Genomic DNA, 57,671 nt, shown 5'->3' with positions numbered 1-57,671 from the left:
AAGGACCTATCGTTAAAATAATTCCTGATAATACATTTTATGTGCAGGTAAAACCTGCGGATGCAGGGGAAATCATTTCAGAGCACTTAGTGAAGGGGCGTAAGGTGGAACGTTTATTATATATGGATCCGGAAACAAAAGAGCATGTCTCTGATTCAAAGCATATGGGTTTCTATAAAAAACAGATTCGTATTGCTTTGCGTAACTGTGGTTTTATTAACCCGGAGAATATTGATGAATATATTGCTCGTGATGGCTATGCTGCATTGGGTAAGGTGTTGACGGATATGACACCAGAGGAAGCTATTGAAATAGTAAAAGACTCAGGGTTGAGAGGTCGTGGAGGGGGAGGTTTTCCCACAGGCTTAAAATGGGAGATTACCAGCAAGGTACACGGCGATGAGAAATATGTGGTGTGTAATGCCGATGAAGGCGATCCCGGTGCATTTATGGATCGTTCTATCCTGGAAGGTGATCCTCACTCTGTGTTGGAAGCCATGGCCATATGTGCATACTGTATAGGAGGAGATAAGGGACTTATCTATATTCGTGCCGAATATCCCCTAGCTATCGAACGGTTGAAAATAGCTATAGGACAGGCCCGTGACCTCGGAGTATTGGGAGAAAATATCTTTGGTACTGGTTTTAATTTTGACGTGGAGCTACGGTATGGAGCAGGTGCATTTGTGTGTGGAGAGGAAACATCTTTGATTCATTCCATGGAAGGTTTGCGCGGTGAACCAACGGTTAAACCACCGTTTCCTTCGGTTAGTGGTTATAAAGGGAAGCCAACAAATGTAAATAATGTGGAAACCTTTGCGAATATACCGGCTATTATTAATAATGGAGCCCAGTGGTTCTCATCTATAGGCACCGAAAAGAGTAAAGGAACCAAGGTTTTTGCACTGGCTGGAAAAATTAATAATGTTGGTTTAATAGAAGTGCCTATGGGTATTACTTTGCGGGAAGTTATTTTTGATATAGGAGGAGGCATCAAGGATGGTAAAAAGTTTAAATCGGTTCAGACCGGAGGACCATCTGGAGGTTGCTTGACGGAGAAACATTTGGATGTGCCCATTGATTACGATAATTTGATCGTCTCGGGTTCTATGATGGGGTCAGGAGGTATGATTGTTATGGACGAAGATGATTGTATGGTGTCAGTGGCGAAATTCTATCTTGACTTTACGGTGGAGGAATCTTGTGGTAAATGTGCTCCGTGCAGAATAGGTAACAAGCGTTTGTATGAAATATTGGATAAAATTACTAAGGGAAAGGGAACGGAAGAGGATTTGGATATCTTGCGAAACCTCAGTAATGTCATCAAAGATACCTCCCTTTGTGGTTTGGGACAGACTTCTCCTAACCCAGTGCTTTCTACCCTAGATAATTTTGGTCATGAATATTTGGCGCATATTAAGGATGGTAAATGTCCTGCGGGTCAGTGCAAATCGTTGATGTCGTATGTAATTGATCCACAATATTGTGTGGGGTGTACTTTGTGCGCTCGTGTTTGTCCGGTGGATGCTATTGTGGGAGATAAAAAGCAGCCTCATGTTATTGATACAACGGTTTGTATAAAGTGTGGGGCTTGTATGGCAAAATGTAAGTTTAACGCGATCAGTATCCAGTAATTTTTATTCATATAAAACTGGCATGGCTAGGGTAAATAATAGGACACACAGGTGAATGATTCATTCGGATGTGTTCCATTTGACCATTGAAAGATAAATTTATACAGATGAAAAAGGATATCGTAAAATTAAATATAGATAATAAACAAGTAGAGGTCCAAAGAGGAACTACTTTGGTGGAGGCCGCAAAATCGGTAGGGGTTGATGTACCTACTTTGTGTCATATGAAACTGGACGATTTAAATGTGGAGAATAAACCAGGAGGTTGCCGGATTTGTGTGGTTGAGGTGGAGGGGCGAAGAAATCTAGCGCCGGCTTGTAAAACGGAATGTACCGAAGGTATGAAAGTAAATACTCACTCATTAAGAGTGATCAATGCCCGTCGTACAATAATGGAATTGATATTGTCAGATCACCCGGCTGAGTGCTTGACTTGTGTTAAAAATGGCAAGTGTGATTTGCAAACAATGGCACAGAAGTTAGGTATACGTGAGATACCTTTTGAAGGAGAACAGTCGCACTATAAGGAAGATAAATCTCCGGCGATAATTCGTGATGTGGACAAGTGTATTATGTGTCGTAGGTGCGAAATGATGTGTAACGAGGTGCAAACGGTGGGTTGTTTATCGGCCATTAATCGGGGGTTTCAATCTGTGGTAGCGCCTGCCTTTGAAATGGATCTGGAGAAATCTACTTGTACATATTGTGGACAGTGTGTGGCTGTATGTCCCACAGGAGCTTTGTCGGAGGTGGATAATACCCGTAAGGTGATTGCAGCGCTGGTTGATCCGCTAAAAACCGTAATTGTACAAACGGCACCTGCTGTTCGTGCTGCTCTGGGAGAAGAGTTTGGTATGGAGCCGGGTACTTTAGTGACGGGTAAGATGGTTTCTGCCCTAAAAAAAATAGGCTTTGATAAGGTATTTGATACTGATTTTGCAGCTGACCTTACCATTATGGAAGAAGGAACGGAGTTGTTAAGCCGCTTGAAAAGACATCTGGCGGGTGATAAGGACGTGAAATTGCCTATTCTCACTTCTTGTTGTCCGGGTTGGGTGAATTTTTTCGAAAGTAATTTTCCTGACTTGTTGGATGTACCTTCTACTGCTAAATCGCCACAGCAAATGTTTGGAGCTATCGCTAAGAGTTATTTGGCAGAGCAGATGGGGATACGGCGCGATGAGATGGTGGTGGTTTCTGTAATGCCATGTTTGGCTAAGAAGTATGAGTCAGGACGCCCAGAATTTGCTGTCAATGGAAATCCGGATGTGGATTTGTCTATTTCAACCCGCGAACTGGCACAGATGATAAAAGGTGCCAACCTTAACTTTGAAGAGTTGGATGATGAGGTATTTGATAATCCTATGGGTGAGTCTACTGGTGCTGGTGTTATCTTTGCCAATACAGGTGGTGTTATTGAAGCTGCTGTGCGTACCGCCTATGAGATACATACCCAAAAAAAATTAGCAAAAGTGGACTTTGATGTATTGCGTGGCTTTGATGGCATCCGCTCTGCCGAAGTGGATTTTGACGGACTGGTTGTTAAAATAGGGATTGCACATGGCCTAGGTAATGCCCGTAAATTGTTGGAGGATGTACAGGCGGGTAGGTCAAGCTTTCATGCCATAGAAATAATGGCTTGTCCCGGAGGGTGTATTGGAGGAGGAGGACAACCTTATCATCATGGTGATACCAGTGTTCTTAAGAAAAGAGCGGCGGCTATTTATCGTGAAGATGCAGGCAAAGCCATTCGTAAGTCACACGAAAATCCATTTATTGTGAAGCTCTATCAAGAGTATTTGGGAGAGCCTGGTGGATCCCTGTCTCACCGATTGCTCCATACGCATTATTTTGATAAGAAAAAGAAAGTGGAAATTAATAACGACTAATGTTAGATGTTATGGCAGAAATAAAATTAGCAGAGAGTAAAGTGCAGGAATTAAAAGATGTGTGTAAAAAATTTGGATATGATAAAAGTGAATTGATTAATGTATTGCATGCCGCTCAGGGTATTTTTGGTTACTTGCCTGCTGAGGTCCAGGAGCTAGTGGCCAATGAGCTAAAAGTGAATGTGGCGCATGTTTATGGTGTGGTTACTTTTTATTCGTTTTTTACCATTACCCCCAAAGGTGAACATCCTGTTTCTGTGTGTATGGGTACTGCCTGTTATGTGCGTGGGGCCGAAAAAGTATTGGATGAATTTAAACGTCTTTTGGATATTAAAGTGGGTGAAACCACTCCTGATGGTAGATTCTCTATCAGTAATTTACGCTGCGTAGGGGCTTGTGGCTTAGCTCCTGTGGTGACGGTGGGTGATAAAGTATATGGTCGCGTGGCGCCTGAAGATGTAAAAGATATTCTGGCTGAGTATAGTTAGAAGAGCCTGATACAATGGAGTATTTAAAAATTAGAAAGCCGCTGTCAAATAATATTGACAACGGCTTTCAATCTTTAACCAAACCTAACCCTAAACTATGAGAAAATTTAAGTTCTTTAATATTTTGATGAGCAATGCTCTGTTTTCCTTTTGATTACACTGCAAATATAAATGGCATTTTTAGAATAGCAAAGATAAAATGTAAAAAAAATGTTAAAAGTTGCTAAGCGTTTTTATTTGTTTAAAATTTATAGCTAAAGTTGACTGCAAAGTTTTCTTTGAACTGAATTTTTTTGTCGGCCTCATTCGTAAAGTACCTTAGCTGGGTGTTTATCCTTGTGGATAGAAATCTATTGATTCTCATGTCAAAAGTCAATTCCCAGTCAACCTGTGTTAATGCATCTTTACCTGCATATCCGATAAAGCCTTCTAGCTGTGACTTTAGGTTTAGCTCCGTTGAGATATTCCAATTGAGGTTGTTCACAATAGATGCACCCGTGTTATATGCCGCATGTTTGTCCTCGTCGACGTTATACCTTGTTGGATCTACCTTTTCATTGTCTTTTACATAGGTTATTTTTGATGTGATGGGAGATAGTAAAAGAGTGAAATTTTTATTAGGCTTATAATCCATACCAATTGCAAATGTAAAATAGGCAGGCGACATAAAACCTGAAATAATGGTTTCTCTGTCTTTGTTATTGTAACCATTAAAAAACTGTGTTTTAAAATCGAAAACACCACTATAGTACCATTTTTGTGAAGCTTTGATACCATATTTGCTGTTGGCGGTGATCTGATCGGTATTGACCTGAGCTTCGTAGCTTTCGGAGCTAAGAATGCCTACCTTGTGACGACCGTAATTTTCCCATTCAATTTTATCTTTTTTGTAGTTGGCTTTTAGTAACAAATCACTCTGTAATGCAATTGTATTTTCACCCCCTTTGGCCCAGTTTACTAAATGAGCCTGAGAAAATTGAATATTTTCAATACCGCTCATTGTCCATGGCCCATTTTTCTTGATGCGTTTATCAAGCTTATTGGGAGAATCTACCTTCCCGGAAAGCAGCCTTTCAATTCCTTCGCGTGCCGATCGTCTTGCTAAGTGTTTTCTATCGGTGATTAGGCGATGAGGTTCGGGTATTGTTTTCCATACGTGTTTTACTAATTTGGGATGGTTAATGAAAAATTCCTCATTCTTTTTTTTGCTGTTGAATAGAGGTCCTAACATTTGGTCGAAATCGCTGCCTTTGTTCAGTATATCAAAATATCCTTTGGAAGTATAAAGGAGTTGCTCTTTTATGAGTGTCGGTTTGTATTTGATTTCCATATCCGGATTTGGATAAAATTTAAGACTCATGACATAATCCTTGTATTGCCAATAATCAGGGTTAAGGGTTCTGATTTGATTTTTAGCAAAACGGGTGGAATCAACGATGAAAAATCGATGATCCAGATGTAATGAACTCCAATATTCGCTGCGCTTTTTAATGGTGTCGCTTAGGTTACCCGTTTTTTTAATGTTTTTGATGGCAATGTCAAACGCTTGATCAAGGGTTTGTGCTTTGTTGTCTTGAATACCGTAGGCTAAGAGTATGATGATAAAGGATATGCTTAGGCTGGATTGGATATGATGGAAAAACTTCATTGTAAAAAAACAGTGTTATTTATTAGTAGATCGTTTATTAGCAAAGATATTTACGAATAATTGATTACGAAAAATCATGCCAATGAGTGCAAAAATAAACTGTTTTTTTACTTATATGAAAAACTTAGGTGTATTAATTATTACTTTTTATCATCGGTAGATGATTTTTTCTCGTCAGGAACGAAAATTAACGATATTGAGTTAACACAATGACGGGTGTTTTTGGAGGTAAAACCTTCGTTTAAAAAGACATGTCCCAAGTGTCCCTGACAATGATTACAAATAATCTCTGTTCTTCTGCCATCTGCATCGGGAACCTTTTTTACCGCTCCCTTTATTTCATCATCGAAACTAGGCCAACCACAGTTTGAATCAAACTTAGAATTGGAATAATACAAAGGAGACTCGCACTGCTTGCATACATAGGTTCCCTTTTCTTTGTTGTTGGTATACTTACCTGTATAGGGCATTTCTGTACCTTTATTTAAAATTACTTCTTTTTCTTCTGAAGAGAGTGCGTTATATTCTTTTTTTTGTGCTTCCATATGAAGTATTAGTGAACAAGTTAATATGATGAATAACAATTTTTTCATATGTTTATAGTTTATCTTTCAGTGGTCATTTGGAACTCGCCGAAATAAATCATTCCATTGTGTGCGAAATAATTCTCATGACTCGTTTTATGTGATTATAATTTCATTTTTAGTGCTTGCATCAAATGTACCTCTCAGTAAGCTTACTTTTTTATTGTTAATTTGTATAGCTCAATTGGATTGCCTGTTTTGGGAGGATTGTGGTTTGGATGAACCTACACTTGTGTATGTAACACTGATTGCTTAGATTTTGTTTAAATAATGAGGATTTGGTTGCCAGTCTCAATGGTTTTTCTAAATTTGTTAGCCATTCAAAAAAGAAATTTTCTCACCTAAAAAATCAGTATAAAAATGGGATTAAAGATTATTGTCCTTGCCAAGCAAGTCCCCGACACTCGAAATGTTGGGAAAGATGCAATGAAGGCAGATGGAACGGTAAACCGTGCTGCATTGCCAGCTATTTTCAATCCAGAGGATTTAAATGCCTTAGAACAGGCTTTGCGGTTAAAGGATCGTTATAAGGGATCAGAGCTTACTATTTTAACGATGGGGCCGGGACGCGCAGCTGATGTCATTCGCGAAGGATTATACAGAGGCGCTGATAAAGGATACTTGTTGACCGACAGGGCTTTTGCCGGTTCAGATACATTGGCCACTTCCTACGCCATCTCATGTGCTATCAAAAAGATAAAGTCGTATGATATTATTATAGCCGGACGACAGGCCATTGATGGCGATACCGCTCAGGTAGGTCCGCAGGTAGCAGAAAAATTAAATTTGCCACAAATTACTTATGCCGAGAAGATCAACGCAGCTGATAATGGTAAAATATCTGTGTTGAGAAGGCTCGAAAGAGGCGTGGAGACGGTAGAAGCTCCTTTGCCATGCCTTATCACAGTGAATGCTTCGGCGCCCGATTGTAGGCCGAGGAATGCCAAGAGGGTTATGAAGTATAAGCATGCCAAAACGATTACCGAAACACAAGATCAAAGCGTTGATTATATCGACTTGTCAGCAGATCGTCCATACCTGAAAATAGAGGAGTGGAGTGTCAATGATATAGAAACCGATATGCAATGGTTAGGTTTGACCGGTTCTCCCACAAAAGTGAAAAAGATTGAAAACGTGGTGTTTCAGGCCAAGGAATCAAAACTTATTTCCAATAGCGAGAATGAACTGGAAGAATTAATTGTGGAGTTAATCGAAAACCACACCATCGGATAGTATACAGAATCCGATGTTAATTTATTTTTAAAATAGATTGTGATAGAAATGGACTATAGGTCTGTTGTCTAGGATCTAAAAATCTAAAATAATGGGTAACGTATTTGTAATTTGCGAAATAGAAGAAGGCAAGATAGCTGATGTTAGCCTCGAGCTGCTAACCAAAGGGCGATCTCTGGCCAATGACTTAAGCTGTAAGCTGGAGGCAGTGGTACTGGGTAATAATTTAAAAGGTATTGAAAAACAGGTTTATCCATATGGTGTTGATGTGTTGCATGTGGGAGATGATAAACGATTAGAGGTTTATACCACGCTGCCATTTACAGCTATCATAGTAGAGCTCTTTAAAAAGGAGAAACCAGAAATATGCTTGTTGGGAGCCTCTACTTTAGGACGCGATTTAGGACCTCGTGTTTCATCAGCTCTTAAAAGCGGACTGACGGCAGACTGTACTGCGCTTGAAATAGGAGATCATGCCGATAAGAAAGCGGGCAAGGAGTATAAAAACTTGTTGTATCAGATCAGACCAGCCTTTGGTGGTAATATTGTAGCTACCATTATTAATCCGGATTGTCGCCCACAGATGGCTACGGTTCGTGAAGGAGTCATGAAGATGGAGGTGTATAACCAAGCCCATAAGGGTAAGGTGAATAATATTGACGTGGATAGTATCCTGAAACCTGCTGATTTGGTGGTGAAGGTGATGGAACGTCATATGGAAAAATCAAAAGTGAATATCAAAAACTCTTCCATCGTGGTGGCCGGAGGCTACGGAATGGGTTCTAAAGAGGGCTTTGATCAGTTATATCAGTTGGCGGAAGTGTTGGGTGCAGAAGTAGGTGCATCCAGAGCTGCTGTGGATGCAGGATTTGCTGACCATGAACGACAAATCGGGCAAACAGGGGTTACCGTGCGCCCTAAATTGTATATCGCTTGTGGTATCTCAGGACAAATACAGCATACAGCAGGTATGGAAGAGTCGTCAATGGTCATTGCGATCAATAATGATTCGGCCGCTCCTATTAATAAAATAGCGGACTATGTGATTAATGGCGATGTGAACGACATCGTTCCTAAACTGATTAAGTTATACAAAAAGAACACCAAATAGATGATTAGAAAAGTGATGATAGATAAAGATTATTGTGCAGTGGAGGTGAAACGAACCATAAGAACACCGTTCTTATACAGTTAGGTGGTTAAGACTGGCGAGTTCCATGTGACTATTGATGATTAATCTATAAACACATGAAAGAGTGTCTATTATCAGGTATCTAGTGATCTGTTATATAAAAGAAAGACAATGGCTAATTTTTTTACAGATAACCCCGATTTAAAATTCCATCTTACTCATCCTATGATGGAAAAGATTGTGGCATTGAAGGAGCGTAACTTTGCCGATAAGGATAAATTTGATTATGCCCCAATGGATTTTGAAGATGCCATGGATAGCTACGAAAAGGTTTTGGAGATTGTAGGTGAGATTTGTGGTGATATCGTGGCTCCTAATGCAGAGAGTGTGGATCAGGAAGGTCCAAAGATTGTAAATAACGAAGTGAAATATGCCAAAGGAACGCAAGAAAACCTGGATGCTTTGGTTGAAGCAGGTCTGATGGGCATTACGTTACCTCGTAAGTATGAGGGGCTTAATTTTCCGATTGTACCTTATATTATGGCGGCTGATATTGTTTCGCGCGCAGATGCCGGATTTGTGAATATTTGGGGTTTGCAGGATTGTGCTGAAACCATTAATGAGTTTGCTGATGAAGCGCAAAAACAGAAGTATCTGCCACGTATCTCCAATGGAGAAACAGCTGCTATGGATTTAACAGAGCCGGATGCAGGTTCTGATCTGCAGGCCGTTCAGTTGAAAGCAACCTATAACGAAGAGGATGGTAAATGGTATTTGAACGGGGTAAAACGTTTTATTACCAATGGTGACGGACATGTTTCCTTAGTGCTGGCGCGTTCGGAAGAAGGAACGCATGATGGGCGCGGTTTATCCATGTTTATCTATGATAGAAACGAAAAAGCAGTGATTGTTCGACGTCTAGAAAATAAGATGGGTATCAAAGGGTCACCCACCTGTGAATTGGTGTTTAAAAATGCACCGGCTGAGTTGGTGGGATCTCGTAAGATGGGATTGATAAAGTATGTGATGGCCTTGATGAATGGTGCTCGTCTGGGTATTGGCGCTCAGTCTATTGGAGTCTCCGAATCTGCTTATCGTGAAGGAGTGGCATATGCCAAAGAACGTAAGCAGTTTGGTAAGTCTATTATTGAATTTCCGGCTGTGTACGAAATGCTTTCTACCATGAAGGCCAAGCTGGATGCTTCGCGTACTTTGTTGTACGAGACATCGCGTATGGTGGATATTTATAAAACCTATATGCATATTAGTGAGGAGCGTAAGCTTGAGCCTGAGGAACGTAAGGAAATGAAGCGCTATCAAAAAATGGCAGATTTCTTTACGCCTCTTTTAAAAGGTATGAGCAGTGAGTATAGTAATCAACTGGCTTATGACTCACTTCAAATTCATGGTGGATCCGGCTTTATGAAGGACTATCCCATTGAGAGAATCTATCGCGATGCCCGCATAACTTCTATTTATGAAGGTACAACACAGTTACAGGTTGTGGCAGCTATTCGTGGCGTTACTACTGGTGGTTATCTGGATAGAATCCGCGAATATGAAGCCATGGAACTGCGTCCCGAATTGCACGGTTTACGGCGTACATTGATCGGTATGACAGAAGAATATGTGCATGCAGTAAAAACGGTTGTTGACGTGAAGGATAACGAGTATATTGATTTTCATGCTCGCCGTTTGGTTGAAATGGCTGGACATATTATTATGGGTTATCTCTTGTTGTTGGATACGCAGCGAGATGAGAAATTTAAAGTATCTACCGAGATTTATATTCGGATGGGTAAGTCTGAAAATCATGCCAGAGCAGAGTTTATTCATAGTTTTGAATTAGATGATCTGGGTGCTTATAAACAAGCTTAATAAGTCAATTTTTATTCCATATGGAGGCCGGATCGTTTGATTCGGCCTTTTTTTTGCCAGAGTAATAGATATAGTTAGAGCCGAATCTTATAGATAATATTAATGCTTTCTTTTTTTCTATTATAATGTAACCTGCTGAATAAGTTGTCGTAATAGTCTATGTAAATGAGTGTCTGTGCCAAACTTTTAAAAAGGGCATAAATATTGTAAAAAAAATCCTACTTAATTAACGAACTTTTTATAATAATACTTTATCAAGCCGTTGAAAACATTTACTTTTGCAACACAAATATCAATAGTTTATGACAAAGCAAATTGAACCTACTTCATATGTATTGGAGTCTGTAAAAACAGGTAAGCAATTTAGTGATAAGGGCTGGACTTTAGATCCGGCGCGTGAGATGGTACCTACATTGATTAGGGCAATATATGAAAAAAAGCAGATTGATGTTAAAGATGCTTCTTATGGTGTTTTTCGGTTTGCAGACTGGCTTCCTGTTTATAGGATGATGGAAGGCTCTTCGGCACCGGTTACCTTTAAAAGTGAAGGATTGGCAAAATACCTCGGTCTGAATAATCTATATATTACATTTAGCGGCTATTGGCCGGAGAAGGGAGCTAACTTCAGGACTTGTTCTTTTAAAGAAACGGAAGCATATGCGGTTGGTGGTCGCTTGAGTTCGAAAAATAGAGATGTTTTGGTTGTGGCTTCCGCAGGAAACACGGCCCGTGCTTTTGCTCGTGTTTGTTCCGACAATGATATTCCGTTGTTGTTATGTGTGCCGGAGGATAATATCAATGCTTTATGGTTTGATGAACCGATAAAAAGCCATGTTAAGTTGGTTGTTACCCGATCGGGGAGTGATTATTTCGATGCTATTCACTTATCTAATCTGGCTTGTGAGTTGGATGGTTACATTGCAGAGGGAGGAGCCAAAAATGTGGCGCGTAGAGATGGCATGGGAACCACTACTTTATCTGCAGTTACTACCATCGGACGTATACCTGATTATTACTTTCAGGCAGTGGGAAGTGGTACTGGTGCTATTGCAGCCTGGGAAGCTAATTTGCGATTGATAGAAGATGGTCGTTTTGGGAGTAATTTGATGAAACTAATGGTGTCTCAGAATACACCGTTTGTGCCTATTTACGATGCTTGGAAAGCTGACTCGAGGGATATGTTACCCTTGAATGATGATGTGGCTCGTAAGCAGGTGGAGGAGATTGATGCAAAGGTGCTTTCCAATAGAAAACCTCCTTATCCTATTTGTGGTGGATTGTATGATGCTATGAAAGAAGCTGGTGGGGATGTGTTATGTGCTACCAACCAAGAAGCATTAGAGGCTGCTCGTATATTCCTGGAGACCGAAGGGAATGATATTCATCCTGCGGCATCGGTGGCTACTGCAACATTGATAAATGCGGTTAAAGAAGGAATTGTAAAGAAGGACGATTGTGTTATGTTGAATATTACCGGCGGTGGTGAAGAGCGTATTAAGAGAGAAAAGGATATTTTGTATTTGGAGCCGGATTATGTGTTTGATATCAACCCTTCGATAAATGAAGTGGAAGAGGTATTGGCTACCATATTTGAATCGGAATATTACGCCATGTATATTTAAAGGGTGTCTTGATTTCAGTGACGAAATTGTGAGATGGTCAAAATTGAGTGCGTAAATGGAGGAGCAAACTGGAGGTGTTTTTTTTATGCAGAAAAAAGATGAACTGAGTGCTTGTCTCTATTGAGTTATAGAAAGAAAAATTAAAGTCATAAAAAAAAGCCCGGTTATTAGATAATAACCGGGCTTTCCTATATTATTATTTATTTATCCTTGGTGTCTGATGATCGTTTGATCTCTGTCTGGTCCAACGGAAATGATTTTGATGGGGACTTCAAGCTCTTTTTCCAGATAGCTAATGTAGTTATTTAGCTCCTTGGGAAATTCATTTTCTGTTTTCATACCTGTTAAATCTTCTTTCCATCCAGGTAATTCTGTATAGACTACTTCCATGTCTTCAGGTAATTCAAAGGGGAATTCCACCGTTTCAACACCTTTTATTTTGTAGGCTGTAGCCACCTTAATGGTTTCGAATGCGCTGAGTACATCCCCTTTGGTCATGATTAGTTGGGTTACTCCGTTGATCATGACTGAGTATTTTAAGGCCACAAGATCAAGCCAGCCGCATCTGCGTGGACGACCCGTGGTTGCACCAAATTCATGTCCTGCTTTGCGTAAGGCCTCACCTGTTTCGTCTTCTAATTCAGTAGGGAAAGGGCCGCTGCCTACTCGTGTGCAATAAGCTTTAAATATACCATACACTTCGCCTATTTTGTTAGGCGCAACTCCCATGCCTGTGCAAGCACCAGCACAAATGGTGTTGGAAGAAGTAACGAAGGGATAGGAGCCAAAATCTATATCCAGTAGCGTCCCTTGTGCGCCTTCGGCCAATACCGATTTGTTTTCTTTTATATAATTATTGATGCTGTGTTCGCTGTCGATAATGGTGAATTTTTTCAAACACTCAATACCTTCTTTTAAACCAGCTTCAAACTCGTCAATGTTGTACGCAAAGTTGTACATTGAGAGTAGTTGTTGGTGTTTCTTTTTTAGTTCGTTATATTTTTGTTCGAAGTTGTCCAGTATGTCACCAACACGTAAACCATTTCTACCCGTTTTGTCCATATAGGTTGGCCCGATGCCTTTAAGGGTAGAACCAATTTTTGTTTTCCCTTTTGAAGCTTCAGAGGCGGCATCTAAGATGCGGTGTGTGGGTAAAATTAAATGTGCTTTTTTTGAAATACACAAGTTTTTTGTTAAGTCCATTCCTTTGGCTTCCAACTCATCAACCTCTTGTTTAAAGCTGATGGGATCCAATACTACTCCGTTGCCGATAATGTTCATCTTGTCGGTGTGAAAAATACCGGAAGGGATATTGTGTAATACGTGTTTTATGTTGTTGAACTCAAGGGTGTGTCCTGCATTTGGACCTCCTTGAAAACGGGTTATTACATCATATTTAGGGGTAAGTACGTCCACAACTTTTCCTTTACCCTCGTCTCCCCATTGAAGACCAAGAAGAACATCTACTTTCATTTATTTAAAATTAGTTTCAGAATACAAGAAATTAAGACAGCATAAAATGACCGAAGAAGTGTAAAAAAAACCTCTTTTTTATGTGTATTAATAAAATGAATCATGAATGTTTTTAAGTGTTTATTATGTTTTTTATCCTACGATATACCAATAATATGATGCGTCTTAGCTAAATTAAATTAAAGGTTTTCGCTCGTTAATATCGTATTTTTGAGCTGTATAGCACCTAGCTTAAAATTACGACCAACAAAAATAGTTAATATAACTGGTAAAATTTCATGGTTTTAGATTTATTTTTTCAGATGTATTAATTTGCTTTTGTTTACCATGGGGAACCTGCCATTTTTGTGTTTTATTTTTTAATAGTTCTATCAAATTTACTTTTCATTCTAATGCTTGTCTGTTTTTAAAAAAGATGATTATTTTACTTCTATTAGGTATGAGGATTATTCGGTAAAAATCACATTTGATTAATGTAAAGAAGGGTTACATGTATGTTGCGGAAAAGTGACTATTAATCAGTGCCTTATGTGTGTAAGGTGGTTTAGTTAGCTGTTCATTTGGGCTCTATTGGGGTTTAAGTTATAGATTTGAAATTTCGGAAGGCAATTTAGCGGTGTTGTTGGTGTAAAGTTCTTCTTGTTTAGGTTAATAAGAATATTTGAATGACATCTATAAACAACATTTATACCCAACTTTTGGCACTGACCCTTAAAAACTTGAATTATTTGGAATTAGTTACCGTGGACACAAGCAATAGTTATTATTACAAAAGTCTGGCAGATTCCATCAAAGAGGAGCAAGTGGTGAAGCTATAAAGAGAATACCCCATTGGCTGCCTTGGAACTCTTGTGTTAGCAAAAAAAAATATGGTGAAAAACGCTTATCAATATAACATACAGATGAGGAATGTATGGGGATATGGCTTTATGCTATTTTTTAGTGCAGTTTTTGCAAGTGCCGTAGATATATAGTGAATGATGTGAAACTTCAAATTCCATTGTTTTGTGGGCATTATTCAATACTGTTTGAATGGTAGGGTCACAAAATTCGATTACGCTTCCACAGTTAATACAAATTAAATGATCGTGTTGTTTTGATTCGTAGGCCTTTTCAAACTGAGCAATGTTTTTTCCAAATTGGTGTTTGATGACTAGCTTGCATTCCAGTAATAAATCTATGGTGTTGTATAAGGTAGCACGACTGACTCTATAATTTTTATTTTTCATAAAAATATATAGTGACTCTATATCAAAGTGTCCATCTCGGGAATATATCTCTTCTAATATTGCGAAACGTTCAGGCGTTTTTCGATGCCCGTTGTTTTGTAGAAATTCGGTGAATATTCTTTTCACCTCTTCCTTGGCTTTCACCTTATCCATATATAAACTAATTAAGAATAACGGCTTAAAGATAGATAATTTGGTAAAAAAAGAAACGATTGTTTAGACTAAATTAAAACAAGCGAATAAAAAATGAATAGAGCACTATCTATAGATTGACCATGAGTGTTTTATGTTTGTTATTTTTGTATTCGTTCCTGTCGTGTTACAGTATGTACACCTTTGATTTTCATAAGTCTGTATATTAGGTTATTTAAATCTTCCACGTTGTGTATATATAAATAGATGGAGCCTTCAAAAATACCATCATGACTTTCCACGTGGATAGAACGCATATTTACATTTTGATCATCGGAGATGACCTTTGTCATCTTGCTTACAATCCCAATCTGGTCAATACCTGTCAGGTTGATGATTGCTAAAAAAGAAAGTAGTTTTTGTGTAGTCCATTGTGCTGAAACAAGTTGATTTCCTTGGCTTGACATTAGTTTAATGGCAATGGGGCATTTTCGGCTATGGAGAATTACTTTTTCTTCATCATCAACATATCCAACTACATCGTCGCCGGGAATTGGGTTACAGCAGCTGGCAATGATGTATGAGGCTTTGTCTGTTTCGTCATTGAGTACGATGGGTTTTCTTTTGTCAATTTTTTTATCGGGTTCGCTTTTGACTTTTTTACCACCAAAGGATAGTCCCCAATACTTAATCCATTTGTTGCTGGTTTTTTCTCTTAGGATTTTATCCAGGTTTTTAAGTGTGATGGATCCGTTACCTAGTTGAAAGTAAAGATCTTCTTTTTTTTCGATATGATAATATCTCAGGATCTTACTTAATATTTTATTGTTGGTGGTTAGCTTTTTTTTGTTGAGTGCATCCTCAACAATTTTTTCACCTTTAGTGATGCATTCTTTACGTTCTTTTTTAAAGGCATCTTTGATGGCTGTTTTAGCCTTTGCTGTGGTAACAATTTTTATCCAATCGTATTTGGGTTCTTGTTTTTCAGAGGTTAATATCTCTACCTGGTCACCACTTTTTAGTACATAGCTGGCTGGTACCAGCTTGTAGTTTACTTTTGCACCAATGCACTTATAGCCCAAGTGCGTATGTATTTCAAAAGCAAAGTCTAGTGCGGTAGCCCCTTTGGGTAGTATTTTTACCTGTCCCTTGGGGGTAAATATCATGATCTCTGAAGCAAAGAGGTTCAGTTTAAAGTCATCTAAAAACTCCAAGGAGTCAGACACTGGATTTGCTAACATATCGCGGATGCGTTGTAACCAATTATCAAGTTCTGATTCTTTTTCGTGAGCTCCTTTATATTTATAGTGTGCTGCGAAACCGCGTTCAGCAATTTCGTCCATTCGTTCGCTTCTGATTTGAATTTCCACCCACTTACCTGCAGGTCCCATTACTGTAGCGTGCAGGGCCTCATATCCGTTGGCCTTGGGCGTGCTTACCCAATCGCGCAATCGATCTGGTTTAGGTTTGTAAATATCAGTAATTAAGGAATAAATATTCCAACATTGTGATTTCTCAGGAATTTCGTCACTGCTCTTAAATATAATACGGATTGCCAGTACGTCATAAATTTCATCCACTGCAATATTTTTCTTTTGCATTTTATCCCAAGTGGAGTAAATGGATTTTGGACGTGTTTTTAATTCATATTTAATACCAGCATTATCCAGAGAGGTACGGATGGGAGCGGTGAATTTATCTAGTATATCTTTGTTTTTTAACTCTTTAGACTCTATTTTATTGGTGATGTCCTGATAAATAGAAGGGTGTTCGTATTTAAGGCTTAGATCTTCTAGTTCTGTTTTAATGGCGTACAAACCGAGACGGTGAGCAAGTGGAGCATACATAAATAATGTTTCTCCGGCAATTTTAAGTCTTTTGTGTTCGGGCATGGAGCCTAGGGTACGCATGTTGTGTAACCTATCGGCCAGCTTGATAATGATAACACGAATATCTTCTACCATGGTAAGTAAAAGCTTTCTAAAATTTTCGGCCTGTGATGATTGATTTTTATCAAAAACACCAGAAAGTTTTGTAAGTCCATCAACAATGGAAGCTACTTTATTACCGAAAATAGCTTCCAGGTCTTCGTAGGTATAGTCGGTATCTTCAATGACATCGTGTAATAAGGCAGCGGCCACACCGGTACTGCCCAGTCCAATTTCTTCGGCTGCAATTCTGGCAACAGCTAAAGGGTGCAGGATATAGGGTTCTCCCGATTTTCTGCGCACACCCTTGTGGGCATCACGCGCTAGCTCAAATGCTTTTTTTACAAGCTTAAATCCTTTTTCTGTTTGACATTTGGGGCATATGCTGACCAGCTTGTCAAACTCTTGCCGTATAAGCTCATCTTCTTCTTTTTTAGATACCGATTCGTTCATTCAGGATATTTCTGTGTAATCAATCAACAAATTATAAAAACCGATGTAAACAATAATAGTAAAAAAATGCTATTTACCTGCAATGACCACGTAAAAATCATCTCTTACCAAGTACTTATTGGCAAGATCTTTTATTTTTGCCGGTGTTATCTCTTTTATTGTTTGTTCCAACTGTGTAAAGTACTTGAAATCTAAGTTAAATCCAAGTAAACCTCTAAAGGCGTCAGATACCGCAAAGGGACCATCTAAATTACGCATTAAATCACCCAATAGGTAGTTTTTTACCCTTGTGAGTTCTTCTTCTTTAATATGATTTTTCTTTAGCTCGTCCATTTCGTTGAATATTTCTTCTACTGCTAGCGCTCGCTTATCAGCCACTACCTCGGTGGAGATTCCTAATACGCCTGCTTTTAGAAATGATACCATGTAGGATGATATGCCATAGGTTAAACCTTTTTCTTCGCGAAGATTATTCATCAGTCTGGAGCCGAAATAGCCTCCAAATAAGGTGTTGAGAATGAATAGGGAAAGATAATCCGGATGATCCTTGGTGATACAAGGCCGTACTATTCTAATGGCCGATTGTACCGCATTTTCCTTTTTTTCGTGATGAAAGTGTTCTTTGCTGGCTTTGGGTAAAGCTACTTCGTGCTTGTCTGCAGTTTGGTTTGACCAGTCTTTGCCTCCTAAATATCTGTTTAGTAGGCTCAATAACTCATCTCCGGGCTGCCCTGATACGATGATCGTGCACAAATTAGATGCATATTGCTTTTTGTGAAAAGCCCGGATATCTGCCAATGTGATTTCATCGAAATGGTGAAGCTTGGCTACCCGCCCGTATGGATGCGCTGCTCCAAAAAGAACTTCCTGCGACTTGCGATGAGCTAGTGTTTTAACTTTTTCGGAATCAACTTGAAAATCCTGCTTTTTTTTGGCCAGAATAACATCAAATTCATGTTGGTTGAGCGCTGGTTTCTTTATAATATCTTCAATAATGGGAAGTATGTTTGGAAGATACTTAGATAAGGAGTAGAGCGTAATTTGTGCATGATGGTAGTTGGTCGATTGCCCTAAAAATGCGCCATAGAAATCGATTTTTTCAGCAATCTCAAACGCCGACATTGTTGTTGTGCCCTCTTGCAATAGCGTATTAGTGATGGCAGCTACCAAGGGCTTGTCTGACTGAACCACGCCGGCTGCAAAAACAAAGTCAAGCTTGGCCACGTTTTGTGTGCCACCCTGAATAAAATGCACCGGAATGCCATTGTTCAAAGTGAGTTCTTTTTGTTCCAGAATGTTTAGCCCGGTTGGCAAAGCAAATGCTGGTATCTCTTTTCTTTTTAACATCCTTTTTCCTTTTTATCCTTTGATAAATAATATAATTTGGAACAGTTGTTTACTCTAAATATAGTTTGGGCGCAGCGTTGTATTTCTTCGGCTGTTACCTCGTTGTATTTACGGACCTCGTCGTTGAGGTCTTCTGCTTTACCAATTAGTTCGAACTGTGCCAGGTTCATGGCTTTGTTTAAGAAGTTTATTTCAGAAAACATCATAGACGATTCTACTTTGTTTTTTACTTTTTGTAATTCGTAATGACTTACTAGTGTGTTTTTTATTACGTCAATTTCTTCCCAAACGGCTTTCTCTGCTTCGTAAATGTTAACATCGTCGGATACATTGCCAGAAAAGGAAAAAAGTCCTTTCTCAATATCTCCTGATATGTATGCGTGTAAATCAGTAAAAAGTTTTTTTTCTTTCACCAGTCGTTGAAATATTCTGGCGCTGGTTCCACTGGATAAAATATCTGAAAGCAAATCGGACGCATAGTATTCCTCATCTGTTCTGGCGCACATGTGAAAGGCCAATTGTAGTACGTCTGAGGGTACATCTTCCTCAACGGTGAGTTCACGCATTTGTGTTTGTTCCGGTTCTACAGGTAAATTTCTTTCTACCACATTACGTTTCGGAATATTACCAAACCATTTTTTAACTTTGGTATACACATCTTCAGGTTCTACATTGCCTGTAACTGCTATGACGGCGTTGTTGGGAGCATAATGATCGTAAAAAAAGGCTTTTACTTCTTCCAATGAAGCGTCCTCGATATGCTTAATATCGGCCCCAATGGTGGGCCACCTATAGGGATGTACCTTGTAGGCTAATGGACGAAGTAGTAATGGTATATTGCCATAGGGTTGGTTGAGGTAGCGTTGTTTAAATTCTTCAATGACCACTTTCTTTTGAACATCCAATGATTCTTGAGAAAAATCAAGTTCTAACATTCTATCGGATTCTAACCATAACCCGGTTTCTAGGTTTGAAGCAGGTAGCGTTAAGTAATAATTGGTTAAGTCGTTACTTGTCCATGCATTGTTGTCGCCACCGGCGTTTTGCAGAGGATTATCGTAAGATGGAATATTCTTGCTTCCACCGAACATTAGATGCTCAAATAAATGGGCAAATCCGGTTCTGGATGCGTCTTCATCTTTGGCACCCACATTGTACAATACATTGATGGCGGCCAATGGTGTTGTCTTATCTTGATGTACCACAAGACGTAGGCCATTGTCAAGCCTATATTTTTGTATTTCTATCATTTGTTAAAATTGAAATGCGTTGCCATTAAGGGCTTTAAGTGTAGTTCTGTATTCCGAAAGCATGTCTTCCATGATATCTTTTACGGATTTAATTTCTTGGATTAAGGATGATATTTGTCCGATTTCCAGTTCTCCTTCATCCAGATCGCCCAGAAATATTCCTTTTTTAGCTCTTCCTTTTCCCAGTAGCTTTCTTAATTCCTCAATGCTTGCTCCTTTGCTTTGTAAATCGGCTACCTGGTTTGAGAAGTGGTTATGTAACAGTCGTACTGGAGCCAGTTTTTTTAGGGTTAATATAGTTCCCCCTTCACCCGCTTCTACTACCTTTTGTAAAAAGTTGGGATGAGCTGAAGATTCTTTGCTGGCTGCAAACCTGGATCCAACTTGAACGCCATCGGCACCTAAGGCCATTGCTGCTGCCATTCCTCTTCCTGTACCTATGCCTCCCGCTGCAATGATGGGGAGTTGGGTGGCCTTTTTAATTTGAGGAATTAAAACCATGGTTGTGGTTTCTTCACGACTGTTGTGTCCGCCCGCTTCAAAGCCTTCTGCCACGACCGCGTCAACACCACTGTCTTCGCATTTTTTGGCAAAACGGCTGTTGGCAATGACGTGTACAACAATGATCCCATGTGCTTTGAGTTTGGCGGTAAATTTAGCAGGACTGCCAGCACTGGTAAATACTATTTTAACATCCTCGGCAATTACTATATCAATTAATTTATCTATTTCGGGATACAATAGGGGGATGTTTACGCCCCATGGTTTGTTCGTAGCTTGTTTTATCTTGGAGATGTGCTCCTTAAGTATCTCAGGGTGCATGGAACCTGCACCTATCAGTCCTAATCCTCCATTGTTGCTCACGGCCGAAGCTAGTTTCCAACCGCTGCACCAAACCATACCTCCTTGTATAATGGGATATTTTATTTTAAATAATGATGTTATCCTGTTTTCCATATTAAAATGAGATAAAATAGCTTAAATGTTTTATTGAATTGGTCCGTCCGGGAATTTAATAATTTGCAAAGATAGAAATTTTTAAGGCTCAAATTTTATTATCTGTCATTAAGGTTTAGATATGCTTAAACAGCATAGGTGAAGCGATTGTTTAAAATGAAATATGAATTGATGTGCTATTTTTTTATATATATAAAGTTATGATTCTTAACGTATTGATGTACAGTCTTGTAGTGTTGTGCTATGTATTTGATATGCTATATTATTATGACGTTTGTTTGTATTTTAGTATATTGAGGGTACTAAACAAAACCAAAACAGAATTATTAAAATCGCTTTAAATTATGGCTAGAAATAAGTCAAACGACAAGCTGGTTTTTTCTTGGGAGCATCCCTATCAGCTAAATTATTTTGCGCATCTATATGGCAAAAATGAAGAAGTAGAAAAGTTTTTGAGGCGACATTGTGCCAATGGAAGTCTTGAAAATAAAACGCATCTGGAAGTCTTTGAGATGATCGAAGAAGAGTTAGGCTTTCCCATTCCGTAATGAACTTATGGATACTGTCTGCTATTTAGTCTTTGCAAGAAAACTCCAAATACTGCGTTATTCTCATTTTTGAAACAGTCATTTACAATCAGTAAACTCCTTGGTTTCAAAAATATCGAAAGCCTTGTCTTTGAAGCTTTCTTATCAAAGACAGAAAAAACAGTCGTTTTCTTGCAAAGACTATTTATATGGTAGATAGTTTTCATGTTAAAATTCAACAATAATACCCAATGTGGGTAAAACGGTTCCATTCTGTGTTGTCCTTGCATATTAGTGAATTCACTTCTTACAAAGGTATAGGCAGCAATGAAACTGAGTCCTTTGGGTGAGCGCTGGCGCGCCATTAATTCAAAGACATAGGCTTTACCCCTTCCTTTGGACATGACTTCTTCATCACCTACCACACCAAAGTCGCCTCCCTTGCTTGTCAAAGAAATGGAGTCGGAGACCGAAATAGGGTAGTTATTGTAATTTTTGAAAAAACCTTCCGCAGTGATTTTAGAGTAGTTGTTGGGTCTGTACTCGAATCCGGCAACCACATGATCTGCATGTATGTATTTTAATTCGTTATTTTTATTGGTTAAGTTTAGGTTGTTGTCTCTATAACCCATGGTGGTAAGTGAGGGCAATTTATAATATCTCCCTAAGTTAAAATTAAAGAAGAGGGGTGTTGTTAATTGAGCTGATGCAGAAAAGCGGGGGCTAAATTGTTTCAGCATGTTATTCATGCTATTGGAATACGAGTTAGCATCCATCCGAAAACTCATGGATAAGTTAATGCGCTTGCTTATTATTGGTACCTCGGCAGAGGCAAAGATTCCGTACTTAATAAAGCTTAAGCGCGAATTGTAAAATATTTGAACAGGAGTGTTGTATTGGTAATCTTGCTGATAGGTGTCGTTTTTGTAATGTACATCATCAATAGAGATACCGGTGTTGAAGTTGATCTCGTTCCATTTGGAGTGGAGCTCGCTTCTGAGTTTGTTTTTAACCTCTTGAGATTGATAATTATAGGTGAGGTTTTGGGCTGTTTTGATATTGTCTCGATATTTAATGGCTTCGTTGTTTAAGTGGCTTCGTTGTTTAAGTGGCTTCTGCTGGCAATTAAGGTTAAATAACTTTTGCCAAAAAAGTGCTTGTAACTGGCGCCTAATGTGTAATTCCATTGTTTGTTTACGGGGATGTAAGACAAGATATATTGATTGTCGGGTGTGTCGCTGGCGTTTTTGTTTAGTTTAAAATCATCGATGGCTCCGAAGCCAAGAAATGAAATTTCATTTTGGGTGTTAATCCGTGTTTTTGTTTTAAACTGAAAGTCGGTAAAGGTTGGTAAGAATGGTAGGTCCAAGGCTTTAAATAATAGCTGCAAATAAGAACGACGTACGGATGCAAAGCCCGTTGTTTTATTTGACAGAGGGGTGGATACGGAGAGTGCTACTTCACTGGCCCCTAAGACAGTTTTGTAATCTGTTTGTTCTTTGTTGCCATCTTTTTGTTTGAGAATAGATCTTTAATCACTCCCTTTAGCTCTGAAGACTGTCCGTTCACCATTAAAGAAATGTTGACCAGAAAGAATAGAATATGGGCGCATAAAGTGTTTAACTTATAGGTTTAATTGATGAACACTTGTAGGGTGCAATAGTTCATTCTTTTAACTTTATTTATTCATGAATTGTTGCAATAGGTATTTTATGAATAGGTGAGGTTAAATAAATATGGAAAATAAATGAAGATGATTCTGTCTATGGGTTTCCATGGCCCGTAAATATTTTATAAATTGAGCGGCATAAACCTTTAATTAAATAGATGGCAAAGGAAAGGCTACTGAGAAAATTATTTATTTGGCGACTTAGACATGTGAGTAATAGACAGTTTATGATTATTCTAAGTGTGGTTATTGGTATAGCGGCAGGACTTGCTGCTGTTATTATTAAGCAATCGGTTGGTTTAATACATCACCTGGTGCATAACTTAACTTCCTTAGAGGGTTTCGAGTGGCTCTATCTGATTACTCCTGGTGTGGGTATTTTACTGGCTGTTTTGTTTATTAAGTATATTGTTCGCAGACCAGTGCGGCATGGTATTCCCAATGTATTGTATGCCATCTCGAAGAATCAGGGGCAGATGAATCGACATAATATGATATCTTCGGTAGTTGCTAGTTCTTTTACGGTTGGATTTGGTGGTTCTGTGGGGCTAGAGGGACCTACTGTATCAACGGGTGCTGCAATTGGTGCCAATCTGGGAAAGGCCTTACACCTTAATTATAGGCAGATAACCTTGTTGTTGGGATGTGCATGTGCTGGTGCTATGTCGGCTATTTTTAAGGCGCCCATTGCAGCTATTGTTTTTGTTTTGGAAGTCATCATGCTCGATTTAACGCTTACCTCTTTGGTGCCCCTGTTGTTAAGCTCTGCTTCGGCGGTGGTTGTTTCGTATACTTTTTTGGGACAACAGGTGGTCTATCCTTTTATTGTTGGGCATACGTATACCTTAAATGAACTTTTGTTTTATGTGCTGTTGGGTTTGGTTTGTGGTTTGGTGGCTACCTATTTTACTCGAATGTATAAATATATAGAAGGACTTTTTGAAAGGATAAAAAGTGGTTGGTATAGGCTCTTATATGGTGCCATATCTTTAGGTATATTGATGATATTTTTTCCTCATTTATTTGGAGAAGGATATGAAGTAATCAATGGGGCGTTGAAGGGCGAACTGTTCTATTTGCATGACGTGGGTATTTTTTCGCATATGAACGATACCTTTGTTAATTTTGTTATTATTATGACTTTAACCATTGGTGTGAAGGTGATTGCTACTTCGGTAACCTTTGGTAGTGGAGGTGTTGGTGGTATTTTTGCCCCTACATTGTTTATGGGTGCTAATACGGGTGTTCTTTTTGCATCGTTGATCAACCGTTTTAATTGGATTGAGTTGCCCGTTAAGAATTTTGCTCTGATTGGTATGGCAGGTCTTATTGCAGGGGTTTTACATGCACCCTTGACAGGACTGTTCTTGATTGCTGACCTTTCGGGTGGTTATCGTATGTTTTTACCTTTGATGATTACTGCTACTATTAGTTATGTGGTGGCAAAGTCTTTTGAGGAACATTCAGTGTATACTCATCAGTTGGCCAAACGTAAAGAGTTGTTGACCCATGATAAGGATCATAATATTATGACTTTAATGGAGGTCAATAAACTTATTGAGACGGATTTTGCGATCATTTCTCCAGATGCTAATTTGGGTGATCTGGTACATGTGATCTCAAAAGCTCACCGTAATTTATTTCCTGTAGTAGATAACAAAGGTATGCTAAAAGGAATGGTGAAAATGGATGATATTAGAGAAATAATATTTAAGCCGGAGAAATACCAAGAAGTGAAGGTGAAGGATTTGATGTATATGCCCGCGTATTTTATTAGTCCTGATGATAGTATGGAAGATTTGGTAGAGGTTTTTAGAAAGTCGGCACGTTTTAATATTGCCGTTATTGATAAAGGAAAATATCGCGGTTTTATTTCAAGAGCCAATGCTTTTACCGCCTATCGAAATTATTTAAAAATGTTGTCATCAGGTTATTAGAGAGATGTTACCGATAGAGTTGTTGACCAAGATTAGAGACTTGCAAATTAATTCGCAACATAGTTTTTTCTATAAAGGGCTTTTCCCATCTAGTAGAGTGAATACTGTTTTAGGGCTGAATAGGCCGGATGATAATATATTTTTTTCATTATCTGTAATTTATGTATTGCAAGGCTTGGTGGGCGTGTTGACTGAAGAGGAAAAGGTTATGGTAAAGGAGATGGAAGCAGCGTTGCTTCCTAATTTGAGATATTATACCAATAAGCCTGAGCGAAATTCATATAACTTTTGGCAAAAAAGCAAAGGTAAACATTTTCCCAATGGACATGTGCTAAATAAGTGGAGTAAATTTCAATTGCCGGACGATATCGATACTACGTCCTTAGCACAGATGGTAGTAGGTGCAAGTTATCAAGATGCCCTGAAAACAAAAAGAATATTGCCCCATTACGCTAACCTTTATAGGTGTCGTATAAAAAACGGCCATAAGCAGTTAAGTAAGTATAAAGCTTATTCTACATGGTTTGGTAAGGATATGCCCATAGAGTTTGATGTGTGCGTGCTCTGTAATTACTTGCTTTGGCTTCATCGCTATGGTTTTGAAGTAAATGAGAATGATCAAGATTGTATTAGTCTCGTTGTAGAAACGATTGATGAGTCATTGTATTTTCAATCAGCTTTTCGTTCGTCACCTGAGTATCCTAAAATAGAGATTATCCTGTATCACTTAGCCAGATTGGCATCAATAACCCCCTTTGTAGATGCTGTCAAAGCTAAATTAATTCAGGATATTTTGCTGGTTTACGATCATGTAGAACATCCATATGCGCAGATGTTATTGCAAAGTGCATTGTTAAAGTTAGGTGTAAAGCGCAATGTCAACCGGCAAAGTATCTTACAATATGTGGATACGTATTGGTGGTTTACTGCGGGGTTGCTTTCTGTGTATTCAAACACTCAGGTGCAGCGTGTTGCGCCAAAGTCGATGTTTCATTTTCGTTTTGTTTGTCCCGCTTTTAATTATGTGTTAGTGTTTGAAAATATGCTTTTGAATAAAACAAAGTGATCAAGAGCTTATATTCGATAATTTACTTCGGTAATCATTGAGTGCCGCTTGCAGTTCATTGATATTATGGGTTCGCATTACCGCATCTCTCAATTGTGCTGCCATGGGCAAATGGTGGGTGTAAATTTTGAAGAAACGACGTAATAGCACCCATGGTTTTTCGTTTTTCCATGTGTTATCGAACAATACAGCATGATTCCACATGGCTCTTAGTTTGTCTTCTATTGTAACATCTTCCTTGGAGCTGAACATCCAAAAGTTGTTAAATATCCCTCGTCCAACCATAATTCCGTCAACTCCGTATTCATCTATCTTATGGTTGCCATCTTCGATTGATAGTACATCTCCATTTCCCAATATCTTAATATGTGGATTGATCTCATCTCTCAATGTTACAACCTTTCCTATTTCGTTCCAGTCTGCTTGTCCTTCCGACATTTGTTTTTGGGTTCTACCGTGTATTGTTAAAGCTCGAATGGGAGTCTGTAATAGATGAGAGATCCAGTTTTCGGTTTCTACCTTTTTAAACCCAATGCGGGTTTTAACGCTGACAGGTAGATGTGTGGCTTCTGTGGTGGCTTGTATAATTTCTTTGGCTAAATCGGGATGGCTGATCAAAGCACTACAAGCTCCTTTTTTTATAATGTTTTTTTGGGGACAGCCCATGTTGATATCAATGCCGTCGAAAGGAGTGTTGGCTTGTATATATTGCGCTGTTTGATAAAATTTTTCAGGATCGGTGCCCCATATTTGTGCGATTAGCTGGATGTTTTTCTTGTTTTTTAAAGCTAATTCTGATGGATTGACTTTGAAACGATGTAGTACCTTGTCTCTTCCTACTGGATGACAAAAACCATCGGTGGAGAGAAATTCGGAGAATACCAGGTTTAGTCTGTTGGGTTCCGATTCGTTGATTATTAGTTCCCTAAATACAGTGTCCGTTACATCTTCCATTGGGGCCAGTGCAAATATATGTTTTGCCTTGTTCCAAAAATTGTCATTCTTGTGCATATGAGTATATTAATTATCAATGGCTATAGGGTGGTTTTATGCATTATACAACACGGATGTATATATAATGTTTCATAAATCCAATGGCCAGAATTTAGGTGTTTGTTTTTATAGTATAAGAAATGTTGGATGTAAACGTTTGAGATTTGTAATCTAAGCGTGTGAAAAATGAAAAAAATCACATTTTTTATTCATTTGTAAAAGGGGGGATTTCATTTAAAAACTATAGTGTTTCATATGGAAATCATAATAGTGTAATTATTAAATAAGCGTTTATTGAGCTGGTGACGCGCTTCAGCTTTTGGTAGATAGGGGTATATCTGCTATTTTTGAACTGAACAAAACAAACAATTATGGATTTCTGAAGTTAGCTTTATTTAACTTTTTAATCCGAAGGGGAATATTAAAATACATATTTTAACGTGGGCTCAATTTTTAACCAAACCAAACCAAATTTGAGAAAACTGGAAGATGAAGAATGGAAAGCTATTCCGCATACTGATGGTAAGTATCATGTGAGTAATTACGGTAGAATTAAGAGTTTCTGCTATGACAGTGTAGAAGGAAAGATTGTGAAATCAGGAAATATCAAAGGTTATAAAAGTATTAACCTAAGGATTAAGGGGCAGAAGAAAACACTTTTAGTTCATAAAATGGTTGCAGAACTGTTTATACCGGAGAGAGATGAAACAAAAACTGTTGTCATTCATATAGACTGGAATAAGTTGAATAACCATGTAAGTAATTTGCAGTGGTTGTCGCGCGAAGAAAGCTTTAAGCGCTCTCAAAGTAAATTGATTGAGGCACGAAAGAAGAAGGGGAAGATTGTAACGCATTCTAAGTTAACTAGGAATGATGTGGTAGCTATAAAAGAAATGCTTGAAAGAGGAAGAAAACAAAAGGTTATAGCTCAGTTATTTTGTGTGAGTGAAATGCAAATATCAAGAATTAAAAATAATGTAAGTTGGTCAGAAGTTAAATAAACAACAATATACCTCCCTAACAAATCATCCTATACTATCAATAAAAAGACTGTCGCCCTCCAAACCTTGACAGTCTTTTTTTGTGCCCTAAAGTGTGGGATAGCACTAGGGTGCAATGAAAATTATTTTTAAACTGAATGTCTTCTATTGTTCTAGACTTTTTTGGTCCTTTTTATGACGATGATAAATTAGCGAAGCTTATTCATGAGGACCTTTTAAATTATACTTTCTCGAGTAAAAGAACATTAACGGAAGTTTCAAAAGCAAAGAAAATAGATGAAGTTTTGGAATGTTCATTCTAAAACTGTATGTTTGCAAAGTGAGTAAAAAAGAAAAGATATTATTGGCTGCTCTTAAAATTTTGACAGAAAAGGGAATACACAATACCCCTATGTCGGCTATCGCAAAGGTAGCAGGAACAGGAATGGGAACTATTTATAATTATTTCTCAAACAAGGATCTGTTAATAAATAATATTTATGTATTTATAAAGGATAGAGAGCGATCTGTGTTCTTAGATTTTGATTTAGGAGCTCCCATTAAAACGCAATTTGAGAATTATCTTACCTCAATTATTGAATTTTTCATTGAGAATCCTGCCTACTTTAACTTTATGGAGCAATTGCAAGCTTCACCTATTATTACGCAAGAGAGTAGAGAAGAAGGGGAGAAGTCGGTAGCGCCAGTACTTCAATTATTAGTGAAAGGAAAACAAGAACGCATAATAAAGGATATTGAACTTGATGAGATACTAATGTTTGTTGGTGGAGCTATTTTGTCGTATGTGAGATGGTATTTTAATCGGGAGGAAGTAGAATCAGCTTCTCTTAAGAATCAAATACAAATGGTTTGGGATGCCATTAAGGCGTAAAAAATTTTGTGTGAAAAATGGAATGAACGTTCGTTCCGAATTAAAAAGAATGATGATGAAACAGAATGTGTTAATTACAGGAACATCCACAGGTGTAGGATTTGAAAGTTCAATTCTCTTTGCCCGAAATAACTACAAGGTGTATGCTACAATGCGCAACCTAAAGAAATCAGCTGCACTCAAAGCTAAAATTGAAGAAGAAAATTTAGATATTGAATTACTTCCGTTGGATGTAACGAGTGTTGAATCCATTCAATCTGCTGTTGATGGTATTATAAAAAAGGATGGAAAAATTGATGTGTTGATTAATAATGCCGGAGCAGGCTTCGCTAAAACAACCGAACAATCCACAGAGGAAGAAATTAGATGGGTAACAGAAGTTAACTACCACGGTGTTGTATTTTGTACCCAAGCCGTTCTTCCCTTTATGAGAAAACAAAAAAGTGGTCGTATAATTAGTGTTACCTCAGTTGGAGGGTTGGTTGGTCAGCCGTTTAACGAATTATATTGTGGAGCAAAATTTGCTGTGGAGGGCTTTATGGAAGGGCTAGCAAGCTATGTGAGTGATGCTTTTAATATCAAAATAACTTGTGTAGAACCGGGTGGGATAGCAACTGCGTTTATGGCATCAGCTATTGGGAAAACGGCCGTTGATGGGCAATTTGCAAGCGGAGAATATCTGCCTATTTTTGAAAGATATATGGCAGGAAACCAAAGAAGAGCCAATGAGAGCAAGGAACAGGTTTACCAAACAGGAACAGAGGTAGCTGAAGTTGTTTTACTTGTAGCCAACAATGAAAATCCGCCATTAAGAATGCGAACTTCAAAATGGGCTGAAGATTTTTGTAAACTCAAAACAAAAGCCGATCCCGATGGGACAAAATTAGTGAGGCAAATAAAGGAAAGCTTTTTGTAAGGTATTAATGGTAATAATCCTTTGGTATGTTTTTATACTTATTTATAGGATAAAAAAAAGCTGTTCTGATATTTTTCAGAACAGCTTTTTTGTCATATGTTTGTTTGCCTATTAATACTGTTTGCGACGTCTACCTCCGCTGTTGCCACCGAAATTTCCACCACCACCTTCGCTTCTGCGTCGGTTAGTGCGTTTAGGGGGTTTTGCTGTTGCTATTTCAACATGTACATTTTCTCCTTCAAATTCTTTTCCTTTAACAGCATTGATCACATCATTTTGTGTACCATCTTCCACTTCAAAAAACGAAAAGTTACGAAGTACTTCTATTTTTCCAAAGCCTATTTTTTGTCTGCCGGTACTTTCGTTCACTAGTCCCATCAAACGCTGTGCAGATAGTTCGTGAGCTTTACCAACATTCATATATAGGCGCACATAGTTATCATCACTTCTTCTCCTTGGTTTCTCACCTCTTCCACCTCTTTCGTTTCTTCCACCTCTTTCAATATCTTTCTTGTAAACGTTTAGGTCCTTGGCTCCTTGGTAATAAGCAATGAAACGGTTGAATTCAACAGAAACAAAACGTTTGATTAACTCTTCTTTATCAAGCTCTTCAAATTTTTCGTAAATCTTAGGTAGAAATTCTTCAATCTCCTCGTGGTTAATTTCAACATTATTCACTCTATCAACCAAGTGTAGCAATTGTTTGCCACATATTTCGTTACCCGAAGGAATCATTTTACGTTCAAATTTGATTCCTGAGGTGCGTTCTATTTGGCGTATTTTTCCCGATTCTTTGGTGTGTATAATTGCAATGCTGGTACCTGTTTTACCTGCCCTACCTGTTCTTCCACTTCGGTGGGTGTAAGCTTCAATATCATCCGGCAGATTGTAATTGATAACGTGCGTTAGGTCGGTAACATCAATCCCTCTGGCTGCTACATCAGTGGCCACCAATATTTGTAGGTGACGGTTTCTGAAGCGGTGCATAACCTGATCGCGTTGTGCTTGTGATAAATCACCGTGCAAGGCATCCGCATTGTAACCATCAGACATTAATTTTTCAGCTACTTCTTTGGTTTCGTGACGTGTACGGCAAAAAACAATACCATAGATATCCGGATTGATATCGGCAACTCGTTTTAGTGCATGATACCGGTCACGTGCATGAACCATATAATAGATATGATCGACGGTAGAGGCACCAGCATTTTGCTTGCCGATTTTAATTTGCATTGGATCAGTAAGATACCTTTTGGCCATGTTCTCAATTTCCCGAGGCATGGTAGCCGAAAATAATAGCGACTGTCTTGTTTCTGGGGTCGTTTCAATGATAGCATCCAACTCTTCTTTAAAACCCATGTTCAACATTTCATCGGCTTCGTCTAGTACTAACCATTGTAGTTTGTCCATTTTTAGGATTCCTCGTTTGGTTAGGTCGTTGACTCTACCGGGTGTGCCAACCACGATGTGAGTTCCACGTCTTAAATCTTTAATTTGTCTGGAAATATCTGCACCTCCATAAACAGCGGTAACAAATAAACCAGTAACGTACTTACTATAGTTGTTTATGTCTTTTGTGATCTGCAAGGCCAGTTCCCTGGTTGGGCACAGCACTAAGGCTTGAACACTTTTGTTAGCAGTGTCTATCTTTTCGATAATAGGCAAACCAAAAGCAGCTGTTTTACCTGTTCCTGTTTGTGCCAATGCCACTAAGTCTTGGTTTGTGTCCTTTAGACCGGGGATGGTCTTTTCCTGGATTGGAGTTGGGTTTACAAAGCCCATTTCACCAATGGCCTTTAGAACTTCCGACGATAAGCCGGTTTCTTCAAATGTAATCATAAAATTGTCCTCTTTTTTCCAGTCCGCCCCACTATTTTGTCCGCATTATAACTTGGAAAAGAGAAGCCTACTGAATAATCGTTTTGAAAATGAATGATTTATGCCTTTGCAAAAATCGAATGCAAAGGTAGTGTAATTTTATTGGCAGATATGTATATTATTATTATTATTTTAACATAAATGTAGTGTTAAGTGGTTGTTTATGAGTTGTCTGTATGTGGGGATTACTTGTTTTTTAACATTTGATGCGACAGATTTATTTGTAAGAACAGGTTCTGGTATTCATTTCTGTAAAACTTTTAATAAAATTTCACACAAGCGCTCATCTATTTCTTATACTTTTGTAGTTCTTATGGAGAAGGCAGCAATCATAGTCAGGAGGTTACTGGTGTGGCGAGTAAAGCACATTGGACAACGTAACTTTATACTTATTTTAAGTTTGGTAATCGGTATTTTAAGTGGATTGGCAGCTGTGCTGCTAAAGAACACTATTCATGTTACACACATGTTATTAACCGGGCATTTTCACATTGAAAATCAAAACGAATTATATTTGGCCTATCCTGTGATAGGTATCTTTATTACTGTTTTCTTTGCGCGTAAGATTGTGAGAGATAATCTGGGCCACGGTATTTCCAAAATTCTGTATTCTCTGAGTAAAAATGGAGGTAAGATTAAGCCCCATAATAATTTTTCTTCTATTGTGGCTAGTACCTTTACCATTGGTTTTGGTGGTTCTGTTGGAGCGGAGGCTCCTATTGTGTTGACAGGCGCTTCTATTGGATCAACGTTAGGCCGGGTATTTCACCTAAATTATAAAACTGTTTCTCTATTGATAGGATGTGGAGCTGCGGGTGCTGTGTCAGGTATATTTAAGGCACCAATGGCTGGACTGGTGTTTACATTGGAGGTGCTCATGCTTGGACTGAGTATGGCATCGTTGGTTCCCTTAATTATATCAGCATTTAGCGCCGCAACAGTAGCTTTCTTTTTTATGGGAGAAGGAGCTGAGTTTTATTGGCATCTGGAAAATCATTTTGTACTAAATAATATTCCTTTTTACATTGTGTTAGGAATTCTTGGTGGATTTGTTTCGCTTTATTTTAGCAGGATGTTGATATGGAGCGAAAATAAATTGCATGCCATCAAAAGCCCGTATTTTCGTCTGTCTGTGGGAGGAGTGGTGTTGAGTGTGCTGATTTTTGTACTTCCACAGTTATACGGTGAAGGTTATACCACCATAACCGCATTCTTGAATGGAAATAAAGATATTGTATTTGATAATAGCTTGTTTTATCAACTGAGAGAATATGAATGGGCACTGTTGATATTGTTGGGCTTATTGATTGTTTTTAAAGTGTTTGCATCGGCTGCGACTACCGGAAGTGGTGGGGTAGGAGGTGTATTTGCCCCTTCATTATTTACTGGAGGAGTAATGGGATATTTCTTTGCCAGATTGGTTAATTATACCGGCTTATATGCGTTGCCAGAGAGCCATTTTACCTTGGTAGGGATGGCTGCTATCATGGCAGGCGTTTTGCATGCTCCTTTAACTGCTATCTTTTTGATTGCAGAAATTACCCACGGTTATGAGCTATTTGTGCCTCTTATGATGACTTCTACGATCTCTTACTTGACCATTATGTATTTTGAACCGCATTCAATATATACCAAGCAGTTGGCTCGTCGTGGTGAATTATTAACGCACCATAAAGATAAGGCAGTGTTAACTCTAATGCGTTTAAATAAAGTGCTGGAGACTGATTTTTTACCAGTGAAATCTACAGATACCTTAGGTACTTTAGTTAAGACAATTGCGAAGGCAAAGCGTAACCTCTTTCCTGTGATTGGTTCTAGAGGACAATTAAAGGGCATTGTTATTTTAGATGATATTAGGGAGATTATGTTCAATCATGAGCGATATAATGATACCGTGGTAGAGGATTTTATGCAAATTCCGCCAGCATTTATTGAGATCAATGAAAATATGGATTCCGTGATGAAAAAGTTTGAAGAGACTGGAGCATGGAATCTACCTGTTATAGAGAATGATAAGTACATGGGTTTTGTTTCTAAGTCAAAAATATTTTCTGTATACCGAAGGGTGCTGATTCACTTTTCTGATGAATAATTTTTAAATGCTGATGGTATAAATTAAATTTGCCATGGTTTAATTTGAGATTACTATCAATTTGTTACATACTATGGGATGGCTACTGTTAACTGGTTATTGTTCATACCATCCATAAAACTAAATTCTTTTATGAAACGCGACAATAAAATATTTGAGTTAATTGAAAAAGAACATCAGCGCCAGTTAAATGGTATTGAGTTAATTGCTTCCGAAAACTTTGTGAGTGAGCAGGTAATGGAAGCAATGGGCTCGTATATGACCAATAAATATGCCGAAGGTTATCCAGGTGCTAGGTATTATGGTGGTTGTGAGGTAGTTGATCAAAGTGAGACGTTGGCTATTGAGCGTTTGTGTAAGATTTATGATGCAGCCTATGCCAATGTTCAACCCCATAGTGGAGCGCAGGCTAATATGGCTGTTTTAATGACCGTTCTTAATCCTGGTGATAAATTTTTAGGTCTGGATCTATCTCACGGAGGACATCTTTCGCATGGTTCTCCAGTAAATAGCTCGGGTTTGCTTTATGAGCCCATTGCCTATGGTGTAAAAGAAGATACCGGATTGGTTGATTACGACATGATGGAGGCGAAAGCCCGAGAACATAAACCTAAGTTAATTATAGGGGGCGCATCTGCTTATTCTCGTGAGTGGGATTATGCACGTATGAGAAGATTAGCGGACGAAATAGGTGCCATTTTCATGGTAGATATGGCTCATCCTGCTGGTTTGATTGCTGCTGGTTTATTGGAAAACCCAGTGAAACATGCACATATTGTGACTTCTACAACGCATAAAACATTGAGAGGGCCACGGGGAGGAATTATTTTAATGGGTGAAGATTTTGATAATCCTTGGGGTAAGAAAACAGCCAAGGGCGTCGTTAGAAAGATGTCCTCGTTATTAAATTCTGCAGTATTTCCCGGAGTACAAGGTGGCCCGCTGGAGCATGTGATTGCTGCTAAAGCAGTTTCTTTTCTGGAAGCCTTGCAGCCTGAGTATGTGGAGTATCAAACACAAGTGAAGAAGAATGCCAAGGCAATGGCAGAAGCCTTTATTGCAAAAGGGTATAAGGTAATATCCGGAGGTACTGATAATCATTCTATGTTAATTGATTTAAGAACTAAATTTCCAGAGTTAACAGGTAAGGTTGCCGAAAAAACATTGGTAAAAGCTGATATAACTATCAATAAGAATATGGTTCCTTTTGACAGTCGAAGCCCTTTTCAAACTTCGGGAATTAGAGTGGGTACGGCTGCGCTTTCTACTAGAGGTCTTAAAGAGTCGCATATGGCGCCTATTGTTGATTTAATAGATCAGGTGCTTTCTGATGTGGAGAATGAGAAAGTGATGGTTGAGGTGAAAGGTAAAGTAAATGAAATGATGAAAGACTTTCCTTTGTTTGCCTACTAAGAAAAAAAATTAAATAAGTAAAGCCGGTCAGATTAAATGCTGACCGGCTTTTTTGCTTGAGTTGTTTAATAGCTACTTTTTTTGCGGTAATTCTTTTTTTACACTTACTTTGTAATTTAATTTTTCCAGTGCTTTTTTTACACCGTCAACACTGTTTTTATCTTCCCTAAAGGAGACGGTGACTAGTTTGTTAGGAATGTCCACATCAACTGTTTTTACCCCTTTTTCGTAAGGAATGTTTTTTAGTATTTTTTCCTTACAACTTTGGCAATCGATACTGCACTCGTATATCACTTTCTTTGTTTGGGGTTTTTCCTTGGCTAAAGTGACGGTCATCGTTACGCATAGGAAAAATACCGTTGTTAATAATTTTAAATGTTTCATTTTGTATGATTTTTTAAGGTAGTTATAGATAACTGTTTAATAGAATCTTATCGTTGTAAGGAGTGTTTATGTGTGGCCTTATTCTTTTTTTAAGTTGTATTTGATGCCTACATACACCATTCCCCCATAAAGTGGCCCCCATATTCTACTGGCGTCAAATTCGCTATTAAAGGGGCTTTCTGGTGCTATAATTGCATCTTTCTGGGTGTAGTCACCTATGTTTTCTCCACCCACATAGAAACTCCAGTTACGATAGTTTTTAGTGACTTGTGCCATTAATACCATATAGTTTTCGGAACGGCTGGGGCGCCTATTGGCCTCAGTGTTGTCTGTTGTGGTTGGTAGTCGTTGATCTCCATTGAATTGGGCTGTCAGGTCAAATTGCCATTTGTCCATATTGGTTCTGTATGATCCGCTTAAGAGGCCCTTGTATTTGTTAACAAATGGTACGTCTTGCTTGTTGCCGTGAAAGGTACTTTGTACGTCGTTATGGCGATAGGCTGCTGTTAGATCAAAACGAGAAAATAGTTCGTAGGCTGCTTCTACCTGAAATATGTTAGAATAGGATGCCCCGTCTAAATTATAAAAGTGAACTTCGTTGTTGTTTTGATCCAGGTCAACTACCAACTGATTTTTAAAGTCGGTACGGAAAAATTCCATACTAAGGTTTAGTTTCCGTTTGGATATTAGTATTTCCTTTGCCACACTGATCCCATAGTTCCATGCTTCTTCTTGCTCTATGGTTTCATCGAATATAAAGGATTTGGAACTGGCTAAAAAATGAGAGTTTTCACTCAGTGCATCTGCTGTTCTGTATCCCTTGCCTACACTGACTCTTATGGTAGTGAGTTCAGATATATTGTATTTTGCGTGCAAACGAGGCGTGAAAAAACCATCATGGATACTACTATTGTCATACCTGAGTCCGGCCATAAAGGTGAATTGCTCGTTGGGTATAAAATTATACTCAGCAAAGATCCCGGGTGTTGTTTCCTGATATCCCACATTGTTTTTGCTACCATTAAAAATAGCATCGTTGTCATCGTAAACCAGGCTAACTCCTGCGTTGTATGTGTGTCTGGTGTCGCCCAAGTAAGATTGAAATATAATATTGGCATAAATATTTTGTTGGGTTACATCAAAGGTATTGTTTCCATAAAATGAGGTTCTGTCAAAGTAATTGTATGATAGAATGGTTCCTAAGCTTGTTCCTTCTCGTTGAAAAATATACCCGTTTTTTGCGTATGCATTGAACCTTTCCACATCAATTCCGATCCCGTATAGTGATTGGGCTGACTGGTTTTTGTCATGGTCATATCCCTTTTGTCCCCCTTCTCTGCTTTCTTTGATATATGAAATGCCAAATTTTGAGGAAATTGCATCGGAGTTATAGTTCCATTGATGGAGGAAAGTACCCATTTTTGACAAGGGTTTGTCCAGAAAACCATCATTATTCAGGTCCATCTCTCTAAAGTTACCACTGCCCTGAACCATGAGGGAAGTACTCCACTTATCATTTAAATCAATGGCATAGCCAAAAGTAGTTTCAACTTTACCATCTTGATTTCCATAGGTGTAAAAGTGAAGTTTCTCAATGCCCGAAGGTTCTTTTAACTGAATATTTATCTGTCCGGTTATTGACTCGTATCCGTTTTTTACGGCTGCTGACCCTTTGGAGACCTGTAGGCCATCCATCCATGTGCCGGGAATGTATTCCATGCCAAAGGCAGATTCAGCGCCGCGAAGAATTGGAATATTTCCCATGGCCAACTGTGAATATCTTCCGGAAAGACCCAGTAGTTGAATTTGCTTAACACCAGAAACCGCATCGGCATAGGCCACATCAACGGATGCGTTGGTTTCAAAACTTTCTGATAGGTTGCAACAGGCACACCTTTCTAACTCCTTTTGCGTGACATTTTGTACGTATAAGGGACTGAGCTTTGAAATAGATGAGTTGGCCCGACGATGCCTAACAGTTACCTCTCCCAATGCTGCACCGGGCTTAAGAAATACTGTCAGCGAATTGGAATCACTGATGGTAATGGTGTCGTTTTGATATCCAACATAGCTAAAAACCAATTGTTGATGGCTGTCGTTGATCTTATTGATTGTGAATTGTCCGTTTGTATCGGTAATGGTTCCAATGGTTGTTCTTGCCCAATATACATTTACGCCCACCAAAGGAACTGATTTGTTATTTTTCTTTTCCAGTACTTTTCCTATAACATCTTCAGCTTGTGTAGATAGGGATGTCAGTAGTGAAAAGACTATGAGATATAGAAATTTCATTATTCCAGCATTTTTGATAATTGTTCATTACGATAAAGTCCATATGGACCTATTGATTAATTGTCATTAAAATGCTAGCAAGCTACTTTTAAAGCTTGGTGAAGGGTGACCAACTCTTTTCCTTTAAGAATAAAAAGTGGCGTTCCCGGGGGGAGTTTTTTAAAAAGACCTTTATTTGTGATGGAAGCAGGAATCGCCTCCAGCAATGTGGGCTCATCTGTATTGATGAGTAACAGTGTTGTTGGACGCGGTGTTGATTGTCTGTCCGAGAAATTATATTCGTCCTTCAGTTTGACCATCTCCTGGTCACTCTTGTGGTTTTCGCAACAATCATCTTTGGCATTTTCGGAGTGATGATTACAGCATTCTTCAGAAAGAGTGTGATCGTGGAAGGTAAGCGCGTTTTCTTGGCATAGCTCCTGAGTAGCATCTATATACACGGAGAATACCATTTGGTGACTATGCAAACAATAGTGATAAAAGAGAATCATTCCACTGGTACTCAATAAAAAGAAGCACAGTGTAATCAAAGCGATGATGCGTTTATTGATCTCTTTTAAAATCATGGTTCAAAGTAAATGTTTTTTCTTTGTTTTTTGTGTTAACAGCTTGTTAATGGTTGTGTCGTGTTAAATGTACTGGCTTAAACTTGTTTTGTCGTACTTGTTTGAGTAAATCAGTTTTAGCACTACATCCCGGACATCCTCCTCCTGCACACCCAGTAGGCTTGTCCTGAAAGGCGTACCAAATAGATTTTCCCAGCGAATAAGCAGTGTATGCAAAGGCTCCAACAATACTTGCCCACATTAATATTTCCTGTATCATAATTTTATCTGTTTAATAAAACAATAAACTTCCACCCTGGTATACAATAAAAGATAAGAGCCAGGCCAGACCTGTGGTGTAAAAAATGGTAAATACAGCCCATTTCCACGATCCAGATTCTCGACTAATGGTTGCTATTACCCCAATGCACGGAAAGTACACCAGGATAAATATTAAAAAGCTAAATATGACCAATGGTGTAAAAGATGGATTTCCTTGGTCATCAGTGGCATCTTGAAGGTTTTTTATTAAGCCTAATTCTTCTCCTTCTGAATCATTAATTCCGGAGTGGTAAATGACTGCCATGGTACTAACAACTACTTCTTTGGCTGCTACTCCACTTAATATACTAACTCCCATTTTCCAGTCAAAACCCAGAGGTCGGATAGAGGGTTCAATAAATTGACCTATTCTGCCGATATATGAAGCTTTTTGCTTTTCTAGTTGCTTCATGGTTTGCAGGTTGTTCATGTTAGCCCTCATCTCATTTTGTAAACGCAATTGAGTTGGGTTAAGTTCTGTATGGGATGGTAAATGATCTATTTTTTGTTGTAGCTCATTTATTTTTTGATCATAGTTTTGCGTGTATTCCGCATTTCGTGGGAAGTTATTTAAAAACCAAATTATAATGGACGCCATCATTATGATACCGCCAACCTTTTTTAAATACTGAGCTCCTTTGTTCCACATGTGGCGCATGGTAGAACGTAGTGTGGGCATTCGGTAAGGAGGTAGTTCCATAACAAAAGGAACATCTTTTTCGCGAAATAAAAATTTTCGAAATAGCTTGGCTACAATAATGGCCAGTAGAATACCTAATCCGTAAATACCAAATAAAATTGTTCCTGAGTGCTCAGGAAAGAATGCGCCAATAAATAATATGTATACAGGAAGGCGTGCACTGCATGACATAAATGGGTTTACTAGCATGGTAATGAGTCTGTTGTTCTTATCTTCAATGGTTCGGGTAGCCATAATAGCCGGAACATTGCAACCAAAACCCATGATTAAAGGGATGAACGATTTTCCATGTAATCCCATTTTGTGCATGAGCTTGTCCATGATAAATGCTGCACGAGCCATGTAGCCAGTGTCTTCCATGAAGGATATAAAGAAGAATAGAATAAGTATGTTGGGTAAAAAAACAATCACACCGCCCATGCCATTGATGATGCCATCAATAAGGAGGTCTTTAAATGGACCTGCAGTCATTGCTTTATCTAACATACTCATGAGTGCACCAACTCCCTGCTCAATCCAATCCATGGGGTACTGTCCCAGAGAAAATGTACTTTGGAACATGAGCCACATAAAAAAGAAAAAGATGGGGAAGCCAAATAGTTTATGGGTGATAAATGTGTCAACGATTTCCGATTTTCGAATTCTAGTGACGGGTGCTTCTTTGTAGGTTTGCTTAAGCGCTCCGGCAATAAAACCATATTTGGCGTCTGTAATCAAGGTTTCGCAGTCATCGCCCAGTTCGTTTTCCACTCTTTTAATAATTCCCTTGTTTCTGTTTTTGAGTTCTTCGTATTGGCCGTTGTTTAACAGGTTTGAACAAAAGTCTTTATCCTGTTCCAGCATTTTTAGCGCGATGTATCTCGGAGAAATGTTTTTAGGTAAGTCATAGTGAGGAAACACCTCTTCCTGAAGTTTATGCAGGGCTTTCTCCAAGGTTGTGCCGTAATGAATAGACACCCTTCGATGTTTGATACTGGAGTCTTCATATACTTCGATGGCTTTGTCAAATAGTTTATCTATTCCTTTACGTTTTGAGCTGACTGTAGGTACAAAAGGTATACCCAACATCTTTCCTAATTCGTCGTGTTTAAATGTGTCTCCTTTCTTTTTAAGCTCATCGTACATGTTTAAGGATGCTACCACTTTTACATCCATGTCAATTAGCTGGGTAGTTAGTAGTAGGTTTCGCTCAAGATTCGATGCGTCAATCACATTGATGATGATATCCGGAGTTTCCTCGATGATGTGTTTTCGTACAAATAGTTCCTCTGGCGAATAGGCAGAAAGGGAATAGGTGCCAGGCAGGTCTACGATATGAATGGAATACCCATTGTGCTCGAATTTGCCTTCTTTTAAGTCGATGGTCACCCCGCTGTAATTGCCCACATGTTCTTTGGCTCCACTTACATAATTAAATAAAGTGGTTTTGCCACAGTTAGGGTTACCTACCAACGCAATATTAATTGTTTTTGTGCGGTCAATAGCCGACTCGCGTAATACCTCGTCACTTATGGTGCCAGTAAAAGGAGAGGAGGTGAGTTTCTTGGCTTCTTCTTTTGAGATTACTTCAACTAGAGCTGCCTCGCTTCGGCGCAAGGAGACCTTGTAATCCATTATTTCATATTCAATGGGATCTTTTAAAGGGGCGTTTTTTACCACTTTAACTTTTTTCCCTTTCACAAAACCCATTTCAGTAATGCGTTTTCTAAAAGCACCAAAGCCTTTAACCTTTACAATTATGGCTTCCTGGTTAGTATGTAGTTCTGATAAATTCATGCAATGTTTAACTCCGTCTTCATCCACTTGGTGTTGTGTTCCGGTTTGGATAAGCTATCCTTCATGCAAATAGTAGTTGTGGAATACTTGCTATACGCCTGCTTTTCTTGTCCGGATTTGTAGTTAGCAAATGTATATGTAATATATAGCATGGCCAATCCCTATAATTAGGGATTTTTATAAATAGGTGTTAATATTTACTAAGAGAATTCCGATTCGTTTACTATTTTTGTGGCCTGATGGTGCTACCCATGATGAATGGCGTGGACGAAGTAAGATATATCGAAGTAACAAAGCGTTGCAGTGGTAAATAGGTTTTTCTAATTTTATGATGATGGGACAGGATATAGAATTCAATCAGGTTTATAACAAAATTCAAGAATTGTTAAAAAATGGTAAAAATAATATTTCGGTTCTGGAGGAGAAAGTAGATGTGGAGTTGCAGATGGAATATTTTAGAATATCTAAAAGATTGTATAAGGATTTAGATAAAGAAGCTGTATTGGTTGATAAGGATGATTTGCTGGATAAGGATGTGAGTATAGAACGAAAAAAAGAACTTCTTTCATCTTTGGCTAAAATAGATAATCCAGAAGCTTTCAGGATTATAGAGGCTTATAAGAAAAATCCTGATGAGGAGCTGGTTCAGTGGTCGAAGCTTGCTTACCAAGAATCAAAAATGGTTTTGGAAACATCGTTGCTTGGTGAAGCTCCTATTTTTATATCAACCGGATTGGGTGGAAAGGGCAGTAAATTGCGTTATTTTATTGTGTTGGTTGCCAATGAAGGGGTTGTATTGAAGGACTGGCAAGTGGAACTGGTGAAAAAAGAACTCGACTTTGCTTTTACGAAAGACGATGGGGTTGTTGAAGATGTTGAAACGCATTCTGATTTATTGATGATCACCGCTTTGTTACCCATCGAAAAAAATATAAAGAATACCTTGTCTATGGTAGTGAAAGAGTGTAACGAATTGGGGAATTTTTTAATGGATTCGTTCATCGTTACCAATGTTAAAAACCTTGAATTAGATGAAATAAGAAATATGGTGGCCTTATCCAAGTCGAAAAATAATAAAGAGGATATGGTAGGTGGAGATAATAACGAACTTAAAGATATATTGTAGAAATGGATTTTTTAAATAAAAACAAAGTAAATGTAGCTGTTCAGGTCTTACCTGTTTCTAAGAGTAAGGAATCGTACGATTTGGTAGATCGCGCTATTGAGGCCATTGAAAAGTCAGGTGTGAAGTATGTGGTTACACCTTTTGAAACGGTGATGGAGGGGCAATATGATGATTTGATGAAGGTGGTTAAAGAGGTGCAGGATGTTTGTTATGATTCTGGTGCTGAAAAACTTATGTGTTACGTGAAGATCCAGTCTGTGGCTCATGTGGATGTGACCATCGATGATAAGATTGCCAAGTATTCGGAATAGTATTTGTTTTCGATGATGAATACTTTATGTGGAGCAGCCAATCGGTCTCCACTTAATATTTGTGCTTCTGAAACTATGAGGTAACAAAACGTTTATGGATGGGATGACTAGTAATGGTTATGTCTAGTTCGTAAAAATGACTTTTTTTTGTAACCCTCCCTATAATACCTGTTAACAAAATTCTTTGTCGCACATTTTTTTTGCTAATTTTGCAAGCTTAGTAAGAACGATTTAATTATTTTGTAGGGTAAATCGTATTTGTGTTCAATTTTTTTGCACGATTGTACCCTATTTTTCTGTATGTGAATAAATTGTTCGTTAAAATAGATATTAGCATATGAGCGATAATAAAGATGTGAGCCTGGAAAGTTTGGGCGAATTCGGTTTGATAGACCATCTAACCAGTCAAATTGAAATAAAAAATGAAAGCACCTTGAAAGGTATAGGTGATGATGCGGCTGTGCTTGATTATAAGGGAAAACAGACTGTGGTTACCACTGATCTCTTACTGCAAGGAATACACTTCGATTTGGTATATACACCCTTAAAACACCTTGGTTATAAGGCTGTTATGGTTAATTTGAGTGATGTATATGCCATGAACGCGATTCCTAAACAAATAACGGTTTCATTGGGGCTGAGTTCCAAAGTAACGCTTCCTTTTGTAGAGCAGTTATATGAGGGTATTCAGTTGGCCTGCGATAAGCATCATGTTGATTTAATAGGTGGGGATACTACTACTTCATTAACTGGTTTAACGATTAGTGTAACAGCTATTGGGGAAGCGGGTAGTGAAGATATTGTATATCGCAGTGGAGCAAAACCTAACGATTTAATCTGTGTTACAGGAGACTTGGGAGGTGCTTATATGGGGTTGCAGGTGCTTGAGAGAGAAAAAAGAGTGCACGAAGGAAACTTGAAAGTTCAACCCGACTTATCTGGCTATGATTATATTTTGGAGCGTCAGTTGAAGCCTGAAGCTCGTAGGGATTTGATTGAGTTTTTAAAAGAAATAGGGGTTAAACCCACCGCAATGATTGATATCTCAGATGGTCTTTCGTCAGAGATATTGCACATATGTAAGCAATCTAATACTGGGTGTCGTATTTATGAAAATAAAATACCCATTGATCATGTGACTTCTTTAATGGCTGAAGAGATCAATATGAATCCTACCATTGCGGCCTTAAACGGAGGAGAAGACTATGAATTACTTTTTACAATTTCCATGGCCGACTATGAAAAATTTTCCAAAGAAACAGATTTGAAAATATATACTATTGGACATATCACCGAAGAGAGTAAAGGTAAGATTCTGGTATCAAACAGCGATCAGGAAATAGCGTTGCAAGCACAAGGGTGGAATATGGGTAGTCATCATTAATCAGTCCTGTGGTCTTTGAATTTTTTAGACCACTGTAAAACGATAATCAATAACCGAAATGTACGAATATATAAAGGGGCACATCATAGAATCAAGTCCGGCGCACTGTGTGGTAGAAAATAATGGACTGGGGTATTTTATTAATATTTCTGTGAATACTTATACCAAGCTCCAGAATCAAAAGGAAATTCAGCTTTATCTGTATGAACAAATTCGAGAAGATGTTCATAATTTGTATGGTTTTTATGATACTTCGGAGCGTAGTATTTTTATTCATTTGATTTCAGTTAGTGGCATAGGAGCAAATACGGCGCGTATGATGCTGTCGTCCAGTACGCCGGCTGAAATACAAGAGGCTATTCTTACTGGAAATGTGAATTTACTGAAAGGAATTAAAGGAATTGGTGCTAAAACAGCCCAACGAATTATTGTGGATCTGACAGATAAATTGGGTAAAGATCCGGTGGATCAAAAAATATTTGCAGATGTGAACAATACAATAAAAGAAGAGGCGTTATCTGCTTTAGTGATGTTAGGTTTTATGAAGGGGGGCGCACAAAAAGTAATTGATAAAATATTAGCAGCAGAACCTGATAGCAAAGTGGAAGATGTGATTAAAAAATCACTAAAAATGTTGTAAGAATAGCCTAGAGAATATATCTGCTCAAACCAATAGTAACCAGTACAATGCATAAAAACTTGAACAAAGTTTTTCCATATATTTTGACGAGCGTGTTAACATTCATATTAATTGTTGGCACAAGTTTTTCGGGTACTGATACCAATTATTTGGTAGGGGGAGGTGACAAGGCCATGGTACAACAACCTGATTCGCTAAAAAAAACGACGCGTTTTGAGCCGATAGCGAAAGATAGTAATAATCCCTTTCTGAATCCGGATCAGCAAAAAGGGATCGTCCTTCCTGATGCTGAGAATTTGCAGTATACCACTGAGTATGACCCCAAGACGGGCAAGGTTTATTTGTACCGTAAGATGGGTAATATGAACGTTAGGCTACCTTATTCAATGACTTTGGAGGAGTATTTGGATAAGGAAAGACGTCGTTCAATGCTGTCGTATTGGGAGTCTAGGGCTAGAGAGACTGAAGAAGATGGTGAATTTAGTATTTTTAAGCCGAATGCAGTATTGGGAGGGGAATTAGATAACCTTTTTGGTAGTGACCTGATCAGTATAAAACCGCAGGGAGCAGCCGAGTTAACTATTGGTATCTCAAATAATAAAACAGAAAACCCAACATTACAGGAAAATCTTAGAAATACCACTACATTTGATTTTCAGGAAAAAATTCAAATGAATATCCAGGGTAATATTGGTGATAAGCTTAAGCTTGGAATCAATTATAATACCGAGGCTACCTTTGAATTTGAAAATGAGATGAAACTAGAGTATGAGGGCAAAGAAGATGATATTATTCAATCTATTGAGGCAGGAAATGTCTCCATGCCCTTGCCTGGTACTCTTATTACAGGTAGTCAGAGCCTCTTCGGGGTAAAGGCGGAGTTGCAGTTCGGGAAATTAAATGTCACATCTGTCTTTTCTCAACAAAAAGGTGAGACATCGGTGATGGATATTGAAGGGGGAGCTCAGCAACAGGAGTTTGAACTGGCCATTAACGAGTATGATAAAAATAGGCACTTTTTCCTGTCTAACTATTTTAGAGACTTATATAACGACGCACAAAAGTACTACCCTATGGTTTCACAAATTAATGTGAGTAGGGTGGAGGTATGGATTACCAATAGGGCTGGCGATTATGACGAGGCAAGAAATATTCTTGCTTTTATGGATATTGGTGAAACTGGTGATAATTTATATAACACAACAGAATGGGGAGCTGCTGTTTCTGTAGCCCCGGATAATGATGCAAACGGTTTATATCAAAAAGTAACCAGTACCTATGGTGCCGTTAGAGATGTAAACCAAGTAACGCAGGTCTTTAGTGGTGCTAATCTGGTTAGTGGTAGAGATTATGAAAAAATAGAGAATGCAAGATTGCTTTCTTCTTCTGAATATACGATCAACAGCAAACTAGGTTTTATTTCACTGAATATGTCGTTGAATTCGGATGAAGTATTGGCTGTGGCTTATGAGTTTGATTATAATGGTGAGACGTACCAGGTAGGTGAGTTTGCAGGAGATGGTGTGGAGTCAAGTCAAACACTTTTTCTAAAGATGTTAAAGAGTACCAATTTGACACCATCGGTAAAGCCAACATGGGATTTGATGATGAAAAATATCTATGCGATTGGTGCATATCAAGTAGACAAGGAGGATTTTCAGTTTGATGTTGTGTATGTTGACGATTCCACAGGGGCATATATTAATTATTTCCCCGAAGAAGGTCCTTTTGGTTCCAGTGATGAGCTAAAGTTGTTCTTGGATATCATGGATCTGGATAAATTAAATTCTGTATATGATCCTGTGGCTGATGGAACCTTTGATTATATTGAAAATCAAACTATTTACCCTCAGAATGGAAGGGTGATATTCCCAGTGTTGGAACCATTTGGATCACACCTGAAAGAATTACTAAATGGTTATCCGGAGTTGCAGGAAAAATACGTGTATCAGGCACTTTATGATTCTACTCAAACCTTGGCCTCTCAAGAAGCCGAGAAAAATAAGTTCCGATTGATGGGGTCTTATAAATCCAGTAGCGGAAGTGAAATATCTCTGAATGCGCAAAATATACCCCAGGGTTCAGTTATTGTAACCTCAGGAGGTATTAAGTTGGTGGAGAATGTGGATTATACGGTGGACTATTCCTTTGGTACGGTTAAGATTATTAATCAGGGATTGTTGAGCAGTGGATCACCCATTCAGGTATCATTGGAGAGCCAAAGCTTGTTCAATTTGCAAACAAAAACACTGATGGGAACTCATCTTAACTATCAGTTCAATGAAGATTTTAATATTGGGGGTACTATCATGCACCTCCGAGAGCAACCGTTGACGCAAAAAGTGAGTGTTGGTGATGAGCCCATTGCCAATACAATATATGGATTTAATACGTCTTACTTTAGTGAGTCGCAATGGTTAACCAATGCCTTGAATGCATTACCATTATTACAGGTTAAGGAGCCATCCAGTATCTCCTTTGAAGGTGAGTTTGCACAACTGATTCCTGGCCATCCCAATATTATTGAGGATGAAGGCGAATCCTATATTGACGACTTTGAGGGGACGAAAATATCCATTGATATGCGCAATTGGACTGCTTGGAGCTTAGCCAGTACGCCACAAGGGCAGGATATGTTCCCAGATGCAGGGTTGATAAATGATTTAAGTGCAGGGTACGACCGCGCTAAGCTAGCATGGTATATGATTGATCCTCTTTTTTCTCGTGACAACTCCTACACCCCAAGCCATATTAGAAATGATCTGGAGCTTCAATCGAATCACTTTTCCCGTGAGGTTTACATTGACGAGTTGTTTCCTGATCAGGATGTTGCATATGGAACACCAACAAATTTATCAATATTAAATTTAGCCTATTATCCAACAGAGAGAGGACCGTATAATTTTGATACCAACTTGGAGGAAGATGGTGAGCTGGCCGAGCCTGAATCACGATGGGGCGGTATTCAACGTAGAGTGGAAACCAGTGATTTTGAAGCTGCTAATATTGAGTTTATTGAGTTTTGGATGATGGATCCTTTTGTCTATGATCAAAATCCAGAAAAGGCGGGTGACTTATTTTTTAACCTGGGTAATGTCTCAGAGGACGTACTGAAGGATTCCAGAAAGTTTTTTGAACAGGGAATGCCAGGTGTTGATGAGGCTTTTGATGTGGATACAACCGCTTGGGGACTTGTGCCTACAAAACAAAGTTTGATTGATGCCTTTAGTAATGACGCCGATTCGAGGATAAAGCAAGATGTAGGTTTGGATGGACTTACCTCTGAACAGGAAAAAGTTTTTTATGAGAATTTCATCAATGAAATTGAGAATCTGAGAGCTTCGGGTGCTATTAGCGAAGAGGCATACAATAAAATATTGGAAGACCCATCGGCTGACGATTATCACTATTACAGAGGTAGCGATTTTGATGAAGCGGAAGTGGATATTTTGGATAGGTATAAGAATTTTAATGGGCCTGAGGGGAACTCTGTGCCTTCAGAGTATTCTCCGGAGTCCTATTCAACGGCTTCCATATCGTCACCCAATCAAGAGGATATCAACCGTGATAATACATTGAATGAAAGTGAAAATTATTTTCAATATAGAATCCATCTCGATCCAAATGATATGACCGTGGGTAATAATTATATTGCCGATGTGCGGGAAGCAGAAGTGGATTTGCCCAATAGTAAAACAGAAACTGTTAAATGGTATCAGTTTAGAATCCCCGTTTCCATACCGGATACCACTGTTGGTGATATCGAAGATTTGCGATCCATACGTTTTATGAGAATGTTCTTACATGGCTTTAGGGATACTACCATTCTCCGCTTTGCTACTTTGGATCTGGTGAGGAGTGAGTGGCGCAAGTACACCAATGATTTAAATGAGGATGGTGAAACGGTGTCTGCTAATGATGCAGAGTTTGAAACAGGAGCTGTTAATATCGAAGAGAATGCTAGTAGAACACCCGTTAATTATGTTTTGCCCCCAGGAATAGATCGAATCATTGATCCCGCAAATCCTCAGTTGAGAGAATTAAATGAGCAGTCCATTTCATTAAAGGTCACCAATATTACCAAAAACGATCGAAGGGCTGTATTTAAAACCCTGAATATGGACATGCTTCAGTATGGGCGTTTGAAGATGGAAGTACATGCAGAAGAGCTTGAAGGGGAAGAAGGTAGTGTTGGCGATAATAATGTTAGGGCCTTTATAAGAATCGGTTCCGATAGTAAGAGCAATTACTATGAGTATGAAGTGCCCTTAGAGATGACAGCGCACGGATCAACCGATGAATATGAAATATGGCCAGAAAATAACCGTTTTGATTTTGCACTTAGTACATTAACTGATGCCAAGCTGAAACGAAATAATCAATCGGTTTATGGTGTGAATGAGGTGTATGTGACCAGAGATGAGGAGAATAGTAGGAATTGGGTGAAGGTGAAAGGTAATCCAAACCTTAGCAATATACAAACAATAATGATTGGTGTTAGAAGTATGGTGGATGGTAAGCCTGTATCTTTTGAAACCTGGTTTAATGAATTGCGATTAACAGATTTTAATGAAGAAGGAGGATGGGCGGCGAACGCTAGGATGAATATTAAATTATCGGACCTGGGTAGTCTATCTTTGGCAGGAAGTACCTATTCTACAGGTTTTGGAAGTATTGATGAAAGCGTTTCTGAGCGTAGTCAGGAGGATTTTTACCAGTACGATGTGGCAACAAACCTGGAGCTGGGTAAGTTTACTGGTGCTAATTCACGCATGTCAATACCATTTTATTATGGTTATTCTAGAGAGGTGGCTACACCGGAATACTATCCTTTGGATCCGGATGTAAAATTAGATGATGTGCTGGATAATGTGGATACCGATGCGGAAAGGGATAGTATTAAAAAACTGTCGCAGGAGGTGGTGACGCGAAAAAGTGTTAATTTTACCAATGTACGTCTCAAACCCAAAGGTAATAAATCCAAAATTTATGATGTGTCTAATTTATCGGCTACTTATGCTTATAATATTACGACATCTCGAAATGTTAATACCGAAGAAAAAATAGATAAAGATTATCGGGGGGTATTGGCGTATAATTTTAATAATAGACCAAAGATATACGAGCCTTTTAAAAAGAGTAAGGTTTTACGAGGACAGGCATTTAGTTTAATAAAAGACTTTAACTTTTATCTGATGCCTACACAGATTTCGTACCGTACTGAATTGATTAGAAATTATACCCAGCAACAGCTTCGAAATGTAAATAACCCATCATTTAAAATTCCTTTATCTGTTAGCAAGGATTTTAATTGGAATAGATATTTTGATTTGAGGTATAACCTGACCAAATCATTAAAATTTGACTTTAGTTCAACAACCAATGCCCGAATTGATGAGCCTTTGAGTGTTTTGGAGGTAAATAAAGACCTGAAAGATCAATATGAGGTTTGGAAGGACTCGGTGATGTCTAATATAATGAATGGTGGAAGAGTTACCAATTATCAACATAGTTTTAATGTAAGTTATAAGTTACCCATTAATAAAATACCATTTTTAAATTGGACAAATTCAACCATCCGTTATAGTGGTATGTATCGCTGGGAAACTGCTCCGCAAACAACCGATGAATCTATTGAATGGGGGAATACCATTAGTAATTCCAATAATGTGCAGGGGTCATTGCAATTAAATTTAAAGGCACTTTATAATCGTTTTGGTTATCTAAAGGATTTATCTAGAAAGTATGGGGCAAGTACTAGAAACCAAAGTAGAAGTACTAAGAAAACAGTCAGATACAATAAGGAGGGGGTAGATCTGAAAAAGGGAGTGCCTTTTATTGTAAATCATCGCTTAAGGACTGAAGAGACCAGATTAAGGGTGTACGACGCTAATGGAAGAACGGCACGTGGAAAAGCAAATATGATTGATAAAAATAAAACTGAATTTATTCCTGATGCCGATTATGAAAATGCCCGCTTAATGGTTACTGGTACCCGTGAGGATCAATCTACTATTCTTGGAACTGTTGTGGATTATACAGCCTTATTGGCAACTGGTGTAAAAAGTGTAAATCTAAATTATACAGAAACAAATGGTACTATACTTCCTGGGTATTTGCCATCATCTAAATTTTTAGGTACTTCATCTTTCAATGGATTTAAAGCACCGGGTTATGGCTTTATTGCAGGATGGCAGGATCGAAATTTCGCGCGTGAGGCAGCTGAAAAAGGATGGCTTACTACTAACAGTATTAACGAGGCCTATGTGATGACCCATCAGGAAGATTTCTCGATCAAGTCCACCATTGAACCTATTTCCGGTTTAAGGATAGATCTATCTGCAAATCGTAGATACTCTAATAATATGAATGAATATTATATAGCAGATAGTGGAGGACAATTAAATGCCTCTAACACCCGCGAGAGTGGTAGTTTTTCCATGACTTTTAATATTATTAATACAGCCTTTGAAAAGGTGGATAAGACGGGAACTTACGATTCTAAGACCTATAATAAATTCCTGGAAAACAGGAAAATTATTGCAAATAGGTTGGCGAGTGCAAGAGTAGGCGCTACAGATACGCAAGGCGCTACATTTGAGGACGGTTCTTTTAAGTATGCAGGACAAAATAATATATATACTCTTGCTTGGGACGATGAAGATATCACGGAAGTAAATGGTTATGATTTAAATTCTCAGGATGTGCTAATTCCTGCTTTTTTAGCCGCATACAGCGGAAAAGATGCCAATAATATGTTTACGGATTTATTTCCAAGTTTATTAAAGATGTATCCTAATTGGAGGTTATCATATAACGGATTGTCAAAAATAAAAGTCCTGAAAAAATATATTAAGTCATTTGATATATCGCATGCTTATAGCTCTACTTATAATGTGGGTTCTTATGTTACCAATAGTGATTATGAGGAGGATGACTGGGGAATTAGTTGGGTGAGAAATATTCAGGATAATTTTATTTCCCAGTATCAGGTTAGTTCAGTATCGCTTACTGAAATGTTTAGTCCTTTAATGGGGTTTAATATTACCTGGAAAAATAATATGACCACCAAATTTGAAAATAAACGCACCCGTACCATCAACTTAAGTTTGACCAATAATCAGATTATTGAAAATCATAATAACGATATCGTTATTGGTATTGGCTATCGTTTTGATAAGATGGATATGATTTTAGGCAGTAAGTCCAAAGCCAAAAAAATTTCCAGTGATCTTGATTTGAGTCTGGATTTTTCTATCAAAGATAATATAGCTATTTTTAGAGGAATCGATGACGGCGTTAACCAGCTTACTTCCGGTAGAAAGATTAATACACTAAAGCTCACTGCCGATTATGTACTAAGTGATCGTTTTAATATGCAGGTGTTTTACGATAGGGCCGTAACTTCGCCTTATATTTCAAGTTCATACCCAACAACCAATAGTAATTTTGGGGTTAGCTTTAGGTTTTCTTTAACTCAGTAGGAGGATGAAAAGTTGGTAAAAAAGTTGCATAAATTGGTATGATTATGGCGCGAGGTTCTATGATGCTTCGTTAGGACGTTGGCACGTGAAAGATAACTCTGCAGAAAAGTATTATCCATTATCTCCATATGTTTATTCTTATAATAATCCGATTAAGTTTACTGACCCTGATGGAAATGACCCTAGAGAAGCAGGGACTGTTTTAGATGTTAAAATAATGAATTCTGCCGTTTTATAATCTAGTTATGGGGAAACAGGTCCTTTAAATAAACGTCTTTATGACAGAGCGCTATATGATAAAGCAGATTCATATCATATGTTTTCTTGTGTTCCAATGTTACTAACAAGGTTAAATAGGAGTTTGCCAGGTGGTAAAATTCCTAAGAATAAAGATATTCCATCAAGTTTATTAAATAGGAGAATTAAATTAACCCATTTTGAGCGTTTTTAACGAATTTCAGCTTTTTTTCAGGCAAAATCGGTCGTTTTAGGGCAGTTTAATTTTGCAAGTAGCTGGTTATCAGTTGTAGCTTTTTCAAAAATCCATTTGTAGTACACAGGGGGGTATTGATTTTGAATAAATTAGATAGTTTCTTTGGGGCATGTATTTCAAAGTATCCATGCGCAAAAATCCAGAAACTGGAGTTTACTCTGGTTATTATCGATTGGTTGAGAGCTACCGCAACGAAGACGGTAGGGTATGCCACCGCACCATGGTCAATGCCGGATACTTAGATGATTTGAATGCAGATCAATTAGTTATAATACAAAAGCTTATCACAGAAAAGGCCGAAAACTGCAATAACCCTTTGTTCACTTATCAAGAAAGTGACGATAGCCTCGTAAATAAGTATGTTGATGAGTTTTACGATATTCTGGTAGCTAAGAAAAAAATTGACATTGTTTCAAAAACAAACAAAAAACAACAGGCAAACAAAGGCAAGGATATTCAAAATATTGATGTCAATAGCATCAAAAATAAAGATGTCCGCGAAATTGGTTCAGAGTGGATGTGCCACCAGGCATTGGAACAACTCCAGTTTGGAGGCTTTCTTGAAAAACAAGGATGGAGCGACCACGATATAAATCTGGCAAAAACACATCTTATTAGCCGAGCCGTATATCCTGCATCCGAACTTAAAACAAGTAAATGGATAAAAGAAAACTCATCGGTATGCGAAATTACGGGAACCGACATAGGAAAAGTTACTAAAGATAAGCTGTATCGGATTTCCAATAAATTATATGAAGTAAAAGAAGCTTTGGAAAACCACCTTTCTGTCAGAACCAACGAACTATTCGACATTAAGGACAAAATCGTATTGTACGATCTTACCAATACTTATTTTGAAGGACGAAAAGAACACAGCAGTATAGCGAAATTTGGCCGGAGCAAGGAGAAACGGAGCGATGCAAAGTTGGTGGTGCTTGCCTTGGTGATAAATGTAGAAGGGTTTATAAAATATTCATCCATACTTGAAGGTAATATGGCCGATTCAAAAACACTTGAAGGCATGATCAACAATCTTCGGGTAAAAACATCCACATCATCAAAAAAAGCATTGGTGGTAATCGATGCGGGGATAGCCACGGATGACAACCTGAAAATGATTGCCTCAAAAGGATATGATTATTTGTGCGTAAGCCGTGTACACCTTACTAAATACACTATTGATGCAAATGCAAAAACGGTATCAGTTTACGATAATAAAAAACGTAAAATTGAATTGTGCCGGGTTAAATCAGAAAGAAACAATGATTATTACCTCAAAGTAAAAAGCGAAGCAAAAAAGCTGAAGGAGCGTTCGATGAACGAGCAGTTCCAAGCTAGGTTCGAAGAAGGACTTCGAAAAATTAACGAAAGCCTGAGCAAAAAAGGAGGCGTAAAACGCTTGGATAAAGTTCATGAACGCATAGGTCGGTTAAAGCAGAAATACCCATCGATACAAAGATATTATAATATTGAAGTCAATGCCCTTGCGGAAGAAAAAGGTACAAGGGGCAAGAAGACACAAAAGCATCCACTTGCCTCGTCAATAGAATGGTCTGTAAAAGAAAACATTGAAATCAATGCTCGTAGTGGAATATATTTTCTGCGCACTTCACTTGAAAACTATGATGAAGATGTTTTATGGAGTTTTTACAATACCATCCGGGAGATTGAAGCTTCTTTTCGAGTTTTAAAAACCGATCTTGATTTACGCCCAATTTATCACAAAACCGATTCAAGTACAATGGCTCATCTGCACCTTGGGTTGTTGGCATATTGGGTAGTGAATACAATCAGGTATCAACTAAAAAGTAAAGGGATAAACCATGGATGGAAAGAAATCGTCCGCATAATGAATACACAAAAGGCGGTTACAACAACTGCTCAAAACGTAGAGGATCAAACTATTTCAATAAGACGTTGCTCTGAGCCTAACGAAAAAGTAAAACAATTATATGATGCTCTGAAATACAAATATGCTCCCTTTACCCGAAAAAAATCTGTAGTACACAAAATGAAAATAAAAAAATCGCAAGTGGCTACAAAACAAGAATCTCCGCCAATTTAGCTGCAATGTGGGTTAAACTTACTTGCGGGAACCCAATCAATGATGGAGAAATCTGCGGGTTTTATTGCTGCTGCTCAATCTGATAAATATACTTATGGTGAAGTTGGAGAAGGAGGTAGTAAGTATACGGAAAGAACAGTTCAAAACTTAGGAGAAGGGTTTGAGTCAGAAGTTACCCACAAGAAAGAATACAATGTAACTTATTCTGAAAATGAAGATGGAGAAAGGGTTGCAACGGCCACCTTGGCTTCTGAAACATATTATACGGTTTACGAAGAAGATGGTCAGAGTTATTATAAGACGGTGAATATTAATTACGTAGAGAATACGATTGATATATCTACCAAAGAAGCTGAAAAGCGAGAAAATAATACGAAGAATTTAAATTAACACATTATGTATTTTAGTCCAGCAGCAACAATAGTTACCATTTTTCTATTTGTGCTAATTGTTTTAGATACTCTTTTGTATTTTAAAGTAAAAAAGAGAATTGGTTTTGATATGTACAGGTTGCTAAACAATCTAGCAAGAAAGGTTTTGATAGCGTATCTGTTTGCACTAACAATGCATTGGCATTATCAAGAACCAATTTTAAAAGTTGTTTATTTGTTTTCTATCTTATTATTAGCAATAGAAACCACTCATGTTTTAACTACACAGAGTAGGCAGTTTAATAAGTATTATTGGAGAGATAATATTTTGAATATGCTTATTTTCCTTGTTTTCTTTAGGACTTACATATTTTAAATAATATAAAAAGCCCGGCATTGCCGGGCTTTTTTCGTTATAATGCTGCAACGTTTTTCTGAAAGAAATCTTTGAACTTGTTTTTAGTGAGCATGCAATCAATCATCCTGTAAAGGGCTTGTTTGTCTGGCTCTTCGAGCTGTTCTATTAACCGCACTTTTTCTGTAGCTGTTTTGTCCTCTATCGTAACTTCTTTGGGCATACTGCCTTCAAAATGGATAATCTGGTCAACTGTAAGCCCCCGCTCAGCGTAGCGAATAAATAATGAAAATAGTTCGGCGTACGCCTCTGGCTACGTCGCATAACATAAGGCCTCAGGCCTGTAAAAAACAAAGCTGCATTTAGAGATAAATGCGGCTTTTGTTTTTATAATAAACCTGCTTTTTTAAGCAGTTCAATAATTTGTTCTTTGGTAATGTTTTCGAGCTGGCTCTTATCGTAAATGTATGTAAGGTAAATTTCGTTGTCCTCAGTAATCAAATAAGTGATTACCCTTGCACCCCCAGATTTTCCTTTGCCTTTAGAGGTTATAGCCAATTATGTATGCCTTGTCCTAAATGGATACCTGAATCAGGTTCTTCCTTTAATAATTTAACAAGCTCCTGAAGGTCGGTTTTCAGGGATGGGTGTTTTTTAGAGAGCTTCTTGAAAAACTTTTTAAAATCGGGGGTGGGTATGTAAAACAACTTGAACCAAACCACCTAAAACTCAAAGAAGGTAAAATATATGGAATAGAAAGCAGTAAAAGCCACCATAACACTGGATGGTAATGCCCATGAAATAATGATTAGCAAAGAAAGAGCAGAGCAAATAAGACGGTTGCAAAAGCTTATAAGAGAAAATCGTTTGAAGAAAACTCAATAACCTAAACATTATGAATGTAATATGCGTAATAATTACTAACTTTGTACCATGTTGGTACACGTCAAAACAAAATGTCATGTTAATAATCAGTAGTAGAGAATTTAGGCAAAATCAAAAAAAGTATTTTGAGAGAGCTGACAGCGGAGAACAAATTATAGTTCAAAGAGGAAAAGATAAGTCTTATGCTTTAACGCCAGTCAATGAGGATGATATTTATTTTAATGCAGAAATGCTGCAGAAAATAAAACAAAGCATAGAAGAAGTAAAACAGGGTAAAGTAAAACAAGTTACAACACCTGAGGGAATAAGCGATTTATTAGGACTATGAGTTATGTTTTAGAGTTTACGGAAACGGCATTGGCAGATATCAAAAAGCATAGAAAGGTAGGCGACAAGGCTGTTTTGAGAAAAATGGACAACTTACTTAAAGAACTGATGGAGCACCCCTTAACAGGAACTGGTCAACCTAAGCCGTTAAAACATAGTCTAACAGGAATATATTCCAGAAGAATCAATGGTAAACACCGTTTGGTATACTCGATTGAAGAAGAGAAAATTACAGTTCATGTATTAAGTACCTGGGGACACTACGGAGATAAATAAAGGATCCAACCCACTTCCCAGCAAATAAAACCCAGCCTTCCGAAATGCCTCGGAATCCCTCTGTCCTTCCCCTGCGCCAACCCTTCTATTTTATTTTTTGTCACAGTTTTTGTCCGACCCACAAGCTGCACATTGTTTTTTCTTTTAACTGAATATATGAAAACATAATCTTCAATTAATTCTACTTTAACAGATTTATTGCTTTGAATAACAGAGGTCTATGTCACGCTGTCGCTTTTCATGTCGCTGCTGCAGTTTTTCCAGCATCCGTTCATCGGTCATTTCACGATAAAATTTGTATACCATAAAATCCATAATGTCTCTTGCCGACAACAATGGGACTTCGTCTTGATTCAATAGTTTTTCTTTCAGCATAAAGCTGCCCACCATTAAGTTGAGGGCTACTTGGTGATGCCATGACAGCCATTTGCGGGTTTGGAACTGATCCAAGCCTACTATCTGTTTTTGCTCTTTGAAGCTATGCTCAATGAAAAAGCGTTGTGCCTGCATGTATGCCAGCGCCTGATGCGTGTATTGAGCAAGTTCTGCGTTAGTGAACGAATATTTTATTTCTACTCCCTGCTTTGTCTTTCTTTTCGAAATGACCAGCAACCGTTTCTCAACAATGTTCTGAACCTTATCCCAAATGTAAACTGTCTTAAAATGGAACAATCCCTTCAGCTTTCCCTTGGCAGA

Annotated in this window: 44 protein-coding genes (2 of these 44 cut by a window edge); 26 read left to right on the top strand and 18 right to left on the bottom strand. The window is 38.2% G+C overall.

Annotation, left to right across the window (positions count from 1 at the left end; translation table 11 throughout):
- The 3 genes from CYTFE_RS0112745 to CYTFE_RS0112735 all read left to right on the top strand — a co-directional run.
- Window positions 1-1,634, top strand: partial view of an NADH-quinone oxidoreductase subunit NuoF gene (locus tag CYTFE_RS0112745; protein WP_027472108.1) — the 3' portion only. Its footprint begins 160 nt before the window's first position; only the last 1,634 of its 1,794 coding nucleotides appear in the window; the start codon falls outside the window, past its left edge; the stop codon is at window positions 1,632-1,634.
- Window positions 1,635-1,741: 107 nt separating this feature from the next.
- A complete protein-coding gene (locus CYTFE_RS0112740) occupies window positions 1,742-3,523 on the top strand; it encodes an NADH-dependent [FeFe] hydrogenase, group A6 (protein ID WP_044212735.1) in 1,782 nt (593 codons plus the stop codon).
- An 11-nt stretch (window positions 3,524-3,534) separates the two neighbouring features.
- On the top strand, window positions 3,535-4,011 hold the full coding sequence (locus CYTFE_RS0112735; RefSeq protein WP_027472106.1) for an NADH-quinone oxidoreductase subunit NuoE family protein: 477 nt from the start codon (window positions 3,535-3,537) through the stop codon (window positions 4,009-4,011).
- Between the two features lie 241 nt (window positions 4,012-4,252).
- Here CYTFE_RS0112735 and CYTFE_RS26370 read toward each other — a convergent pair whose 3' ends face one another.
- Window positions 4,253-5,659 carry a DUF3078 domain-containing protein gene (locus tag CYTFE_RS26370; protein ID WP_052343182.1) on the bottom strand — a complete coding sequence of 469 codons (1,407 nt, stop codon included), beginning with the start codon at window positions 5,657-5,659 and terminating at the stop codon, window positions 4,253-4,255.
- Between the two features lie 140 nt (window positions 5,660-5,799).
- A complete protein-coding gene (locus CYTFE_RS26365; protein ID WP_044212738.1) occupies window positions 5,800-6,252 on the bottom strand; it encodes a methionine-R-sulfoxide reductase in 453 nt (150 codons plus the stop codon).
- 351 nt (window positions 6,253-6,603) lie between these two features.
- On the opposite strand from CYTFE_RS26365, the gene CYTFE_RS0112720 reads away from it, so the two are divergent.
- The 4 genes from CYTFE_RS0112720 to CYTFE_RS0112705 all read left to right on the top strand — a co-directional run bounded on the left by CYTFE_RS0112720 (window position 6,604) and on the right by CYTFE_RS0112705 (window position 12,108).
- A complete protein-coding gene (locus CYTFE_RS0112720; protein ID WP_027472105.1) occupies window positions 6,604-7,476 on the top strand; it encodes an electron transfer flavoprotein subunit beta/FixA family protein in 873 nt (290 codons plus the stop codon).
- Between the two features lie 91 nt (window positions 7,477-7,567).
- Window positions 7,568-8,587 carry an electron transfer flavoprotein subunit alpha/FixB family protein gene (locus CYTFE_RS0112715; protein ID WP_027472104.1) on the top strand — a complete coding sequence of 340 codons (1,020 nt, stop codon included), beginning with the start codon at window positions 7,568-7,570 and terminating at the stop codon, window positions 8,585-8,587.
- 192 nt (window positions 8,588-8,779) lie between these two features.
- The gene (locus tag CYTFE_RS0112710) at window positions 8,780-10,486 is read left to right on the top strand and encodes an acyl-CoA dehydrogenase family protein (RefSeq protein ID WP_027472103.1); all 1,707 of its coding nucleotides are present in this window, start codon (window positions 8,780-8,782) and stop codon (window positions 10,484-10,486) included.
- 302 nt (window positions 10,487-10,788) lie between these two features.
- On the top strand, window positions 10,789-12,108 hold the full coding sequence (locus tag CYTFE_RS0112705) for a cysteate synthase (protein WP_044212742.1): 1,320 nt from the start codon (window positions 10,789-10,791) through the stop codon (window positions 12,106-12,108).
- 204 nt (window positions 12,109-12,312) lie between these two features.
- Here CYTFE_RS0112705 and CYTFE_RS0112700 read toward each other — a convergent pair whose 3' ends face one another.
- Complete coding sequence (locus tag CYTFE_RS0112700; RefSeq protein WP_027472101.1) at window positions 12,313-13,581, bottom strand: adenylosuccinate synthase; 1,269 nt, start codon at window positions 13,579-13,581, stop codon at window positions 12,313-12,315.
- A gap of 665 nt (window positions 13,582-14,246) precedes the next feature.
- Between CYTFE_RS0112700 and CYTFE_RS30000 the strand changes: the two genes are divergently transcribed.
- A complete protein-coding gene (locus CYTFE_RS30000; protein ID WP_154665664.1) occupies window positions 14,247-14,399 on the top strand; it encodes a hypothetical protein in 153 nt (50 codons plus the stop codon).
- A 114-nt stretch (window positions 14,400-14,513) separates the two neighbouring features.
- Here CYTFE_RS30000 and CYTFE_RS0112690 read toward each other — a convergent pair whose 3' ends face one another.
- The 5 genes from CYTFE_RS0112690 to CYTFE_RS0112670 form a co-directional block, all read right to left on the bottom strand.
- On the bottom strand, window positions 14,514-14,963 hold the full coding sequence (locus CYTFE_RS0112690; protein WP_027472100.1) for a Fur family transcriptional regulator: 450 nt from the start codon (window positions 14,961-14,963) through the stop codon (window positions 14,514-14,516).
- A 140-nt stretch (window positions 14,964-15,103) separates the two neighbouring features.
- The gene (locus CYTFE_RS0112685; RefSeq protein ID WP_027472099.1) at window positions 15,104-17,323 is read right to left on the bottom strand and encodes a RelA/SpoT family protein; all 2,220 of its coding nucleotides are present in this window, start codon (window positions 17,321-17,323) and stop codon (window positions 15,104-15,106) included.
- 69 nt (window positions 17,324-17,392) lie between these two features.
- Window positions 17,393-18,670 carry a M16 family metallopeptidase gene (locus CYTFE_RS0112680; RefSeq protein WP_044212744.1) on the bottom strand — a complete coding sequence of 426 codons (1,278 nt, stop codon included), beginning with the start codon at window positions 18,668-18,670 and terminating at the stop codon, window positions 17,393-17,395.
- Entirely contained in the window at window positions 18,664-19,920 is a 1,257-nt protein-coding gene (locus tag CYTFE_RS0112675; RefSeq protein ID WP_027472097.1) for a M16 family metallopeptidase, read from the bottom strand. The genes CYTFE_RS0112680 and CYTFE_RS0112675 overlap by 7 nt, the downstream gene beginning before the upstream one ends.
- 3 nt (window positions 19,921-19,923) lie before the next feature.
- Window positions 19,924-20,877: an NAD(P)H-dependent flavin oxidoreductase gene (locus tag CYTFE_RS0112670; protein ID WP_027472096.1), complete on the bottom strand. Its 954-nt coding sequence runs from the start codon at window positions 20,875-20,877 to the stop codon at window positions 19,924-19,926.
- A gap of 344 nt (window positions 20,878-21,221) precedes the next feature.
- Between CYTFE_RS0112670 and CYTFE_RS0112665 the strand changes: the two genes are divergently transcribed.
- Window positions 21,222-21,425, top strand: a complete 204-nt coding sequence (locus CYTFE_RS0112665) for a hypothetical protein (protein WP_027472095.1) — start codon at window positions 21,222-21,224, stop codon at window positions 21,423-21,425.
- Window positions 21,426-21,430: 5 nt separating this feature from the next.
- Here CYTFE_RS0112665 and CYTFE_RS26360 read toward each other — a convergent pair whose 3' ends face one another.
- Window positions 21,431-22,591: a TonB-dependent receptor domain-containing protein gene (locus CYTFE_RS26360; protein WP_052343181.1), complete on the bottom strand. Its 1,161-nt coding sequence runs from the start codon at window positions 22,589-22,591 to the stop codon at window positions 21,431-21,433.
- Between the two features lie 709 nt (window positions 22,592-23,300).
- On the opposite strand from CYTFE_RS26360, the gene CYTFE_RS0112655 reads away from it, so the two are divergent.
- Entirely contained in the window at window positions 23,301-25,010 is a 1,710-nt protein-coding gene (locus tag CYTFE_RS0112655; protein ID WP_235208312.1) for a chloride channel protein, read from the top strand.
- 4 nt (window positions 25,011-25,014) lie between these two features.
- Complete coding sequence (locus tag CYTFE_RS0112650; protein ID WP_027472093.1) at window positions 25,015-26,076, top strand: hypothetical protein; 1,062 nt, start codon at window positions 25,015-25,017, stop codon at window positions 26,074-26,076.
- Here CYTFE_RS0112650 and CYTFE_RS0112645 read toward each other — a convergent pair whose 3' ends face one another.
- A complete protein-coding gene (locus tag CYTFE_RS0112645) occupies window positions 26,077-27,087 on the bottom strand; it encodes a tRNA dihydrouridine synthase (protein WP_027472092.1) in 1,011 nt (336 codons plus the stop codon). It lies immediately after the preceding gene.
- Window positions 27,088-27,542: 455 nt separating this feature from the next.
- On the opposite strand from CYTFE_RS0112645, the gene CYTFE_RS26355 reads away from it, so the two are divergent.
- From CYTFE_RS26355 to CYTFE_RS0112625, 3 genes are all read left to right on the top strand, one after another.
- Complete coding sequence (locus CYTFE_RS26355; protein ID WP_044214019.1) at window positions 27,543-28,070, top strand: NUMOD4 domain-containing protein; 528 nt, start codon at window positions 27,543-27,545, stop codon at window positions 28,068-28,070.
- Between the two features lie 319 nt (window positions 28,071-28,389).
- Entirely contained in the window at window positions 28,390-28,941 is a 552-nt protein-coding gene (locus tag CYTFE_RS0112630; protein WP_027472091.1) for a TetR/AcrR family transcriptional regulator, read from the top strand.
- Window positions 28,942-28,951: 10 nt separating this feature from the next.
- Complete coding sequence (locus CYTFE_RS0112625) at window positions 28,952-29,857, top strand: SDR family oxidoreductase (protein ID WP_200871421.1); 906 nt, start codon at window positions 28,952-28,954, stop codon at window positions 29,855-29,857.
- A 111-nt stretch (window positions 29,858-29,968) separates the two neighbouring features.
- On the opposite strand, the gene CYTFE_RS26350 is transcribed toward CYTFE_RS0112625, so the two are convergent.
- The gene (locus tag CYTFE_RS26350) at window positions 29,969-31,696 is read right to left on the bottom strand and encodes a DEAD/DEAH box helicase (RefSeq protein ID WP_044262794.1); all 1,728 of its coding nucleotides are present in this window, start codon (window positions 31,694-31,696) and stop codon (window positions 29,969-29,971) included.
- A 202-nt stretch (window positions 31,697-31,898) separates the two neighbouring features.
- Here CYTFE_RS26350 and CYTFE_RS0112610 point away from each other — a divergent pair, with 202 nt between their 5' ends.
- Entirely contained in the window at window positions 31,899-33,827 is a 1,929-nt protein-coding gene (locus CYTFE_RS0112610) for a chloride channel protein (RefSeq protein ID WP_235208313.1), read from the top strand.
- Between the two features lie 132 nt (window positions 33,828-33,959).
- The gene (glyA, locus tag CYTFE_RS0112605) at window positions 33,960-35,240 is read left to right on the top strand and encodes a serine hydroxymethyltransferase (protein ID WP_027472088.1); all 1,281 of its coding nucleotides are present in this window, start codon (window positions 33,960-33,962) and stop codon (window positions 35,238-35,240) included.
- Between the two features lie 72 nt (window positions 35,241-35,312).
- Here glyA and CYTFE_RS0112600 read toward each other — a convergent pair whose 3' ends face one another.
- The 5 genes from CYTFE_RS0112600 to feoB form a co-directional block, all read right to left on the bottom strand.
- Window positions 35,313-35,624, bottom strand: a complete 312-nt coding sequence (locus CYTFE_RS0112600; protein ID WP_027472087.1) for a heavy-metal-associated domain-containing protein — start codon at window positions 35,622-35,624, stop codon at window positions 35,313-35,315.
- Window positions 35,625-35,702: 78 nt separating this feature from the next.
- Window positions 35,703-37,916, bottom strand: coding sequence for a TonB-dependent receptor (locus CYTFE_RS0112595; protein WP_027472086.1), 2,214 nt, complete (start codon window positions 37,914-37,916; stop codon window positions 35,703-35,705).
- Window positions 37,917-37,990: 74 nt separating this feature from the next.
- Window positions 37,991-38,482, bottom strand: a complete 492-nt coding sequence (locus CYTFE_RS0112590) for an HYC_CC_PP family protein (RefSeq protein WP_152541850.1) — start codon at window positions 38,480-38,482, stop codon at window positions 37,991-37,993.
- Window positions 38,483-38,528: 46 nt separating this feature from the next.
- Window positions 38,529-38,741 (bottom strand): hypothetical protein, encoded by a 213-nt coding sequence (locus CYTFE_RS0112585; protein WP_027472084.1) that lies wholly within the window; start codon window positions 38,739-38,741, stop codon window positions 38,529-38,531.
- A 12-nt stretch (window positions 38,742-38,753) separates the two neighbouring features.
- The gene (feoB, locus tag CYTFE_RS0112580; protein WP_027472083.1) at window positions 38,754-41,258 is read right to left on the bottom strand and encodes a ferrous iron transport protein B; all 2,505 of its coding nucleotides are present in this window, start codon (window positions 41,256-41,258) and stop codon (window positions 38,754-38,756) included.
- 328 nt (window positions 41,259-41,586) lie between these two features.
- Here feoB and CYTFE_RS0112570 point away from each other — a divergent pair, with 328 nt between their 5' ends.
- The 8 genes from CYTFE_RS0112570 (at window position 41,587) to CYTFE_RS0112540 (ending at window position 55,151) form a co-directional block, all read left to right on the top strand.
- A complete protein-coding gene (locus CYTFE_RS0112570; protein WP_044262792.1) occupies window positions 41,587-42,384 on the top strand; it encodes a hypothetical protein in 798 nt (265 codons plus the stop codon).
- Window positions 42,385-42,386: 2 nt separating this feature from the next.
- Window positions 42,387-42,695 (top strand): thiamine-binding protein, encoded by a 309-nt coding sequence (locus CYTFE_RS0112565; RefSeq protein WP_044214018.1) that lies wholly within the window; start codon window positions 42,387-42,389, stop codon window positions 42,693-42,695.
- A 337-nt stretch (window positions 42,696-43,032) separates the two neighbouring features.
- Window positions 43,033-44,079 carry a thiamine-phosphate kinase gene (gene thiL, locus CYTFE_RS0112560; RefSeq protein ID WP_027472080.1) on the top strand — a complete coding sequence of 349 codons (1,047 nt, stop codon included), beginning with the start codon at window positions 43,033-43,035 and terminating at the stop codon, window positions 44,077-44,079.
- Between the two features lie 58 nt (window positions 44,080-44,137).
- Window positions 44,138-44,719, top strand: coding sequence for a Holliday junction branch migration protein RuvA (gene ruvA, locus CYTFE_RS0112555; RefSeq protein WP_027472079.1), 582 nt, complete (start codon window positions 44,138-44,140; stop codon window positions 44,717-44,719).
- Between the two features lie 92 nt (window positions 44,720-44,811).
- Entirely contained in the window at window positions 44,812-52,203 is a 7,392-nt protein-coding gene (gene sov, locus CYTFE_RS0112550) for a T9SS outer membrane translocon Sov/SprA (RefSeq protein ID WP_244880326.1), read from the top strand.
- A gap of 28 nt (window positions 52,204-52,231) precedes the next feature.
- The gene (locus CYTFE_RS31515) at window positions 52,232-52,441 is read left to right on the top strand and encodes an RHS repeat-associated core domain-containing protein (RefSeq protein WP_081735981.1); all 210 of its coding nucleotides are present in this window, start codon (window positions 52,232-52,234) and stop codon (window positions 52,439-52,441) included.
- 364 nt (window positions 52,442-52,805) lie between these two features.
- Window positions 52,806-54,761, top strand: coding sequence for an IS1634 family transposase (locus CYTFE_RS0112545; RefSeq protein ID WP_027472077.1), 1,956 nt, complete (start codon window positions 52,806-52,808; stop codon window positions 54,759-54,761).
- Between the two features lie 39 nt (window positions 54,762-54,800).
- Window positions 54,801-55,151, top strand: coding sequence for a hypothetical protein (locus tag CYTFE_RS0112540; RefSeq protein ID WP_027472076.1), 351 nt, complete (start codon window positions 54,801-54,803; stop codon window positions 55,149-55,151).
- Window positions 55,152-55,874: 723 nt separating this feature from the next.
- On the opposite strand, the gene CYTFE_RS31930 is transcribed toward CYTFE_RS0112540, so the two are convergent.
- The gene (locus CYTFE_RS31930; protein ID WP_200871486.1) at window positions 55,875-56,045 is read right to left on the bottom strand and encodes a type II toxin-antitoxin system RelE/ParE family toxin; all 171 of its coding nucleotides are present in this window, start codon (window positions 56,043-56,045) and stop codon (window positions 55,875-55,877) included.
- Window positions 56,046-56,448: 403 nt separating this feature from the next.
- On the opposite strand from CYTFE_RS31930, the gene CYTFE_RS0112520 reads away from it, so the two are divergent.
- Both CYTFE_RS0112520 and CYTFE_RS0112515 read left to right on the top strand, forming a co-directional pair.
- Window positions 56,449-56,700, top strand: a complete 252-nt coding sequence (locus CYTFE_RS0112520; protein ID WP_027472074.1) for a prevent-host-death protein — start codon at window positions 56,449-56,451, stop codon at window positions 56,698-56,700.
- Window positions 56,697-56,975, top strand: a complete 279-nt coding sequence (locus tag CYTFE_RS0112515; RefSeq protein WP_027472073.1) for a Txe/YoeB family addiction module toxin — start codon at window positions 56,697-56,699, stop codon at window positions 56,973-56,975. The genes CYTFE_RS0112520 and CYTFE_RS0112515 overlap by 4 nt, the downstream gene beginning before the upstream one ends.
- Before the next feature lie 195 nt (window positions 56,976-57,170).
- Here the strand turns inward: CYTFE_RS0112515 and CYTFE_RS0112510 are convergent, their stop codons facing one another.
- Window positions 57,171-57,671, bottom strand: partial view of an IS701 family transposase gene (locus tag CYTFE_RS0112510; RefSeq protein ID WP_027470370.1) — the final stretch only. Its footprint extends 807 nt past the window's final position; 501 of the gene's 1,308 nt are visible here — the last part of the coding sequence; its start codon lies off the right edge, out of view — the gene reads right to left on this strand; it ends in the stop codon at window positions 57,171-57,173.

The organism is Saccharicrinis fermentans DSM 9555 = JCM 21142 (genome assembly GCF_000517085.1).
GTDB lineage: Bacteria > Bacteroidota > Bacteroidia > Bacteroidales > Marinilabiliaceae > Saccharicrinis > Saccharicrinis fermentans.
This window is presented reverse-complemented; position numbering and strand designations above follow the sequence as displayed.

Coding starts and splice junctions, on each gene's coding strand:
- CYTFE_RS0112740 (WP_044212735.1), top strand. CDS start 1,742: ATGAAAAAGGATATCGTAAAATTAAATATAGATAATAAACAAGTAGAG.
- CYTFE_RS0112735 (WP_027472106.1), top strand. CDS start 3,535: ATGGCAGAAATAAAATTAGCAGAGAGTAAAGTGCAGGAATTAAAAGAT.
- CYTFE_RS26370 (WP_052343182.1), bottom strand. CDS start 5,659: ATGAAGTTTTTCCATCATATCCAATCCAGCCTAAGCATATCCTTTATC.
- CYTFE_RS26365 (WP_044212738.1), bottom strand. CDS start 6,252: ATGAAAAAATTGTTATTCATCATATTAACTTGTTCACTAATACTTCAT.
- CYTFE_RS0112720 (WP_027472105.1), top strand. CDS start 6,604: ATGGGATTAAAGATTATTGTCCTTGCCAAGCAAGTCCCCGACACTCGA.
- CYTFE_RS0112715 (WP_027472104.1), top strand. CDS start 7,568: ATGGGTAACGTATTTGTAATTTGCGAAATAGAAGAAGGCAAGATAGCT.
- CYTFE_RS0112710 (WP_027472103.1), top strand. CDS start 8,780: ATGGCTAATTTTTTTACAGATAACCCCGATTTAAAATTCCATCTTACT.
- CYTFE_RS0112705 (WP_044212742.1), top strand. CDS start 10,789: ATGACAAAGCAAATTGAACCTACTTCATATGTATTGGAGTCTGTAAAA.
- CYTFE_RS0112700 (WP_027472101.1), bottom strand. CDS start 13,581: ATGAAAGTAGATGTTCTTCTTGGTCTTCAATGGGGAGACGAGGGTAAA.
- CYTFE_RS30000 (WP_154665664.1), top strand. CDS start 14,247: ATGACATCTATAAACAACATTTATACCCAACTTTTGGCACTGACCCTT.
- CYTFE_RS0112690 (WP_027472100.1), bottom strand. CDS start 14,963: ATGGATAAGGTGAAAGCCAAGGAAGAGGTGAAAAGAATATTCACCGAA.
- CYTFE_RS0112685 (WP_027472099.1), bottom strand. CDS start 17,323: ATGAACGAATCGGTATCTAAAAAAGAAGAAGATGAGCTTATACGGCAA.
- CYTFE_RS0112680 (WP_044212744.1), bottom strand. CDS start 18,670: ATGTTAAAAAGAAAAGAGATACCAGCATTTGCTTTGCCAACCGGGCTA.
- CYTFE_RS0112675 (WP_027472097.1), bottom strand. CDS start 19,920: ATGATAGAAATACAAAAATATAGGCTTGACAATGGCCTACGTCTTGTG.
- CYTFE_RS0112670 (WP_027472096.1), bottom strand. CDS start 20,877: ATGGAAAACAGGATAACATCATTATTTAAAATAAAATATCCCATTATA.
- CYTFE_RS0112665 (WP_027472095.1), top strand. CDS start 21,222: ATGGCTAGAAATAAGTCAAACGACAAGCTGGTTTTTTCTTGGGAGCAT.
- CYTFE_RS26360 (WP_052343181.1), bottom strand. CDS start 22,591: ATGGAATTACACATTAGGCGCCAGTTACAAGCACTTTTTTGGCAAAAG.
- CYTFE_RS0112655 (WP_235208312.1), top strand. CDS start 23,301: ATGATTATTCTAAGTGTGGTTATTGGTATAGCGGCAGGACTTGCTGCT.
- CYTFE_RS0112650 (WP_027472093.1), top strand. CDS start 25,015: ATGTTACCGATAGAGTTGTTGACCAAGATTAGAGACTTGCAAATTAAT.
- CYTFE_RS0112645 (WP_027472092.1), bottom strand. CDS start 27,087: ATGCACAAGAATGACAATTTTTGGAACAAGGCAAAACATATATTTGCA.
- CYTFE_RS26350 (WP_044262794.1), bottom strand. CDS start 31,696: ATGATTACATTTGAAGAAACCGGCTTATCGTCGGAAGTTCTAAAGGCC.
- CYTFE_RS0112610 (WP_235208313.1), top strand. CDS start 31,899: ATGAGTTGTCTGTATGTGGGGATTACTTGTTTTTTAACATTTGATGCG.
- glyA (WP_027472088.1), top strand. CDS start 33,960: ATGAAACGCGACAATAAAATATTTGAGTTAATTGAAAAAGAACATCAG.
- CYTFE_RS0112600 (WP_027472087.1), bottom strand. CDS start 35,624: ATGAAACATTTAAAATTATTAACAACGGTATTTTTCCTATGCGTAACG.
- CYTFE_RS0112595 (WP_027472086.1), bottom strand. CDS start 37,916: ATGAAATTTCTATATCTCATAGTCTTTTCACTACTGACATCCCTATCT.
- CYTFE_RS0112590 (WP_152541850.1), bottom strand. CDS start 38,482: ATGATTTTAAAAGAGATCAATAAACGCATCATCGCTTTGATTACACTG.
- CYTFE_RS0112585 (WP_027472084.1), bottom strand. CDS start 38,741: ATGATACAGGAAATATTAATGTGGGCAAGTATTGTTGGAGCCTTTGCA.
- feoB (WP_027472083.1), bottom strand. CDS start 41,258: ATGAATTTATCAGAACTACATACTAACCAGGAAGCCATAATTGTAAAG.
- CYTFE_RS0112570 (WP_044262792.1), top strand. CDS start 41,587: ATGATGATGGGACAGGATATAGAATTCAATCAGGTTTATAACAAAATT.
- CYTFE_RS0112565 (WP_044214018.1), top strand. CDS start 42,387: ATGGATTTTTTAAATAAAAACAAAGTAAATGTAGCTGTTCAGGTCTTA.
- thiL (WP_027472080.1), top strand. CDS start 43,033: ATGAGCGATAATAAAGATGTGAGCCTGGAAAGTTTGGGCGAATTCGGT.
- ruvA (WP_027472079.1), top strand. CDS start 44,138: ATGTACGAATATATAAAGGGGCACATCATAGAATCAAGTCCGGCGCAC.
- CYTFE_RS0112545 (WP_027472077.1), top strand. CDS start 52,806: ATGTATTTCAAAGTATCCATGCGCAAAAATCCAGAAACTGGAGTTTAC.
- CYTFE_RS0112540 (WP_027472076.1), top strand. CDS start 54,801: ATGATGGAGAAATCTGCGGGTTTTATTGCTGCTGCTCAATCTGATAAA.
- CYTFE_RS0112520 (WP_027472074.1), top strand. CDS start 56,449: ATGTTAATAATCAGTAGTAGAGAATTTAGGCAAAATCAAAAAAAGTAT.
- CYTFE_RS0112515 (WP_027472073.1), top strand. CDS start 56,697: ATGAGTTATGTTTTAGAGTTTACGGAAACGGCATTGGCAGATATCAAA.